This window comes from Sorangium sp. So ce185, assembly GCF_051526825.1.
Taxonomy (GTDB): Bacteria; Myxococcota_A; Polyangia; order Polyangiales; family Polyangiaceae; genus Sorangium; species Sorangium cellulosum_D.
In genome coordinates this window covers 12830031-12887701 of the sequence record NZ_CP150316.1, presented here as the reverse complement: position 1 = coordinate 12887701, position 57671 = coordinate 12830031, and the positions used below count along the sequence as shown (strand labels likewise).

At 72.7% G+C, this 57671-nt stretch carries 40 protein-coding genes and 1 pseudogene (1 of these 41 only partly in view); 24 read left to right on the top strand and 17 right to left on the bottom strand.

Features of this window, described 5'->3' with window-relative positions; genetic code table 11:
• From WMF26_RS47590 to WMF26_RS47580, 3 genes are all read left to right on the top strand, one after another.
• Positions 1 to 1402, top strand: the 3' portion of a protein-coding gene (locus tag WMF26_RS47590; RefSeq protein WP_437998110.1) for a protein kinase domain-containing protein. 887 nt of this gene lie to the left of the window's left edge; 1402 of the gene's 2289 nt are visible here — the last part of the coding sequence; its start codon lies off the left edge, out of view; the stop codon is at positions 1400 to 1402.
• 88 nt (positions 1403 to 1490) lie between these two features.
• Positions 1491 to 2333 carry a hypothetical protein gene (locus tag WMF26_RS47585; protein WP_437998109.1) on the top strand — a complete coding sequence of 281 codons (843 nt, stop codon included), beginning with the start codon at positions 1491 to 1493 and terminating at the stop codon, positions 2331 to 2333.
• 249 nt (positions 2334 to 2582) lie between these two features.
• Positions 2583 to 3557: an ABC transporter substrate-binding protein gene (locus tag WMF26_RS47580; RefSeq protein ID WP_437998108.1), complete on the top strand. Its 975-nt coding sequence runs from the start codon at positions 2583 to 2585 to the stop codon at positions 3555 to 3557.
• A 114-nt stretch (positions 3558 to 3671) separates the two neighbouring features.
• Here the strand turns inward: WMF26_RS47580 and WMF26_RS47575 are convergent, their stop codons facing one another.
• Together WMF26_RS47575 and WMF26_RS47570 are read right to left on the bottom strand one after the other, a co-directional pair.
• Entirely contained in the window at positions 3672 to 4055 is a 384-nt protein-coding gene (locus tag WMF26_RS47575) for a nuclear transport factor 2 family protein (RefSeq protein WP_437952699.1), read from the bottom strand.
• 107 nt (positions 4056 to 4162) lie between these two features.
• Entirely contained in the window at positions 4163 to 6985 is a 2823-nt protein-coding gene (locus WMF26_RS47570) for a hypothetical protein (RefSeq protein WP_437998107.1), read from the bottom strand.
• A 229-nt stretch (positions 6986 to 7214) separates the two neighbouring features.
• Here WMF26_RS47570 and WMF26_RS47565 point away from each other — a divergent pair, with 229 nt between their 5' ends.
• From WMF26_RS47565 to WMF26_RS47530, 8 genes are all read left to right on the top strand, one after another.
• Complete coding sequence (locus WMF26_RS47565; protein ID WP_437998106.1) at positions 7215 to 7412, top strand: hypothetical protein; 198 nt, start codon at positions 7215 to 7217, stop codon at positions 7410 to 7412.
• Between the two features lie 66 nt (positions 7413 to 7478).
• Positions 7479 to 8168, top strand: a complete 690-nt coding sequence (locus tag WMF26_RS47560; RefSeq protein WP_437998105.1) for a sterol desaturase family protein — start codon at positions 7479 to 7481, stop codon at positions 8166 to 8168.
• Between the two features lie 48 nt (positions 8169 to 8216).
• Complete coding sequence (locus WMF26_RS47555) at positions 8217 to 9380, top strand: hypothetical protein (protein ID WP_437998104.1); 1164 nt, start codon at positions 8217 to 8219, stop codon at positions 9378 to 9380.
• A 242-nt stretch (positions 9381 to 9622) separates the two neighbouring features.
• A complete protein-coding gene (locus tag WMF26_RS47550; RefSeq protein ID WP_437998103.1) occupies positions 9623 to 11290 on the top strand; it encodes an ATP-binding protein in 1668 nt (555 codons plus the stop codon).
• Entirely contained in the window at positions 11287 to 12468 is a 1182-nt protein-coding gene (locus WMF26_RS47545) for a response regulator (protein ID WP_437998102.1), read from the top strand. Before WMF26_RS47550 ends, WMF26_RS47545 begins: the two co-directional genes overlap by 4 nt.
• 187 nt (positions 12469 to 12655) lie before the next feature.
• A complete protein-coding gene (locus WMF26_RS47540; protein WP_437998101.1) occupies positions 12656 to 13672 on the top strand; it encodes a hypothetical protein in 1017 nt (338 codons plus the stop codon).
• A gap of 230 nt (positions 13673 to 13902) precedes the next feature.
• On the top strand, positions 13903 to 14565 hold the full coding sequence (locus tag WMF26_RS47535) for a superoxide dismutase family protein (RefSeq protein WP_437334590.1): 663 nt from the start codon (positions 13903 to 13905) through the stop codon (positions 14563 to 14565).
• A 767-nt stretch (positions 14566 to 15332) separates the two neighbouring features.
• The gene (locus tag WMF26_RS47530) at positions 15333 to 16103 is read left to right on the top strand and encodes a PAS domain-containing protein (RefSeq protein WP_437952691.1); all 771 of its coding nucleotides are present in this window, start codon (positions 15333 to 15335) and stop codon (positions 16101 to 16103) included.
• A 46-nt stretch (positions 16104 to 16149) separates the two neighbouring features.
• Here WMF26_RS47530 and WMF26_RS47525 read toward each other — a convergent pair whose 3' ends face one another.
• The 5 genes from WMF26_RS47525 to WMF26_RS47505 form a co-directional block, all read right to left on the bottom strand.
• A complete protein-coding gene (locus WMF26_RS47525) occupies positions 16150 to 17991 on the bottom strand; it encodes a protein kinase domain-containing protein (protein WP_437998100.1) in 1842 nt (613 codons plus the stop codon).
• Between the two features lie 249 nt (positions 17992 to 18240).
• A complete protein-coding gene (locus WMF26_RS47520) occupies positions 18241 to 21762 on the bottom strand; it encodes a protein kinase domain-containing protein (protein ID WP_437998099.1) in 3522 nt (1173 codons plus the stop codon).
• A 67-nt stretch (positions 21763 to 21829) separates the two neighbouring features.
• On the bottom strand, positions 21830 to 26806 hold the full coding sequence (locus tag WMF26_RS47515; RefSeq protein WP_437998098.1) for an FIST N-terminal domain-containing protein: 4977 nt from the start codon (positions 26804 to 26806) through the stop codon (positions 21830 to 21832).
• A gap of 19 nt (positions 26807 to 26825) precedes the next feature.
• Positions 26826 to 28079, bottom strand: a complete 1254-nt coding sequence (locus tag WMF26_RS47510) for a PP2C family protein-serine/threonine phosphatase (RefSeq protein WP_061628019.1) — start codon at positions 28077 to 28079, stop codon at positions 26826 to 26828.
• A 48-nt stretch (positions 28080 to 28127) separates the two neighbouring features.
• Positions 28128 to 29153 carry a hypothetical protein gene (locus WMF26_RS47505; protein ID WP_437998097.1) on the bottom strand — a complete coding sequence of 342 codons (1026 nt, stop codon included), beginning with the start codon at positions 29151 to 29153 and terminating at the stop codon, positions 28128 to 28130.
• Between the two features lie 524 nt (positions 29154 to 29677).
• On the opposite strand from WMF26_RS47505, the gene WMF26_RS47500 reads away from it, so the two are divergent.
• Positions 29678 to 31087: a hypothetical protein gene (locus WMF26_RS47500; RefSeq protein ID WP_437998096.1), complete on the top strand. Its 1410-nt coding sequence runs from the start codon at positions 29678 to 29680 to the stop codon at positions 31085 to 31087.
• A 19-nt stretch (positions 31088 to 31106) separates the two neighbouring features.
• On the opposite strand, the gene WMF26_RS47495 is transcribed toward WMF26_RS47500, so the two are convergent.
• The 4 genes from WMF26_RS47495 to WMF26_RS47480 form a co-directional block, all read right to left on the bottom strand.
• Positions 31107 to 32333 carry a cellulase family glycosylhydrolase gene (locus WMF26_RS47495; RefSeq protein WP_437998095.1) on the bottom strand — a complete coding sequence of 409 codons (1227 nt, stop codon included), beginning with the start codon at positions 32331 to 32333 and terminating at the stop codon, positions 31107 to 31109.
• Positions 32330 to 32455 carry a hypothetical protein gene (locus WMF26_RS47490; RefSeq protein ID WP_437998094.1) on the bottom strand — a complete coding sequence of 42 codons (126 nt, stop codon included), beginning with the start codon at positions 32453 to 32455 and terminating at the stop codon, positions 32330 to 32332. Before WMF26_RS47490 ends, WMF26_RS47495 begins: the two co-directional genes overlap by 4 nt.
• Before the next feature lie 271 nt (positions 32456 to 32726).
• Positions 32727 to 33710 carry a lamin tail domain-containing protein gene (locus WMF26_RS47485; RefSeq protein WP_437998093.1) on the bottom strand — a complete coding sequence of 328 codons (984 nt, stop codon included), beginning with the start codon at positions 33708 to 33710 and terminating at the stop codon, positions 32727 to 32729.
• Between the two features lie 11 nt (positions 33711 to 33721).
• Positions 33722 to 35803: a PEP/pyruvate-binding domain-containing protein gene (locus WMF26_RS47480; protein ID WP_437998092.1), complete on the bottom strand. Its 2082-nt coding sequence runs from the start codon at positions 35801 to 35803 to the stop codon at positions 33722 to 33724.
• Positions 35804 to 36856: 1053 nt separating this feature from the next.
• Here WMF26_RS47480 and WMF26_RS47475 point away from each other — a divergent pair.
• The 5 genes from WMF26_RS47475 to WMF26_RS47455 all read left to right on the top strand — a co-directional run bounded on the left by WMF26_RS47475 (position 36857) and on the right by WMF26_RS47455 (position 42102).
• The gene (locus tag WMF26_RS47475) at positions 36857 to 39418 is read left to right on the top strand and encodes a transglutaminase-like domain-containing protein (protein ID WP_437998091.1); all 2562 of its coding nucleotides are present in this window, start codon (positions 36857 to 36859) and stop codon (positions 39416 to 39418) included.
• A gap of 137 nt (positions 39419 to 39555) precedes the next feature.
• Positions 39556 to 39936, top strand: coding sequence for a hypothetical protein (locus WMF26_RS47470; RefSeq protein WP_437952662.1), 381 nt, complete (start codon positions 39556 to 39558; stop codon positions 39934 to 39936).
• 385 nt (positions 39937 to 40321) lie between these two features.
• Positions 40322 to 41047 carry a hypothetical protein gene (locus tag WMF26_RS47465; protein WP_437998090.1) on the top strand — a complete coding sequence of 242 codons (726 nt, stop codon included), beginning with the start codon at positions 40322 to 40324 and terminating at the stop codon, positions 41045 to 41047.
• Between the two features lie 37 nt (positions 41048 to 41084).
• Complete coding sequence (locus tag WMF26_RS47460) at positions 41085 to 41600, top strand: hypothetical protein (RefSeq protein WP_437998089.1); 516 nt, start codon at positions 41085 to 41087, stop codon at positions 41598 to 41600.
• A gap of 31 nt (positions 41601 to 41631) precedes the next feature.
• Positions 41632 to 42102, top strand: coding sequence for a hypothetical protein (locus tag WMF26_RS47455; protein ID WP_437998088.1), 471 nt, complete (start codon positions 41632 to 41634; stop codon positions 42100 to 42102).
• Positions 42103 to 42207: 105 nt separating this feature from the next.
• On the opposite strand, the gene WMF26_RS47450 is transcribed toward WMF26_RS47455, so the two are convergent.
• Entirely contained in the window at positions 42208 to 42618 is a 411-nt protein-coding gene (locus WMF26_RS47450) for a peptidase inhibitor family I36 protein (RefSeq protein WP_061628028.1), read from the bottom strand.
• Between the two features lie 379 nt (positions 42619 to 42997).
• Positions 42998 to 43453 carry a Uma2 family endonuclease gene (locus tag WMF26_RS47445; RefSeq protein ID WP_437998087.1) on the bottom strand — a complete coding sequence of 152 codons (456 nt, stop codon included), beginning with the start codon at positions 43451 to 43453 and terminating at the stop codon, positions 42998 to 43000.
• Positions 43454 to 43677: 224 nt separating this feature from the next.
• Between WMF26_RS47445 and WMF26_RS47440 the strand changes: the two genes are divergently transcribed.
• A complete protein-coding gene (locus tag WMF26_RS47440; protein ID WP_437998086.1) occupies positions 43678 to 43932 on the top strand; it encodes a hypothetical protein in 255 nt (84 codons plus the stop codon).
• 64 nt (positions 43933 to 43996) lie between these two features.
• Positions 43997 to 44197, top strand: coding sequence for a hypothetical protein (locus tag WMF26_RS47435; protein WP_437998085.1), 201 nt, complete (start codon positions 43997 to 43999; stop codon positions 44195 to 44197).
• A gap of 449 nt (positions 44198 to 44646) precedes the next feature.
• On the opposite strand, the gene WMF26_RS47430 is transcribed toward WMF26_RS47435, so the two are convergent.
• Positions 44647 to 45852 carry a glycosyltransferase gene (locus WMF26_RS47430; RefSeq protein WP_437998084.1) on the bottom strand — a complete coding sequence of 402 codons (1206 nt, stop codon included), beginning with the start codon at positions 45850 to 45852 and terminating at the stop codon, positions 44647 to 44649.
• A gap of 501 nt (positions 45853 to 46353) precedes the next feature.
• Positions 46354 to 47583 (bottom strand): winged helix-turn-helix domain-containing protein, encoded by a 1230-nt coding sequence (locus WMF26_RS47425; protein WP_437998083.1) that lies wholly within the window; start codon positions 47581 to 47583, stop codon positions 46354 to 46356.
• Positions 47584 to 47999: 416 nt separating this feature from the next.
• On the opposite strand from WMF26_RS47425, the gene WMF26_RS47420 reads away from it, so the two are divergent.
• Positions 48000 to 49196, top strand: coding sequence for an FAD-dependent monooxygenase (locus WMF26_RS47420; protein WP_437998082.1), 1197 nt, complete (start codon positions 48000 to 48002; stop codon positions 49194 to 49196).
• Positions 49197 to 49225: 29 nt separating this feature from the next.
• Here WMF26_RS47420 and WMF26_RS47415 read toward each other — a convergent pair.
• Positions 49226 to 49372, bottom strand: a pseudogene (locus tag WMF26_RS47415) (nitrilotriacetate monooxygenase); the annotation flags it as partial.
• A gap of 212 nt (positions 49373 to 49584) precedes the next feature.
• Between WMF26_RS47415 and WMF26_RS47410 the strand changes: the two are divergent.
• From WMF26_RS47410 to WMF26_RS47395, 4 genes are all read left to right on the top strand, one after another.
• A complete protein-coding gene (locus WMF26_RS47410) occupies positions 49585 to 50700 on the top strand; it encodes a hypothetical protein (protein WP_437998081.1) in 1116 nt (371 codons plus the stop codon).
• Positions 50701 to 50952: 252 nt separating this feature from the next.
• Entirely contained in the window at positions 50953 to 52341 is a 1389-nt protein-coding gene (locus tag WMF26_RS47405; protein WP_437998080.1) for a DUF1552 domain-containing protein, read from the top strand.
• Positions 52338 to 53966 carry a DUF1592 domain-containing protein gene (locus WMF26_RS47400; RefSeq protein WP_437998079.1) on the top strand — a complete coding sequence of 543 codons (1629 nt, stop codon included), beginning with the start codon at positions 52338 to 52340 and terminating at the stop codon, positions 53964 to 53966. The genes WMF26_RS47405 and WMF26_RS47400 overlap by 4 nt, the downstream gene beginning before the upstream one ends.
• A gap of 82 nt (positions 53967 to 54048) precedes the next feature.
• Positions 54049 to 55737, top strand: coding sequence for a DEAD/DEAH box helicase (locus WMF26_RS47395; RefSeq protein ID WP_437998078.1), 1689 nt, complete (start codon positions 54049 to 54051; stop codon positions 55735 to 55737).
• A 44-nt stretch (positions 55738 to 55781) separates the two neighbouring features.
• Here WMF26_RS47395 and WMF26_RS47390 read toward each other — a convergent pair whose 3' ends face one another.
• The gene (locus WMF26_RS47390) at positions 55782 to 57338 is read right to left on the bottom strand and encodes an outer membrane protein assembly factor BamB family protein (protein ID WP_437998077.1); all 1557 of its coding nucleotides are present in this window, start codon (positions 57336 to 57338) and stop codon (positions 55782 to 55784) included.
• Positions 57339 to 57671: the final 333 nt, after the last annotated feature.

Genomic DNA, 57671 nt, shown 5'->3' with positions numbered 1-57671 from the left:
CGCGCCCCTCGCGCCGGAGCGCGCCCGCGCGCCCCTGGAGCGGATCCTCTGCAGCGGCCCGGGCGTCCCGACCGCCCGGACGGCCCCCGCCGGAGCCCACGAGCCCGTCAACGTCGAGGGCCCCACGCTCACGATGGAGCTCGCCGAGCCACGGGGCGCGGCGTCCAGGAGCACCCCGCCCGCGGCGCCGCTTCCGGAGCCGCGGGCCGAGCCGGCGCGCGACGCGGCGGAGCCGGACCCGCCGCGGGGAGCCGCCGCGGGAGGCGCGCCGGCGCGGCGGTACGCGACGACGGTGAGCACGGCGAAGCTCTGGGAGAGCGCGACGCCGGCGCGGCGCGCGCCCGAGGACCGCGGCGGCGACGAGGACCGGGCGAGCGCGACGACGCGGAGCAGGCGCCCGTCCATGGGCGCGCGCCGCGTCCTCCTCGGGGCCGCCGCCGTCGCGCTCGCGGGGCTCGGCGTCCTCGCGCTCCGGAGGTCGGGGGAGCGCGAGCCGAACCCGAGGAGCGAGCCGCACCACCGGGAGCAGCAGCGCCAGCTCGTCAGCGAGGCGTGCAAGCAGAGCCGCGTACGCCTCCAGAGCGGCGCGGCGCTCGGCCCCCTGGAGGGCGTCGGCTGGGAGGTCGATCTCTGGCTCGCCCGCGGCGGCGGCGAGCCGGGCGCCGAGGAGCGCCCCTCGCCGGACGGCGCTGCAGCGGCGCCGTCGCGCGAGCCCGCCGGCGCCTGGGCAGCGCCGGTGGGCTCGCGCGACGGCGACGCCGCCCCGGCGCTCGGCGCGGACGCCCCGCCGCTCTCCGCCGCGTCCCTTGGCGACATCACGGCCGGCCGGCGGCTCACGCCCGCGCTCGACGCGGCGCTGAGCCGCGTGACCGATGGAACCGTCACGGTCAAGGAGGGCAACCCCCCGAGCTCCCGCGCGTTCAGCCACATCACCGTGACCTTCGGCGACGGCTATGGCCGCGCCTTCTTCGACGCGCAGGTCCGGCCCAGGTTCATCGCCGTCGCCGAGCGCCTCTACCAGGCCGCCGGCGCGGAGCTCGGCGCGCTCTACGCCCGCTGCGCCGCGCTCGAGGTGGCGGACCTGGGCGTCTGGTTCCGCGGCCGCGACGCGAGCGGCGCCGCGGCCGCGCTGCTCTATCACATGGAGATCCGCGCCGAGCCGGCGCCGTCGGCGTTCGCCGCCCTCGCCCCGCTGCGGGTCCGCGCGCTCCGGGCCAGGGTGAGCGGCGCCGGGCTCGACGACAAGGCGCTCCAGGACCTCCTCGATCGGCTGGGCGCCGACGTCGCGCCGTCGCAGACGGGCACGGCCGTGACGTTCCCGGCCGAGGCGCCGCTCCGCGCGAGGATCGTCAGCCGCGAGCTCTCGGATGCGCTCACCGCCGCCGAGCGCCGCGCGCCCTGAGCTCCCGCGCCCGCAGCCTGCGCCGCCCGCTTCGAGGCCTCGCCCGGTGAGCCGGTACCCTCGACCGGGCTCGTGTATCATGCCGCGCATGGGGGAGCCCACGCGCGCAGGAGAGGAGCGGGGACGCGCGTCCTTCGGGCAGCGCGCCGGGCTCCTGTCCAGGGTCGCGCTGCGCGTCGGCGTGCTCTTCGTCGCCTTCCCGCTCGTCGTCGCCGGGGCGGCGTACCACCAGGCGCGGCAGGAGGAGGCGGCCGCGCTGGCGCGGCACGGGGACGCCATCGCCGACCTCCTCAACTACAGCGCGCGGGCGCTCCTGGAGCAGGGGGCGCCGCACGCGATGCAGCGCGTGCTGGCGAACTGCGCGCTCGTCGCCAGCGTGCGCCGGGTGCGCCTCACCGACCTCTCCGGCAACATCCTCGCGAGCAGCTATCGCCCCGAGGTCGGGACGTCGAGCGCCTCTCCGCTGCTGCGCAGCTTCCTCGACGAGGGCGCCAGCCGGCCGATGGTCCAGCTGCTGGACGAGCGGAGCGAGCTGACGATCGTCCGGCCCATGTACCATAGCCCGGCGGGGGGCATCACCGCCCAGCACGTGGTCGGGGCCATCGAGCTCGTCATGCAGCGGCGGGACGTCGACGCGATCGCGACCGCCGCCGCGCTCCGGATGCTCGCGATCGCCGGCGCCGCGTCGCTCGGCCTGTTCGCGGCCGTGCTCCTCGTGCTGCGCGCCACGCTCGCGCGCCCCGCGAGCGCGCTCCTCGCCCCGGCGCGCTCGCGCGGCAGGGACCACCCCCGGCGGCGCGGGGCGCCGCGAGGCGACGAGATCGAGCCGCCCCCGAGGTCGCTCGACGACAGCGCCGAGGAGCGCGACGCGATCCTCGGTCCGCTGGAGGAGCGCCGCGGCGAGCCCCGGCCCCCTCCGCCCTTGTCCTAGAGCGATTTTCGCATGGGTTTCATGCAGACGTTGTTCGTCTTCCGTGCTCGTCTTGCGTCTTCCGTGCTCGTCCTTCGTGCGCGTGCGCGTGCGCGATTCCCCGGAGGCAGCGCGCACGCGCACGAGAGACGGAAGACGGAAGACGGGGGACGGGGGACGAAGACGAGCGCCGGTGTGCCGAACCCAGCTGAAAACCGCTCCAGAGCGACAAGCGGGTCGAAACCGCTCGAACGAGCATCAGAGACGCCCATGCACGCTCCTCGCCTCCTCGCCTGCCTCGCCCTGCTCGCGCTCCTCGCGGCGGCGTGCAGCGAGCCTGCGCCCGCGCCGCTCCGCGTGGGGCTGCTCGTCTGGGTGGGATACTCGCCGCTCTACATCGCGGCCGAGCACAAGATGAACGCGCCCGTCGAGGCGGAGATCATCACCTTCAGCACCGGCGTGGACATGGAGCGCGCCTTCATCGACGGGAAGCTCGACATCGTCGCATCGACCTTGTTCGGCGCCCTCCGGCTGGCAGACCAGGGGATCGACCTGCAGACCGTCATGGCGCTCGACACCTCGGACGGCGCCGACGGCATCGTCGCCCGCGACGGGATCGCAAGCATGCGCGACCTGAAGGGCAAGCGCGTGGCGGCCGACCTGGCCACCATCAGCCATCTCGTGCTGATCCGGGCGCTCGACAGGTCGGGGATGTCGACGTCCGACGTCGAGATCGTCAACCTCACGCTCGAGCAGACCACCGACGCGCTCCGGACGGGGAACGTCGACGCCGCCGTCAGCTGGGAGCCCTTCCTTTCCCAGGCCGTCGCCGACGGGGCCAAAAAGATCTTCTCGAGCGCCGAGCTCCCGAACGAGATCACGGACGTGCTCCTCATGACCCGGGAGGCCGCCGCGCGGCGCGGACGGGACACCGTCGCATTTCTGCGCGGATGGGACCGAGCGCTCGAGTTCTGGCGGGCCCGGCCCTCGGAGGCGCTCGGCCTCATGGCGCGAGCCCAGGGGATGAAGGTCGATGAGTTCGAGAGCAGCATGACCGGCCTGAGCCTCCTCGACCTCGCGCGCAATCGGCAGCTCTTCGACCGATCCGCCGGGGGGCCGTCGCTCTGGGCCGCCTACGACGCGACGGCCCAGGCGATGAACAAGGCGAAGATGCTCGAGAACATCCCGGCTCCCGCGGAGGCGCGGCTGAACCCGGGGCTCGTCGCCGCCGCGCTCCAGAAGTGACGCCCTGCCGCCGCGCCCAGCGGTTCGATCCCGGCGGCGAGCCGGGCGGCCGTGGCCCGCGATCGCCCCCGCGCGCCATGGCATTCCGCGGCGCGCTCCCGCGGAAGCGAGGCGTTATGCCGCGCGCCCCAGCTGGAGCCCGAGCGCCCTCGGATCGAAGTACGCCTTGAACCGTCTGATGAGACCGGCCGGGTGCTCGATGACGCTCACGCCCTCGTACGAGAACACCGCTCCATGGGCCAGCGTTCCGTGGCTCTTCCACTCGAGGAGAGAGGCCCTGTCGGACTCGGCGATGCACCGGAACTCGGATCGCACCTCGCCAAAGGTGTGGCGGTAGCCGCGCCAGAACTCGCGGGCTCCCTCCGGGCCGTGGAGCGGCCTCGAGATCGTCGGGTTGCTGAGCTCGGCGTCGGGCGCGAACAGCCGCGCCATGGGCTCGACGTCGCCGCTCTCTTCGAGTCGGCGCAGGGCTTCGATGAATGCGCTCGCCTTGGACATGATGCCTCCTGCAGCGCGGGCGCTTGCAAGGGGCGGACCTCGGCCCGCTCGACGAGCGGCGGCGCTGCCTCGATCGCCCGCTACGGCGGCGCTGCCTCGATCGCCCGCTACGGCGGCCCCGCCTCGATCGCCCGCCGGTACCGCTCCCGCCGGTGCGGCTCGCGCAGGATCTCGTAGGCCTCGTCGAGCACCTCGATGACCAGCCGCACGTCGTCGAGCAGGTCCACGGTCGCGGCGGTCAGCAGGGTCGACGGCTCGAACGCCTTCCGGAGCGCGAGGTACGCGCGGCGGATCTCGTAGTTCGTCGCGTCGCGCGGGATGCCCAGGATCGAGAAGTAGTCCCCGTCCTCCACCAGCGCGAGCCGCGCCCGGACGCGCTGCCGGATCGCCTCCTCGTCGAGCGGATCCTCGACCGGCGGGGGCGGCGCCTCGGTGATCGACGGCGGGATGAGGACGTCGAGCACCTCCAAGCAGACGAGCGCGTAGAGCACGCTGGCGTTCTCGGGCTCCGCCGCGTTCACGAGCTCGCCGACGCTCCGGCCGCGCGCGGTGCGCACGAGCTCCTCCTCCTCGCGCCGGAGCGCGCACTCGCCGAGCAGGTTGCGCCGGGCCCCGTCGTCGAGGCGCGCGCCGGGGCCGCCCAGGCGGCGCAGGGCGACCTCGGGGGCGATCACGCGGCGGATCGTCTCGACGAAGACCTCGGCGCCGGTCGCGCCGCCGAAGACGTTGGGCTCGGCCTTGAGGCGGCCCGGCGGTTCGGCCTCCAGATCGCACGTGCCGGCCTCGACGAGCACGACGTGGCCGATGACCCACTCGGCGTGCGCGCGCAGGACCGGCCAGAGGTCGTCCTGGCCGAGGTGGCCGTGCGCGATGAGCGCCGCGCCGGCGTGCCGGCCCGACGCGGGGAGCTTGCCCGCGAGCCGCGCGGCGACCTCGCGCTCGAGGTCGCCGCGCCCGACCAGGAAGGCGAGCAGCGTCTCCTCCGGGACGCTCGAGCCGGCCGTGACGAGATCGCCCTCGTGCAGGACGATCCGCCGCGCGCCCTCCTCGGTCGCGATCGCGAGGGAGCCGGAGGCGCGGCTGCCCACCGCGCGGGCGAGCGCGCGCGGCGCGTCGCCCGGGCCGAGCACCGTGGTCGAGGAGGCGTCGCTCGAGATCGGCGCCTCCTCGACGATCTGCGGCGGCGGCGCGTGGCCGAGCGCGCCCGTGCTGACCGTGGCGGGCCCGGAGGGCACGGGCGGCATCGGCGGCGAGGGCGCGGGCGGCATCGGCGGCGAGGGCGCCGGCCCGCGGAAGGCCGCGCCGGAGATCGCCACGGAGGGCGGCGCCGGCAGCGGCATGCGGCCGAGCGAGCCCGGTGTGCTCGGCGGGATCGGCGGCAGGAGGCCGCGCCCGAGCGTCCCCGCGCCCAGCGTGGCGGGCCCGCCCGGGGGCGTCGGCGCGCGCGCCCCCGCGGCGGAGCGGACCGGCACGGGCGGCAGCGGCTCGGGCTCGGCCCCGCCGCCCGGCGGCAGCAGCGCGGTCCTCACCTCGACCGAGGGCGGCGACACGAACGCGACGCCCGGCGGGGGCGGCGGCGGCGGGGGCGGCGGCGGAAAGCCGGGCGCGCGCGGGTCGCGGGCGCCGCGCGACCGGGTCGGCGGCGGCTCGGTGTAACGCTGGCGCACGCTCGGCTCGAGGCGCGCCGACGGGGCGCGCCAGTCGAGGTCCTCGCCGCGCGCGGCGGACGGCAGCGCGCGGTCCCACGCGGGCTCCTCGCGCGGCGCGGGCGAAGGCGCGGGCGAGCGCTCCCACGGGGACTCCGTGCGCGGCGGCGGCGACCCGAAGCCGTGGGGCCGGCCCGCCTCGCGCGGGGTCGGCGGCGCGGCGTCGCGCCCGCCGCTCCGGCGCGCCGGGGCGCCGTGGTCGCACTCTTCCCTGCCCGGCAGGTCGATCGAGAGCGCCGCGAGCTCGAGCCCGGCGCGCTTCGTCGCGAACGGCGCGTCGAGCGACGGATCGGCGTGGAGCTCGCCGTCGCTCTCGTCCTCGCCCGGCTCGGCGAGCTCGGCGAGGAAGTCGCCGGGCCCGGTGTGCTCGGCGCGCGTGGCCGGCGGGTGCAGCGCGGCCGCGGCGCCGTGCGGATCGGAGCTGGTCCTCGGCTGCGACGCCGCGCCGGCGCCGAGCGGCGCCTGGCCCGCGCTCGCGCCGGTGTGCTGCTCGTCCTCCTCCGGATCGAGCGGCTCGTCGAGCGCCGAGAGCAGCTCCGGCGACAGCATCAGGTCGACGTCCTCCTCGGCCGCCGGGATGCTCGACGGGTGCGCCTTCGCCGTGACCCGCTGCTCGGCGGCGACGAGGATCTCCTCGAGCTCCGGGCTGATCCGCGCCGGCAGCAGCCGCGGGCCGACCGCGTCGCCGTCCTCCGGCGGCGGCAGCACCGAGCCGACGTCGAGGGGGTCGAGATCGCTGGCGAAGTCCGGGTTCGACGGGACCTCGCTGTCGACCGGGCTCGAGTAGCCCGACGGCATCCGCGCCGCGGCGGCCTGATCCCCGCGGAAGCGCCCCGGCTCCGCGACCGCGCTCACGTGCGCGGCGAGCTCGGCGATGTCGACCGGACGCTCGAACACCTGCCCGAACAGCTGCGGATCGAGCTCGGCGGAGCGGACCGGATCGCCCACGAGGAGCACGGACGCGGCGACGCCGCCCGCCCGGAGGTAGAGGCGCTCGAGCGCCTCGATCGCGCCGGGCTCGTCGATGTCGACGATCACGACGCGCGGCGCGTCGCTCGCGAGGCGCGCCTCGAGCGCGTCGATCGGCGCCGCGATCACCTCGAAGCCCCGGGCCCGCAGCGCCGCGCCGATCGCCGCCCCTTCCGCCGAGGCGTCGGCCAGGAGGATGGCGCCCGCGCGCAGGCGCGCCTGCACGGCTTCGTGGTCGTCGCGGAGCTCGGACACGGCGGTCATCTCGTGGCGGCGGCCCAGCGGAGCAGCACCCAGGCCCCCGTATCGCCTGGACTCTCAACGGTCGCAGGCGGGCTGTCAAACGGGTTCGCGGCGCCTCGGGTGTTCCCGCCGCGCAGCGGCGCTTCCGCCGCAGATCGCCGGCGCGCGGCCGGGCGCTCGCGGCGCGTGGGCGGGCGCCGCACGGGCCCCGCGGCGCGCGCAGCGTGGTAGACCTCGCCACATGTTGCTCGGCGCTTCCCCGAACGAGATCGCCCTGACGGCCTTCCTGCTCATCGTGGTGCTGCTCGCCGCGAAGATCGGCCGCATCGGCGAGGCCATCGGCGGGCTGTTCGAGCGGAACGCGCCCGCGGCGGACGGAGGCGCGCCCGAGGACGGCGCGGAGCGTGTGGATCGTCAGGAAGAGCGCCAGGAAAGCTGAGCGCGCCGCCGCGCCGGCGCCCCCGCCCGCGCTTGCGTTCTGTTTTTTTGAAATTCATAGTCTTCGATGGCTGTGAACGAGCCGGCTCCGCCGCGGCGGCCGCGGCGGCCGCGGCGCGCGGCGATCGCGGCGCGGATCCCGCGCGGGTATTCCCCGGCGCTCCACCTCGCGGCGCCCACGGCGCTCGGGGCGCTCGTGCTCGCCGCGGCGGTGTGGCTCCTCGACGCCGTCGAGGCCGTCGAGCTCCTCGCGGTGCCGGCGACGCTGCTGCTCGCCTTCGCCTTCGAGTGGTGGGCGCACCGGTCGGTGCTGCACCGCCGGGCGCCGCTGCTCGGCGTGCTCTGCGAGCGGCACGAGCGCGAGCACCACCTCGCCTTCACCGCCGACGACATGGCGCTGCGGAGCGCCCGCGAGCTCTGGCTGGTGCTGACGCCGCCCTACTCGGCGCTCCTGCTCCTCGCCCTGCTGCTGCCGCTCGCCGCGGGCGCGGCGCTCCTGTTCTCGCGCGACGCGGCGCTGCTCGGGGTCGCGACGGCGATGGCGTTCTTCGTCGGCTACGAGTGGCTGCACCTCGCGTATCACCTGCCGGCGGAGAGCCCGGTGTACCGCGTCCCGGGGCTCGCGCGGCTCCGCGAGCACCACCGGCGGCACCACGACCCGCGGCTCATGAAGCGCTGGAATTTCAACGTGACCGTGCCCGTGTTCGACATCGTCCACGGGACGCGCTGGTCGCCGCCGCCGCGCACCGGGGCGTAGGCGCCGCGCGCGGGGCGTCCGCCGCGCCCGTGTGCTAACGGGTCGCGCGTGCAGACGCGGACCAGAGACGGCCTCGTGCTCCTGCTCGTCGGGGTCCTGCTCGGCGGCGGGCTCGCCTGGCTGCTCGGCCGGCGGCGGGAGAGCCCCCCCGCCGCGCCCCGCGCGCTCGACGCCGTGCCGGCGGGCGCGCTGCTCGTCGCGACGCTCGATCTGCCGGCGCTGCGCGCCTCTCCCGCGTTCGCCTCGTTCCTGCGCGAGGAGCGCGAGATCCCGGGGCTCGGCAAGGTGCGCGACGTGTGCGGCTTCGACCCGCTGGCCGGGCTCACCGAGGTCGCCATCGCCATCCCGGCGGCGGGCGAGGGCGGCGACTTCGGGCTCGTCGCGGCCGGCGCCGTCCAGGACCAGGCGCTGCTCGCGTGCGCCTCGAAGGTCATCGAGGCCCGCGGCGGCAAGCCCGTCGTCGCCGGGCTCGGCAGCTTCCGCGCGGTGCGGGACTCGAGCGACGAGGGCCGCGGCGAGATCGCCGTGCGCCCCGGCGGGCCGATCCTGCTCGGCGGCGGCGCGTACCTGCGCGCCATGGTCGACGCCGCCGAGGGGCGCGCGGCGACGGTCGGCGCGAGCGGCGCGCACGACCACATCGCCCGCGCGGTCGGCGAGGGCGCGGCGCGCGTCACCGTGGTCCTCACGCCCGAGCAGCGCGCCGAGCTCGGGCGCGAGCTCGCGCTGAGCGGCGCCGGCCGGGCGCCCGCGGCGTCGATCGTCGCCGGCGGCGCCGCGGTCGCGCTCGGCCCCGAGATCGCCGTCCACGGCGCCGTCCTCTGCGACGCCGAGGCCCCCTGCGCCGAGCTCGGCGCGCAGCTGCGCGCCGCCCGCGACGCGCGCGCGGGCGACCTCGCGACGCGGCTCATCGGCCTCGGGGCCGTGCTCGAGCGCGTCGCGATCGCCGCCGACGGCAAGGCGCTCCACGCCCGCGTCAAGCTGTCGGCCGAGGAGGCCGGCGCCCTCGTCGAGCGGCTCGCCTCGCTGCGCGGCCTCCGCCAGCCGTCGCTCGCGCCGAGGGAGCCGCCCGCGCCGGCGGAGCCGCCCGCCCTCGGGGGCAGCGCCGCGCCGCGCGGGGACGCCGCGCCGCGCATGGACGCCGGCGCGCCGCCGCCCGACGCGATCATCACGCCCCGTCGGCGGCCCGTGCCGGACGACGCCGGCGCGCCGTGACGCCGGCAACGCGCGCAGAGATGCACCCAGCGTGCAGGACAGCGACCGCCGCGCCGCGCTGCGGCGCGGCGGTTCCGTGGGCCGCCTGACGAGCGCGCCGCTTCCGTGGCGGCGCCGCGCGGCGCGGCCGAACGCGGGCCGCACGCGCTGTCCCGAACTCCTGTACGCTGATCGCTGCCTTCGGGCGGGATCGGCGCTCCGGCCCATCCCGCCGTCCAGCAGGTGGGTGGGGGGCTTATCGCATGCAGCTGGTCGGGATCTCCGCCTCGGTGGTCGTCGGGACCCTCCTTGTGGTCGTCCTCTGGGCGCTCCGCCGGCGGCTCCTCGCCTGCGAGCGCGCCCTCGAGCGCAAGGAGCAGGAGCTCGCGGTCAGCCGCGCCGCGGAGCAGCGGCTCGGCGAGGAGCTCGTCGAGGCGCGGCGGGCCGAGGAGGAGGCGCGCAGGGCGCGGGCGGAGGCCGAGGCGGCGAGCCGAGCGAAGAGCGCGTTCCTCGCCAACATGAGCCACGAGCTCAGGACGCCGCTCAACTCGATCCTCGGCTTCGCGCAGCTCATGGAGCGCGACCTCTCGCTCGGCCACCGCCACCGCGAGAACCTCATGGTCATCTGCAAGAGCGGCGAGCACCTGCTCGGCCTCGTGAACGACATCCTCGAGATGGCGAAGATCGAGGCCGGCCGGATGACGCTCGTCGACGCCGACTTCGACCTCCACGCCCTGCTCTCGGGGCTGTCGGAGATGTTCTCGGTCGAGGCGCAGAAGCGGGGGCTCACGCTCGCGATCGAGCGGGAGCAGGACGTGCCGCAGCACGTCCACGGCGACGAGGGGAAGCTCCGGCAGGTGCTGATCAACCTGCTCGGCAACGCGCTCAAGTTCACGCCCCGGGGGTCGGTGACGCTGCGCGCCTGGGCGCGGCGCTCTACAGGCGTGCGTGAGGGCGGCGCGCACGACGGCGCGGCGGCGGCGCGGGCGCGGGTGTCGTTCGAGGTGGTCGACACCGGCCGGGGCATGGCCAAGGAGGAGATCGAGGAGCTCTTCGAGGCGTTCGGGCAGACCGCGACCGGGCGGAGGTCCGGCGAGGGCACCGGCCTCGGCCTGCACATCAGCCGGCGCATCGTGCGGATGATGGGGGGCGACATGCAGGTCGAGAGCCAGCCCGGCCGCGGGACGACGCTCCGCTTCGACGTGCGCCTCACGCTGGCCGACGCGGGCGACGCGCGACCGGGCGGCGCTGCGCCGCGCGCGCGGCGGGTCGTGGGGCTCTCGCCGGGGCAGCCGAGGTACCGCGTGCTCGTGGTCGACGACCGGTGGGACGTGCGCCACTGCCTGCTCAAGCTGCTCGACTCGGTGGGCGTCGAGGTGCGCAGCGCGACCAACGGCCTCGGCGCGGTGGCGCAGTGGGAGACGTGGTCGCCGCACCTCGTCCTGCTCGACCTCCGGATGCCGCTGCTCGACGGCTACGAGGCGGCGACCCGCATCAAGTCGAGCCCGCGCGGGCGGGAGACCGTCGTCGTCGCGATGACCGCGAGCGCGTTCGAGCAGAACCGGTCGCTCGCGGCGGAGGCCGGGTGCGACGATTTCCTGAGCAAGCCGTTCCGCGACGCCGAGATCTTCAACCTCCTGACGAAGCACCTCGGCGCCCGCTTCGAGCTCGAGGAGGGCCCCGCGGAGCGGCGGCCGGCGGGGCCTCCGGCGGTCGACCTCGCGCGCGCGGCGGCGGGGCTGCCCCCGTCGCTGCGCAAGGACCTCCGGCGGGCGGCGACGCGGCTCGACGCCAAGGCCGTGCAGGCGGCGATCGACCGGTTCCGGCCGGAGGACGCGGAGCTCGCGGGCGCGGTGGCCGAGCTCGCGCGGGGGTATCGCTTCGACAGCATCTTGGCGCTATCGAGCGCCGACGAGGAGGAGCCGTCATGACGGACACGGACGCAAAGCCGCTCGCTCGCGGGGCGGCCTCGGGCGCGCGGCCGGAGCGCCCCCGGGAGGAGCCCGCGAACATCCTGATCGTGGACGACATGCCGGCGAACCTGTCGCTCCTCACCTCGATGCTGACGGCGCAGGGGTACGAGGTGCGGGCGGCGATCAGCGGCGCGATGGCGCTGATGTCGGCGTCGGCGGTGCCGCCGGACCTCATCCTGCTCGACGTGAGCATGCCGCACATGGACGGCTACGAGGTGTGCCGGCGGCTCAAGGCGGACGCGCGGACGGCGGACATCCCGGTCATCTTCCTGAGCGCGATGACCGGCATCGGCGACAAGGTGATGGCGTTCGACGCGGGCGGCGTCGACTACGTGACGAAGCCGTTCGAGCTGCGCGAGGTGCTGGCGCGGGTGGGGACGCAGCTGCTCCTGCACCGGCAGCGCCGGGAGCTCGAGCGGCAGCGCAAGGAGCTCGAGGAGCGCTACGCGCAGGTCCGCCAGATGCACGCGGCGCTGCGCGGGTACCTCTCGGACCGGGCGTGGGAGAGCATCGAGGAGAGCGTGTCGTCGAACCGGCCGAGCGCGCCGGCGCGCGAGGTGCTGACGGTGCTGGTCAGCGACATCGAGGAGTTCGTGCGGCTCTCGGAGCAGGAGGAGCCGGGGCCGCTGCTCGCGGATCTCAGCCTGTACATGGCGACGGTGGCGCAGGTCGTCTACGACCACGAGGGCGAGGTCGACAAGTACGTGGGCGACGGCATGCTCGCGTTCTTCCGGAGCGCGCCGGACGCGCTCGCGGCGGCGCAGCGGATCCAGCGGAGCATCGCGGCCTTCAACGAACACCAGCGCTCGCGGGGCCGGCCCGCCTTCCCGACGCGGCTCGGGCTCGCGACAGGGCCGGTCCTGCTCGCGAGCATCGGGTCGAGCGGCAGGCGGGAGTTCACGATCATCGGCGATCGTGTGAACACCGCGTTTCGGATTCAGGCACAGGCGAAGGCCGGTGGCCTGCTGATGGATGAGGCGACGTTCGCCGCGGCCGGGAGCCCGACAGGGGCGATGCCCGCGCTCGTCCGGATCCGGGGCAAGCAGGGAGAGGAGAAGCTCTATGCGATGGCGCCGGAGGCGATCTTGGTGAACGTTAACATGGGGCGAATCGGCGGCGGGGCCGACGGCGCCTGAGGGCTCTCGCTCGCTGGGAGCCGCGCAAAGGCCGGTGATTCAAGGGGTAATTCTGGCGTCACCCGCATCACCGCGCGCGCCGCGCCACGCGGGATCGAGCCCGTGGATCGAGCGATCTACCAAAAGCGTTCGTTCTTGAACCACGCGACGCGCTCGTGCAATAGTCGCCGCGGAGGACAGAACCGACATGAAGCTTCGACATGGCATTATCTTGCTGGGCCTGCTCGTGACGTCTGGAGTGGGCGCAGGCGCGTGCTCGGATGACGATGGCAACGGGACGACGGCGACGACCTCGACCGGCAGCGGCACGGGCGGCGGCGGCACCGGCACGGGCGGCGGCGGCACGGGCGGCGGCGGCACCGGCACGGGCGGCGCCACGACGGGCACCGGCGGCGCCGGCGCGGGCGGCGAGGGAGGCAGCGACTCGGCCTGTGCCGACGGGGCGCTGATCTGCGACGACTTCGAGTCGTACGAGGCCCAGGGCGCGCCCGGCAGCAAGTGGACGGTCTACACGGCGATGGATGGCTCGGCCGTCACGGTCGACACGGCCATGGCGTACAGCGGCACCAAGTCCGTCAAGGTGACCACGCCCGAGAGCTCGGGAGACAGCAACTACAAGTCCGCGATGATCCAGTTCAAGGACGCGGCGGCCCTGCCCGTCGACGGGAACGTCATCCATGGACGCATGATGTTCTTCCTCGAGGCCGCGCCTGACACGGACGTGCACTGGACCATCATCGACGGCGCGGGCACCGTTCCGGGCAAGGATTTCAATGGGATGCCCTACACGGCCGTGTACCGCTACGGCGGCCAGCATCCGAGCGCGAGCGGCAGCCAGCTCATGGCGAACTACGATACGCCCGGGCAGTGGACCAATCCGCCGACCGGGCCGGCGACCGACTGCTGGCACCACGCCGAGGGGAAGGTGGTCCCGGTGGGCAAGTGGACGTGCGTCGAGTTCACGTTCGACGGGCCGAAGAACGAGATGCGCTTCTCGATGGACGGCACGGAGATCCCCGAGCTCACGATGTCCGGGACCGGCCAGGGCTGCGCCAACGGCGTGGAGAACTACGAGTGGACCGCGCCGGAGTTCACCAGCATCGGCCTGGGCTGGGAGTCCTACCAGAGCGACGCGCCCCGCGCGATGTGGATCGATGACGTCGTGATCGGCACCGCGCCCATCGGCTGCCCGGCCGAGAAGTGAGCTCGAGCTCGCGCCGCTGAGCTTGCCGGAGGCGCGGAGGTGGACTCCGCGCCTCGTTCATTTCATCGCCGGGGCCGGCGTCGGGCGGGCCCTGAATCCTCGGGTCGATGCGGGGCCAGGGCGCCGGCGACGGCGGACGATTGTTGGGCTCGCCGATTGATCGCTCGCCGGGTCCGGCCTACGAGACGGCGGAGGTCCAACGCCTCACGAACCTGGAGGTCTCCGCTGTGATGAAACCGGCCCATCGTCTCTCGCTGCTCGCCTCGTTCGTCCTGGTCGCTGCCGCTTGCGGCGGCTCGCCCGAGCCGGCCCCTGCGGTCCCCGACGTGCCCGCCCAGCCGCAGCCCGCGCCGGAGGCGACCCCGGCGCCCGCGCCCGAGCCGGCGGCCCCTGAGGCCGCGGCCACCCCGGAGGGTGGCGGCGAGGCGCCTGCGCCCGCGGCACCTGCGACCGTCGAGGTACCCATCGAGGCGCGGAGCAAGTCGAAGCTGAAGGGCTCCGCGACCTTCACCGAGGTCGAGGGCGGCGTGAAGGTCGCCGTCCAGGTCTCGGGCGCGCCCAAGGGCAAGATCGCCGTGCACGTGCACGAGACCGGCGATTGCAGCGCGCCGGACGCGAAGAGCGCGGGCGCGCACTACAACCCCGAGAACCACCAGCACGGCCTGCCGGACGCGTCGGCGCGCCACCTCGGCGATCTCGGCAACATCGAGGTCAAGGCCGACGGGACCGGTACCCACGAGATCGTCGCCAAGGGCGCGAACCTCAAGCAGGGCGCGCCGAACTCGTTCCTCGGGCGCGCCATCATCGTCCACGAGAAGCAGGACGATGGCAGCCAGCCTGCCGGGAACGCGGGTGGGCGCATCGGTTGCGGCGTCATCGGGCAGAGCAAGTGAGCGGCCGCCACGGCGCGCTCAGGATGCGTTGAGCCCACCTCGCCCGAAGCCGAGGGCCAAGGACGTCGCGAGGACTGCCGGTATGCCGTTCCCCTCTGGCGGCTTGGTGCGTTAGAGCGGTCAGCCCTCTTCCTTCTCCCGTCGCCCCTCTCCCGCCTGCCCTCTCCCGTCTGCCCTCTCCCGTCTGCCCTCTCCCGTCTGCCCTCTCCCGTCTGCCCTCTCCCGTGCTCGTCGTCCGTGCGCGTGCGCGTGCGCGATTTCCCGGAGTCAGCGCGCACGCGCACGCACGCGGGAGGTAAGACGGAAGACGGAAGACGGTTCCGGGCAGTGGCCGCTCAAACGATGTGAGTACGGCGACGTGAGCACGGGCACGCCTCTGTTCCACAAACGACGCTCACATGGCCTGCCGAGCATGGCGTCGCACGCTGACGCACACGGCGCCTGGTCTTGATCCCCTGTGTTCTCCGGCGGGCTCGGCAGAGGCAGACAGGCTCGGATCACGCGACGTCCGCACGGGGGCGACACGGCCGCGATCGAACGGCTGTTCGCGTCCTGGCTCACAGGGGCGAGCTTGTTGTGGAGCGAGGCGCACCCATGCTACGCCTCGATCCGGTGCGGACCGTGCACGGCACGGAGGGGGCATTCCAATGATGAAGGGTCAGGATGACCGAGACGAGCTGAGCACTCTGCGTCAACGCGTCGCCGAGCTGGAGCTCGCGGAGAAAGCCTGGCGCGAGCGCGACCTCGTTCATCTGTCGCTCCTCGACATGCTCCCTCAAAGCATCTACCGGAGCGATCTGGACGGGCGGTGTGTCTTCGCGAACCGCGCGCTCCTCGCGTCGGTGGGAATGTCCATGGAGCAGCTTCGCGGGAAAACGCCATTCGATATCTACCCGCGCGAGCTGGCCGAGAAGTACAAGCAAGATGACGCCCATTTGTTGAAGACCGGTCAGGCCTTCGAGACGATCGAGGAGCACAGGGTGCCTACGACCGGAGAGATGATCTACGTCAAGGTGATCAAGGCGCCGGTGCGCGACCTGCGCGGCGAGATCGTGGGGATCCAGGGTATCTTCTGGGACGTCACATCGGAGCACATCGCACGGCAGCTCTCGGACGAGAGAGCAGCACATGCGGCGGCCGTGCGAGAGCTCAGCACCCCGTTGATCCCGATCGCCGACAAGATCGTCGTCATGCCGCTCATCGGCACCATCGATAGCACCCGCGCGAACCAGGTGCTCGACACGCTCCTCGACGGCGTCGTCGCGAGGCAGGCGTCCGTCGCGATCCTGGACATCACCGGCGTTCGCGACGTCGACTCGAGCGTGGCAGATTCCCTCGTCCGCGCCGCTCGGGCGGTCGGCCTCGTCGGCGCGAAGGTCGTGCTCACGGGGATCAAGCCGTCGGTGGCGCAGACCCTCGTGGAGCTGGGCATCGATCTGGGATCGATCGTGACATCTGGCACGCTCCAGAGCGGCATTCGTTATGCGTTGCAGCAGATGCACCCCGCGTCGGCCCCGTCGCCGGGGCCTTTGCGTTGAGCTCTCTCCGGACTCCCGACGGGTGGAACTAGTCCTCTCCTCTGCGTCATCGAGGAGGAGCGCTGACCTGTATCCCTTGTTGCCGCGGGGACGACCCCGGGACCGGAAGGCTCCGGCTCGCGGGAAGCCCCGGCACCGCCGCGGCGCGCCCCGAGGGGTCGCGAGCCATGCGCCCGATCGGATCCCGGAGCGCCCCGCGCTGGAGGTCCGCCACCGGCCCGGACGGAGGTGGCAGGGGCGCCGAGGACGCCACGGGGGACGGGAGGGCCTGACCCGCAGCATCGGCGCCGCGCGCCTCGTGCGCAGGGGCGACCGCGGGCGTCGCACCGGAAGCGCGAGGGCCCGGCGGCCGCTCCCCGGGATGAGCGCCGCTCACGAGCAGCGCGGCGACGATTACCGCCGCCAGCGCCGCCACGACGAAGCTCGCCCGGGAGGGCGAGCGCAACCGCCGCTCCCACGTCGCCGAGGAGTCCCTGTCGCGCGAGCTCGCATCGACGAGCGCCATCTCGACGTCCTCGTCGACGTCGAGCCGCGTCCTGGCCGAAGCGGTGACCGCCTCGCTCGGCGCCACGGGGCCGGCCACCTGCGCGCACGACGCGGCCGGCATAGGGGCCGCCTCGCCTGGCACCGCGGCCGCCTCGCCCGGCACCGCGGCCGCCTCGCCCGGCACCGCGGCCGCCTCGCCTGCCGCCGCCTCGCCCTCCGCCGCCAGCGCCGCCTCCGCCCGCGCGCGCGGCGTGTCCGGGAGGGTGGCGACCTCGCTCTGCTCCACCGGATCGACCTCTTCCCCACGCGCCGAGGGCGGCGGCACCGGCGAAGACTGCCCCCCCGCGGGCAGCGCGAACGCCGCGCCGCCCGAAGGCGGACCGGAGCCCGTGGCCGCCGAGCTCGGGCCGCGCTCCCCCTCGCCCCCGCCATCCACGCCCGCGCGCGCGCCGGACGTCGAGTCGCGCAGGCCCCCGCGGAGGACGCGCTGGATGCGCTCGACGAGCGGCTCCGCCGCGGGCGGCGCGAACGGGCGGAGCGCCAGCGTGAGCTCCGCCAGATCGGGCCAGCGCCGGTCGCGATCCCGCTCGAGGCACCGCATGATGATCGGATCGATCTCCGGCGTGAGCCCGCGGCGGACCTGCGACGGCAGCGGCGGCACGAACTTGCCGCCGAGCACCAGCGAGACCGTCTGCACCGAGCGGGCGTGCATCGGATACCGGCCCGTGAGCAGGACATACAGCAACGACCCCACCGCCCAGATGTCCGCGCGCGCGTCGACGTCGCGCTGCCCGCGCATCTGCTCCGGAGGCATGTAGTGCGGCGTCCCGAGCATCTGACCCGTGCTCGTCCGCATCTCGGAGACGCCCAGCGACGCCGCCTCCGACACCTTGGAGATCCCGAAGTCGAGCACCTTGATGCACGGCGCGTTCTCGCGGGTATGCGTCAAGAAGAGGTTGGCCGGCTTCACGTCGCGGTGCACGAGCCCCAGCGCGTGCGCCTCCGCGAGCGCGTCGCAGGCCTGGATCACGTAGAGCGTCGCCTCCTCGACCGGCAGCGGGCCCCGCTTCTTGCGGATGACCCGGAGATCGCGGCCGTCGAGGAACTCCATCACCATGAAGGGCAGCCCGCTCGGAAGCCGCCCGACGTCGTGCACCTTGACCGCATGCTCGCTCTTCAGCCGCGCCGCGATCCGCGCCTCACGGAGGAAACGCTCGCACATCTCCGGATCGGCCGCGGTGGCCGGGAGCAGCAGCTTGATCGCCCGCAGCTCGCCGAGATCCATGTGGGTCGCGGCGATCACCGCGCCCATCGCGCCCTTGTCCAGCAGGCGATCCACGCGGTACTTGCCGGCGATCAGCGTGCCGATCTCCAGCCCTTGGATCTCTTCCAGGCCGCGCATGTCCGAAGCCTCCGACCGAGAACGCCGCGCCGCAATGCCCAGCATACCGCAGTCGATCCGCGGCGCGGCGACCGACGAGCCGATGGCCTCGAGTTCAGCGACGCCATAGTGCGACACCGCCGCCGCGGAGCACCGGGAGCGGCTCCGCCGCCGCGGAACGCCGGCATTTCACGCCCGCACCGCCGCCGATTCGCCGCGGCGCCGCCGATTCGCCGCGACGCCATTGCGGCGCTCGTCGCAATGGCCCGCTCAGCCGCCCTTCCGCGCCCCGCTCGCGCTCTTGATCGCGATCGTCCGCCGCGCGCCGCCCGACTCGACCGTGAGCTCGACCGCGGCGCCCTCCGGCAGGTTCGACAGCGAATAACGCAATGCGTCAAAGTTGGCGAGCGGCCGGCCGTTGACGGCGACCACCACGTCGCCGACGCGGACGCCCGCGGCCTGGGCGGGGCTGCGCTCGTCCACGGCCACGACGACGGCGTCGCCGCTCGTCTTCAGCTCGCCTTCGAGCAGCGGGAAGACGGGCGCCGCCGTCATGCCGAACGCGCTCGCCGTGCGCCGGTAGCTCTGCACCGCCGCGTCGAAGCTCTCCTTGCGCATGCGGTAGCGCGCCACGGCCATCACGGCGCCGTCGCGCTCCTGGAAGCGCGCGTCGACGCGCTCGGGGGTGGCGAACGCGCCGACCTGCTTCAGGTAACGGTTCGCCTCGGCCTCCGCCATGCCGGGCCGCCGCGCGCCGCCGCCGCGCGCCTCGAGGAAGGCGTACGCCTGCGACCCCGCGAGCGCGGGCACGACGTTGCTCGCGAGCCGGGAGATCGCGTCGGCGCGCGCGACCGACAGCGCCGCCTCGCGGGTCTCGCCGGCGCCCTCGCCGACCACGAAGATCGCGTCGCCCTCGGCGGCGAACGGCTGCTGCATCCAGGCAGGCACCTCGTCGGCCGGCGGCGCCGGGCGCCACCTCGCGCTCGCCGCGGGCGCCGCGCTCGGGCCGGCGACCGGGCGCGGGCGGCCCCAGCCCAGGTACGCGTAGCCCACGCTGAGGACCAGCAGCGCCGCCGCCGCCCCGACCGCCGCGAACGCCCAGCGCGACCCGGGCCCGCCGGCCGCGGCAGCGGGCCGCGCCCGCCGGCGCGCCGTCGCCGCCTCCGACGACGGTACCCCTGACGCGCCCGACGCAGGCCCCCTCGACGCTGGCGCCCCGGACGCCCCGGAAGCCGTCGCCCGCGCCGCTGACGCGGACGCCGGCGCCTTCGCCGCCTGCGCCCCCGCTGCCCCGGAAGCCGGCGCCCCCGACGCCGCCGCCGCCAGCGCCCCCGGAGCCAGCGCCCCCGCCGCCCCGGAACCCAGCGCCCCCGCCGCCGCCGCGCCCGCCGCCGCCGCCGTGCTCGCCCCCGCCACGCCCGCCCCCGCCCCCGCCGGCGCCATCCCGGCGGAGCGCCTCGTCGCGGCCGGCCCGGGCGCGCCGGAGGGCGCTCGCGCCGGCTCCAGCGCGACGCCGAGCCGCTTCAGCACCGGCAGGAGCGCCGCGAACGAGAGCGGCGCGTTGCACCGCTTGCACGGCATGTACGGCTCCCGGTCCTCGAGCGCCGCCTGGGCCGCCTCCCGCACGTCGAGCAGCGTCTGCCGGGGCGCGCTGCACCGCGCGCAGGCGCCGTCGACGAGCGCCGAGACCACCGCCGCCCCGAGCGGGGGGCTCGCCGCGGCGAGGTGCTCGAGCAGCGCGACCGGACAGCCCTCGATCTGGATCGACGTCACCTCGTCGCCCAGCGCGCGCAGCGAGAGCGTGAGCGCCTGCGCCCCCTCGGGCGTCACCCCCGCCGCCGCCGTGAGATCGAGGACGAGATCCCCCTCGATCCCGTCGAGCGCGCGCTTCCACCGGACGTGCGCGTCGAGCCTGCCGCGCACACGGATGCGCGTCCCGCGCTCGTCCACCGTCTTCTCGATCGCCTCGTGGGTCCCGGCGTCGAGCCGCGCGAGCTCGTCGAGCGCGGCCCGCACGTCCTCGGGCAGCTGGATCCCCGCGTGCGCGGCCGCGAACGCGAAGTAGCTCTCGGCGTCGTCGTCGAACACCGCCGCCCCGCCGCAGCGCGGGCAAGGGCTCGCGGGCGGATCGTGCGCCCTGACGACGTGCGCGTCCCTATCGCAGTCGAACAGCCGCTCGAACGTGGCGCCGCAGCGCTCGCACCGGTACGGGCCGTAGAACGACACGATGCGCCCGTCGCCGAAGAAGCGGCGGATCATGCTGACCTGGTTCACGATCGGCTCGGTGCAGCGGCCGACGTAGATCTCGGGCGCGTGCAGCGACACCTCGGCCAGCATCGCCATCCACTCGCGCACGCCGAACGACGTGACCCGCTGCACCCCGCCCAGGTCGAAGAGCACGCGGCCAGCGATGCCCCGCGCGACCGCGAGGCCATGGAGCTCCTCGGTCATCCGCCCCGACATCGAGACGATGAGCAGGCCGCCCAGCCGGCGCTTGGTCACCGTGAGGGCCCGGGGCCCGTGCCCGTGCGCATCCTCGGGCTCGACCCCGGCGCCGGCGTCCACGAGCGACGGGAGCCTCCTCGAGCGCGGCGGCGGCGGATCCGGGTCGTGCGCGGCCTCGAGCCGCGAGGCCGAGAAGAGCGGCGCCGACAGCTTCGTCGCGACCCCGCCGGGGCGCTCGACGCTGAGCGCGCCCTGCGGCGCCCCGCCCGCGACGTCGAGATCGCCCGCGGACGAGTCGTCGCTCTGGGTCGACTCCTGCTTCTGGACGATGTGCGACAGGAGCTCCGTCTCCGAGGCGAGCGCGCCCCGCCACGCCTCCACCCGCTGGCCGAACAGCTCCGCCATGAACGACGACAGCGCGAGCGACGAGGTGGCGAGCCGCTCCTCCCGGGCGAACGCCTCGAGGTCGATCTGGAGGTCCCGCGCCGTCGCGTACCGCCTCTCCCGGTCCCGCTCCAGGCACTTGAGCACGATCCGCTCGAGCTCCGGCGGGTAGTCGTCGCACACCTGGCTCGGCGGCATCACCGGATCCTCGACGATCGCCCGCATCAGCTCGAACTCGGTGGCGCCGCGCCGGAACAGCCGGCTGCCCGTCGACATCTCGTAGAGCAGGATGCCCACCGAGTAGATGTCGCTCCGGCGATCGAGCTTCTCGCTCGTGCACTGCTCGGGCGACATGTACGGGACCTTGCCCTTGAGCGCGCCGTCGCGCGTCTCGTTGACGCGGTTCGCCGCCTTCGCGATCCCGAAGTCGAGGATCTTCACGGCCCCGTCGTACGTGACGAACACGTTGTGCGGGGACACGTCGCGGTGGACGATGTCGAGCGGCTTGCCGTCGAAGCCGACCTTCTCGTGCGCGTAGTGGAGCCCGGCCGCGACCGAGGCGGCGATGGTGATCGCGTGCTCGACCGGCATCCGCCGGTTCGCCGACCGGAGCGACTTCTTGATCGTCCTGAGGTCCTCGCCGTGGAGGTACTCCATGGCGATCACGGGCACGCCGTCGACCTCCTCGATGTCGTACATCTGGACCAGGTTGGGGTGGTCCAGGGTGGCGGCGATGCGCGCCTCGTCGAGGAACATCCGCACGAACTCGGGGCTGTCGACGAGGTGCGGGAGGATCCGCTTGACGACGCAGATCTTCCTCACGCCCGAGATGCCCGCGACGGAGGCCACCCAGATCTCGGCCATCCCGCCCATGCCGATCTTCTTGAGCAGGCGGTACCTGCCGAGCGCGGTAGGGCGGCGCGACGCGGCGCTCAGGGGGCCCGCGGCGGGGCGCTCGGTCATGCGCTCGCCTCCGCCGTGCGGGCCGGCACCGTCACTTCGGAGGGAGCGCGGCGGGCGATCAGGGTGCTCATCGAGGGCCTTCGGCGTGGGGCTTCGCGAAGCTGACGCTGCGGCGCTCACCGCGCGACTCGATCTGGAGGGCCATCGTACCACCGGGCGGGGTCCGCGCCCACGCGTCCGCCGCGGCCTTGCCGAAGGCCTCGACCGAGTGGACCGGGCGCTCGTCGACCGAGAGGACGACGTCCCCCGCGGCGATGTCCGGCTCCGCGCCGCGCTGCGGGCGCTCCACCGCGACGACGACGAGCTCGCCGGAGGTGCGCGCGCTCGCCTCGAGCAGCGGGAAGAAGCGCGCGACGGTGAGCCCCTGGAACGTGGCCGTCTGGCGGTAGGTCGCCGCGGCCGCCTCGAAGCTCGGCCGCGTCAGCCGGTAGCGCGCGAAGGCGAGGACGCGGCCGCCCTCGCGCCGCACCACGGCGTCGACGCGCTCGGGCGTCGCGAGCGACCCGACCTGGGCGAGGAACCGCCGGGCGACGCGCTCGACGACCTCCGCGCGCTGCTCCGGCCGCGCCTCGTCGACCTCGCGCGGGTGCGCGGCGAGCAGGTGGGCCACGGGGGAGCTCGCGAGCTCGGCGGCGAGGCCGGACGCGAGGCGCTCGATCGCGCTGCTGCGCGCCTCCGCGAGCGCGTCCGCGTCGCTGGCCGCGGGGCCGCCGCGGCCGACGACGAAGACGCTGTCGCCCTCGAGGACGAACGGCCGCTCCACCCACGCGGGCGGGAGATCGTCGATGGCAGACCAGCCCGCCCGCGCCCGGGCGCTGGCCGAGGGCGCCGGCGCGCGCGCGTCCATCGCGGGCGCCGCCGAGGCCGCGGGATCTACCGAGGCCGCGGGATCTACCGAGGCCGCGGGCGCTGTCGAAGCCGCGGGCGCCCGGGCGGGGGCCGGCGGCGCCCCGGCGAGGCGCGCGCCGCCGCGCCAGACCGCGAAGCCGGCGGCCACGATCGCCACCCCGGCGAGCAGCGCGACGAACGCCGCGCTGGCGCCCGCGCCGGGCTGCGCCGCCGCGGGGGCGGCCGGCCGCGGCGGCGAGGCGCTCGCCTCCGGCGGGGCGCCCGGCGGCGGCGAGGCGCTCGCCTCCGGCGGGGCCGAGGGCGGGCGCGTCGCGCGGGCGCCGAGCAGCGAGAGCAGCGCGCGGGCGCCGTCGTCGAAGGCGAGCGGCGTGTTGCAGCGCTTGCAGGCGACGCGCGGATCGTGGCCGCCGCGGAGCAGGACATCGTGCTTGTCGACCTCGACGAGCGCGGCGCGGACCGCGCCGCAGGACGCGCAGCGGCCCTCGACGACCGCGGAGGCGAGCCGCGCGAGCTCGGGCCACGAGGGGCTCGCCATGCGCTCGGCGAGCAGCCGGGGACAGCCCTCGATGCGGACCGCCTCGACGGCGCCGTCGAGCTTGCGGAGCGCCGACTCGAAGCGCGCCGCGCCGTCGGCGGTGACCCCGGGGGCGCTGCTCAGGTCGAAGACGACCTGCCCCTCGAGGCCGTCGATGATGCGGCTCCAGCGGAGCGAGGCGGTCAGCTTGCTCCCCACCTTGACCCGCGTGACGCGCCCCTCGACGGACTTCTCCACCGCGTCGCCGGCGGCCGGCTCGTCGCCCTTCTCGAGCTCGAGGAGGATCTCCCGCACCTCCGGCGGGACGGCGCCGGCGCCGTGCTGGGCGACGAACCCGAAGTAGGTCGCCGCGTCGTCGTCGAAGGCGCCGGCGCCGCGGCAGCGCGGGCACACCGCCTCGGGGGGCTTGCCTTCGGCGAGCGAGGCCGCGTCGTGGGCGCAGTCGACGAGCCGCTCGAACTGGGCGCCGCACGACTCGCAGCAGTAGGGCGCGTAGAACGAGACGACCTGCCCGCTCCCGGCGAACCTGCGGATCATGCTGAGCTGGTTGACGACCGGCTCGGAGCAGCGCGCGAGGTAGAGGGCGCGGAGGCGGGGCTGCGCCGCCTGGATCATCTGGAGCCACTCGCGCACGCCGAACGACGTGATCCGCTCGACGCCGGCGAGGTCGAGCAGGACCTTGCCGTCGAGCTCCCGGGCGAGCGCCGCGCCCTTGAACGACTCGGTCATGCGCCCGGCGAGCCGGACGACGAGGACGTCGCCGATCCTCTGCCGGTCGAACGCGAGGCTGTCGAGGCGGCCGGCGGCGCCGGCGGGCGGCACGATCCGCGCCGGCGCGGCGCGCGGCGACCAGGAGGTGAGCGACGGCCGGTCCACCGTGGTGGGCAGGCGCCCCGACGAGACCGGCCCCGATCGCGGCCCGGCGAGCAGCGGCCCCGAACGCGGCCCCGCGAGCAGCGGCCCCGACGGCGGCCCCGGGATGCGCGGGCGCGCCGTCCGCTGGCCGTTCGGCGGCACGCGGACGGTCGGCCGCGCCTCGTCGCCGGTCGACCGCGCCTCGTCGACGAGCGGCCGCGCCTCCTCGACGAGCGGCCGCGCCGGCCGGCCGGGCGGCCGCGCCTCCTCGCCGTCGTCGCGCGCCGCGCGCAGCGTCCCCGGCGCGGCGCCGTGGCTCCGCGGCACCGGGGCGAGGGCCTCGGAGAGGACGGTGAGGGTCATGGTCTGGTTGTGCAGGTCGCAGTGGCCGGCGGCGTAGGGCGAGATCTCCCCGTACGAGTAGAACCCCGTCACCTGCGTGCCCCGCGGCAGCACGTCCAGCACCGCCTCGACCTCCTCCTCGGTCCGGTCGCCAAGCACGATCCGCCGACCCACGCAGCTGATCGCGATCGCCAGCGCCCCCTCGCCCGCCGCCGCCGCCTCGCTCGCCGCCCGCGCCGCATCCTCCGCGCCCCCGATCAGCCGCTCGAAGTCCGCCTTCATCAGCTGCACGAGGTGGCCCTCCGGCACGTCCCCCGCGAACGTCATCGACTGCTGCTCGTGGTCCACCGCAAGCACCGTGCGGACCAGGAACTTCTCGTCCCGCGCCGTCGCACGCAGCGCCAGCGGGAACAGCAGCGCCGACGCAGGCAGCTCCGCCGCCTTGTCCCCGAGGTACTCCTTGTACAGCGACAGCGCCGGCTTGCCGTCGACCTCGTACAGCACGTTCCCCGCCGAGCGCGTCACCACCCGCTCCGGCCCGAACTTGTCCCATCCCCCCTTGGACCCGTGCTGGATCACCACGTGCTCGCCGTACAGCCCCACCGCCGCCACCAGCCCGCTGCGCACCGTGTCCCCGACGCACACCCACGTCCGCTGGAACCGCGTCCCGTCCCCCGACAGCCCCCCGGTCACCACCACCGACTCGGGCAGCACCGCGTTCAGCCCCGCCACGAGCTGGCTGCCGTTCACCCCGAGCCCCTCCGACAGCACGAGCACCCCGCGCAGCCCCGGCCGGTCCAGCTTGCGCGCGAGCGCCTGCCCCGCCGCGAACGACCCCGACGCGCTCGCCACCTCCACCTGCGCCGCCGACAGCGTCGTGCGCTCGAACCGCGCCACCGCCACCGACAGCGTCCCGTCCCGCACCGCCGTGCCCGCGATCTCCCCCGCGCTCGAGCACCCCACCATGTGCGACCGCGGGTACGCACGCCGCAGCTCACGGATCGCCCCCGGGTCGTCGAGGAACTCGGGCGCGCCGAACACGAGCACCAGCGTCCGGTCGCTGTCGAGCGCGGGCAGCGCCCGCACCGACCACTTGCCCGTCGCGCGCGAGAACGAGAACGTCGCGAGCCGCATCCCGAGCGCCGCGCTCGACGCCGTGGACGGCGCGTCGAAATGGGTGTCGGAGGCGATCTCGAGCTCCTCGAACTCCGCCATCCCGCCCGCGGGCTGCGCCACGACGCGGGCCGCCACGGCCGGCGTCCCCTTCGCGGCGCGCGGCCTCCGCTCCCGCGGGCCCTCGCTCCGGACGAGCAGCGGGGTGAGGGCCTCGGAGAGGACGGTGAGGGTCATGGTCTGGTTGTGCAGGTCGCAGTGGCCGGCGGCGTAGGGCGAGATCTCCCCGTACGAGTAGAACCCCGTCACCTGCGTGCCCCGCGGCAGCACGTCCAGCACCGCCTCGACCTCCTCCTCCGTCCGGTCGCCAAGCACGATCCGCCGCCCCACGCAGCTGATCGCGATCGCGAGCGCCCCCTCGCCCGCCGCCGCCGCCTCGCTCGCCGCACGCGCCGCCTGCTCCGCGCCCCCGATCAGCCGCTCGAAGTCCGCCTTCATCAGCTGCACGAGGTGGCCCTCCGGCACGTCCCCCGCGAACGTCATCGACTGCTGTTCGTGGTCCACCGCAAGCACCGTGCGGACCAGGAACTTCTCGTCCCGCGCCGTCGCACGCAGCGCCAGCGGGAACAGCAGCGCCGACGCAGGCAGCTCCGCCGCCTTGTCCCCGAGGTACTCCTTGTACAGCGACAGCGCCGGCTTGCCGTCGACCTCGTACAGCACGTTCCCCGCCGAGCGCGTCACCACCCGCTCCGGCCCGAACTTGTCCCATCCCCCCTTGGACCCGTGCTGGATCACCACGTGCTCGCCGTACAGCCCCACCGCCGCCACCAGCCCGCTGCGCACCGTGTCCCCGACGCACACCCACGTCCGCTGGAACCGCGTCCCGTCCCCCGACAGCCCCCCGGTCACCACCACCGACTCGGGCAGCACCGCGTTCAGCCCCGCCACGAGCTGGCTGCCGTTCACCCCGAGCCCCTCCGACAGCACGAGCACCCCGCGCAGCCCCGGCCGGTCCAGCTCGCGCGCGAGCGCCTGCCCCGCCGCGAACGACCCCGACGCGCTCGCCACCTCCACCTGCGCCGCCGACAGCGTCGTGCGCTCGAACCGCGCCACCGCCACCGACAGCGTCCCGTCCCGCACCGCCGTGCCCGCGATCTCACCCGCGCTCGAGCACCCCACCATGTGCGACCGCGGGTACGCACGCCGCAGCTCACGGATCGCCCCCGGGTCGTCGAGGAACTCGGGCGCGCCGAACACGAGCACCAGCGTCCGGTCGCTGTCGAGCACGGGCAGCACCCGCACCGACCACTTCTGGGTGTCCCGATCGTAGTGGAACGTCTCGAGGATCATGGGGCTCGTCGCCCCCAGGCTACAGCACGCGGGCCACGACGAGCGTCATGTCGTCGTCGAGGGATCGCTCACCGCGGAACCTCGAGACCGCCGCGACGATCGCGTCCCGCGCCTCCTCGGGCGCGTACGTGGCGACGCTCTGGAACAGCGCGCGCAGCCGCTTCTCGGTGAACTGCTCGCTCGACGCGTTCTCGCACTCGGTCACGCCGTCGGTGAACCAGAGGAGGGCGTCGCCGCCCTCCAGGTGCACGGTGCTCGACGCGTACTCGGCCGAGCTCGCTGCCCCGAGCGGCGAGCCCTGCGCGGCGAGCTGGCGGACGGTGTTGTTCCTCACGAGGTACGGGAACGGGTGGCCGGCGTTCGCGAGGGTCAGCGTGCGCGCCTCCGGATCGAAGATGCACGCCGCGCAGGTCATCAGGTACTTCTGCTTCCCCGCCTCGAAGATCGAGCAGTTCATGAGCCGGAGCAGCTGCGCGGCGCTGAGCTCCTCCCGCCCGAACGTGCGCGCGACGTCGCACGCGGCCTTCGCCGCCCCGGTGATGATCGCCGAGGAGATGCCGTGCCCGGTCACGTCGCCGATGACCGTGAGCAGCTTGCCGTCCGGCAGGTCGTGGAAGGTCCACCAGTCCCCGCCGCACTCCGCCGCGGGCTGGAAGTGGCTGGCGAGCCGCAGCGAGCGCCGCTCGATCACGTCGTCGCTCGGCACGAGCATCTGCTGGACGGCGCGCGCGACCTCGAGCTGCTTCTTCAGCGACGCCCGCTCGGCGGTGTCGTGGAGCAGCTGCACCAGCCGGTCGCCGAGCGCGACGAGCTGGACGCGGACCTCGTGGATCGCCTCGTCCGCGTCGCTCGCCGGGGGCGCGCCCGGGGCCTCGCCGCCCGGCGCCGCGCCGCTCAGGGAGAGGAGATCGCTCAGCTTGGCCGCGAAGCGCCGCTTCGCCATCGAGATGGTCGAGTCGACGTCGAGCGGCCGCGCCGGCTCCACCTGCGAGCTCGCGGCGTCGTGGAAGATGGTCAGCGCGTCGCCGATCGCGACGACGACGCTGCGGAGGCGGTCCCGCTCCGCCTGCAGCTTGCGGTGGAGCGCGCCCATCTCGTTCGTGGAGAGGTCGAGCGACCGGGTGAGCAGGCTCCGGTCGTCGGCGACGTGGCGGTAGTGCTCGCTGATGCGCGCGACGACCTTCTGCCAGGTCTCCCGGTCGGGCGGCTCGCTCAGGTCCTCCAGGCCGAGGCGCCGGAGCTGCCGCGCGAGGAGCGGATCGATCTCAGCCATGGCGTCCGCCTCGGCGGGGCTCTTTGGGGCGCGCGGCGGGCCGGCGCGCTACCACTCGGCCGGCTCCAGCGTCTCCGCCGCCGGGGTGGTGGAGCGCTCGAAGAAGTGGACGGACGCCGGCAGGGAGCGGAACTCGCGCGGGTTCACGTCGAGGTCCCAGAACGACGTGACCAGGGTCGACGAGGTGGGCGAGACGTCGATGACCAGCACCGCGCCGGCCGCGTAGATCTTGAGCATGCCGAGGCCGGCGCCGCCGCGCGAGGTGTCGAGCACGGCGGCGCGCGCCGCGTCCGCGCCGCGGGCGCTCAGGCCGCGCGTAATGCCCTCGAAGACGTGGTGGCGCCGGAGGCCGCCGAACGGATCGTGGGCCTGGAGCGCGAGGTGGGCGCCGTCGGTGCCGAGCCGCAGCGTGGGGATCTCGTTCTCCTCGAGCACGATGTCGGACCGCCGGTCGTGCGTGTAGCGCGGGCGGCCGCGGCCATCGACGGGCGCGTCGTACATCGCGTTCATGAGCAGCTCGTGGGCGAGCGCGGCGAGCCGCTCGGCGACGCGCGCGGGGGCGCCGGCGCGCTCGGCCCAGTGCGCCACCTCGCCGACGGTGCGGTCCCGGTCCTCGCTGGTGCGGGGGCGCCATTTCACGATGGTGGCGCCCCAGGAGAGCAGGTCGGCGAGGCGGGGCGGGAGCGCGAGCGGCTTGAGGATGCGGCGGACGGCGAGCGAGATCTCCCACGGCCGGGGCATCGACGCGAAGCTCGGCCAGCCGACGATGCTGGAGAGCCGCGGCTCCTTGAGGGCGGCGCGGAGGACCGCGTCGGTGCTGCCGGAGGTCCACACGACGAGGTGCATGCTCGGGTAGCGCTCGGCCGCCCACTCGAGCGCGAGGTCGAGGTCGGCGGCGTCGCAGCCGAGCAGCAGGGGCCGCTCGGACAGCCGCGCGCGCAGCTCGTCCGGATCGCCGGCGACGGGCACGTCCTGCATGCCGGCCGCGGCCGACATGACGCGCGCGATCCGCTGGCCGACGACCCGGTTCCGCTCGAGCACGGCGATGGTCGCTTTCGGGGCTGAATCGCTCAAGGGGGGCACCGCGGGGTGGCCCTGGCAGCGGGGGCTGCCAGGGGAGGAGCACGGGGATTACACCACGGATCCCGGGCGCGGAGAGAGACGGGTCAGGGGCGCCATCGGCCGAGCGGCGCCTCGCCGCAGCCCCCGCCGGCGATCGCCGGGCGGCGGCGCACCGACGTAAGCCACCTTTCTTTCAGACCACGAGGCCGTCGAGGTCGACGGAGCCGTCGAGGTCGACCCGAACACGGGCCCTTGTGTGCGAGGCGCAAGGCGCGCCATCGCCCGCGGCGTCGTCGCGAGGAGCGGATCTCCGCAACTCCGCGGTCGCCATGGACAGGAATCAGCCGCCATGAACAGGAATGAGCGCCCACGGGCGCGACCGGATCTCGGTCGCTCGACGCCTGTCGCCGCCAGCGATCTGCGCGTGAGCCGCTCGCCCGATGAGACGATCATGCAATCTCTTACTTGCCCAGCAACGCAGGCACACATCACGTTTGGATTCACCGCATGACGCGAGGAGTTCGAAAGGGCTTGCCATGATGACACATCTCACCACGCTGTTCGTGCTCGTCGGAGCGGCGATTCCGCTCGGCGTGGCCGCGCTCTCTTGCAGCTCGGCCGACCGGAGCGAAGGAACGGAGCACATCGCCTCCGCCGAGGACGCTCTGCCCCGCGGCGCGCGGTTCGGCGACTTCGACGCCCTCACGGAGCGAAACACGGACCAGCTGCTCCGGCAGGGCCGGGATATCTTTCGATTCGACACCTTCGGCGACGAGCAGTTCTGGGGCGGCAAGCTCCGGTTGCACGAGAGCATCGCCAACGTGACGCCGGCGCAGGCGCTGGCGCTCGGGCTCAAGGTCGACGCGGACGCGCTCCCGCCGGCGCTGCGGGGCCAGATCGAGCGCGGCCAGGTGGACCTCCGCGACCCCGCCGTCACGCGGACCCTCTTGCGGCTCAACGCGATCCTCGGAGTGACGGGCTTCTTCGACCGCCGCGGCGAGCTCGCCTCGATCGGCCTCCAGTGCGCCTTCTGCCACTCCACGGTCAACGACTCCGTGGCGCCGGGCATCGGCGCGCGCCTCGACGGCTGGGCCAACCGCGATCTGAACGTCGGCGCCATCATCGCTTCGGCCCCGACGTTGCAGCCCATCGTCGACCTGCTGCCGAGGGTGCCCGCGGGCATCACCGAGGAGGGCGTGAGGCGGGTCCTCCTCAGCTGGGGGCCGGGCAAGTACGACGCCGAGCTGCTCCTCGATGGCAAGGCGTTCCGGCCTGACGGGAAGTCCGGGGCGACCCTGCTCCCCAACGCCTTCGACATGGGTGGAATCAACGAGCACACCTGGACCGGCAACTGGGGCTCGGTCCCCTACTGGAACGCGTACGTCGCCGTGACCCAGATGCATGGAAGGGGGAATTTCTTCGATCCACGGCTCAGCGACCCCGAGAAGTACCCGAACGCGGCGGCCACCGGGATCTGGAACGTGATCGTCAGACCCGAGGACGATCTCGTCACGCCGAAGCTCCCCGCGCTGCACTTCTACCAGCTCGCGCTCCCGGCGCCGAGGCCGGTGCCCGGCGTCGATTTCCACGAGGAGGCCGCCGAGCGCGGCAAGAGGCTGTTCGTCGGCAAGGCGAAGTGCACGGGCTGCCACAACAAGCCGCTCTGGACCGACGCCGGCTGGAACCTGCACACGCCCGAAGAGATGAGGATCGACCGTTTCCAGGCGGACCGAGCGCCCGGCAACTCGTACAAGACGATGAACCTGGCGGCGCTCTTCGTCCGGGAGCGAGGGCTGTTCATGAAGCGGGAGAACAAGGGCCGCTTCTACCACGATGGCCGCTTCGCGACGCTGCTGGACGTCGTGCGCAGCTACGACGATCGATTCGCGCTCGGGCTCGATCCCAACGAGAAGCGCGATCTCGTGGAATACCTGAAGTCGCTCTGATCGGTCCGGCGAGGGAGCGCTACTTGCACGCCCCGGTCTCGATGGAGTGCGGGCGCACCGAGGTGTTCTGGATGCTGTTCGGGTCGGTCACTGCGACCTCGCGGCCCCAGCCGGTGAGCCCCGCGAAGGTCCCGTCGGTCGTCATGTCGAACGGCCCGTCTTCCTTGCAGTCGTTGTTCTTCACGGCGCCCCACGACCAGGCGAGCCACCCCACCTCGAGCTCGACGCTCTTGGCGAGGAGCGTCTTGTAATCGAACGGGTGCTGGCCGCACTCGTACACGGCGTGCTGCGCGAACTCCCCGACCATCAGAGGCAGGTCCAGCGCCACGGACTCGTTCAGCTCCTTCGTGATCGTGGCCCCGCTCCCGTCCGTCCACCACATGTGCACGCTGAGCATGATGTTCGGATCGTGCGCGACGAGGGCTGGGCCGACGGCCTGGAGCTGGTCGATGTTCTGCCCCCACTTGGAGGCGTCGATGATGAGCGGCACGGTGATGCCGGCCTCGCGCATCCTCGTGATGGCCTGCTTGTAGCCCGCCTCCCACGCCGCGTTGTCCACCTGGTCCCCGACCTCGTTGCCGATGTTGACGAGCAGGTCCTGCTCGTGCTTCTTGATCACGGCGACGGTCTCCGGTTCGGTCCAGTAGTCGACGAGGCTCGGCAGGAGATCCCATTTGCCCGTGGCGTCGTGCAGCTCGACGATCGGGATGAGCTTCTGCGCGAGCGCGTTCGTGATGGCCGTATCGAGGCCCGCCGCGGTGTTTTCGGTATTCCACACGATCCGCACCGTGTTGGCGCCCGTCTTCGCGATCTCCGCGAGCTCCGGCAGTCCGTCGGGGCCCGACGGCAGCCACACGACCATCTCGTTGACGCCCCGGAGCAGCACTTTCTCGCCGCAGCGGTCGTAGAGGAAGCGACCGCGCACCGAGAACCCGGTCGACGGCTCGCCCCCTCCCCCGCCCCCGGCGCCCGTGCCCGACGTGGCGCCGCTGCTCGTCGAGGCGCCGTCGCTCGTCGACGCGCCGTCGCTCGTCGACGCGCCGCTGCTCGTTGACGCGCCGCCGCCGCCGCCGCCGGACGTGGCGGCCCCGCCGCCCGAGCCCGTCGCGCCCCCGCCCGAGCCCGTCGCGTCCTGCCCGGAGCCCTGCGGGTCGCCCGAGCCGTCTCCGCACCCCACGGAGAGGCCGAGCGCCACGAGGGCGGCTCCGGCCCAACCAGCCATCGACCGATGATTCACGTAGATCATGTCATTCCTTCCTCTACCCCGGCGCCCTCCTTGTCCTTGGAAGAGCAGCCCGCGGCGGCGCCGGCGGACAGCATCAGCGCCGACAGGAAGAAGATGCGACGCGGCATCAGTCCAGTCTTCATGACAAGCCTCTCCGCGCGGGTGACCCCGGGTTCCCCGCGACGATTCGTTTTCCGTGACAGCGCGCGGCGCCGTGACGCGGCAACCAAGAAAGGAAGTGGGATCGTACGAGACCCCGGAGCCGCGCCCGACGTTGCTCGGATCGCTGTACCGGTTAAGCGGGTGGATGTCAACGGAGAGGTCCGGCGGTCGTCGCCCTCCGTCGCCGGCGTGCGGCGCGGGGCGCCTTTCGCTGGAGGCCGGGCCGCGCGGGGTGAGATCGCGGAAGCGCGCTCAGTCTTCTGCCGGCGGCTCGCCGGGTGTCGGCTCGCCGACGACGTAGTCGCCCGCGGTCCATTGGTAAGCCAGGCTCACGTCGGGCGCCTGCGCGCCGAGCACGAGGCCACCGTCGCTCGAGCCGTCGGCGGCGGTCAGCACGAGCTCGCCGCCGCTCGGATCGAGCGCAAAGCTCGTGTGGAGCTCGCCCTGGTCGGTGTCGCCGTCGGCAAACAGCACGAGCAGGCCGTGGCGCGGAAGGGTGACGGGGGGCAGCGGCCACTTGCCGCGCTCGGTGAAGTCGTCGGACAGCGTCCAGCCCGTCAGATCGACGTCCCCCGAGGATGGATTGAACAGCTCGATCCACGGCTCGTGCTCGCCGGAGTCGTCCGCCAGCGTTGTCGTGTTGTCGAGCATGACCTCCGAGATCGACACGGGCATCGGCGTCGGGCACGCCGGACAGAACGCCGGGCTGCCGGTCGCGATCAACGGGGCGGCGTCGACCAGCACGGTGCCGTCGGCGGCGAACGCGCTCAACGTGGCCGGAGCGCCGAGATTCATGGCGAGCTCATAGCGCGCCTCGCCGGCGTCGGCGCGCGCGACGTCCGTCCAGTTATGATGGGTGTTGACGTACTCGAGCTTGTTCGGCTCTGTCACGCACGTCGCCTCACCGTCGAGCGATACGCTGAACCCATCCAGCCGAAACAACGACGATTCGCCGACGCCGGCCTCTTCCCAGGTAAGCCTGAGCTGGATGACGATCTGCCCGTCGCTGGCCTCGAAGCGCAGCACGTGGGTGGCGTAGAAGCTGCCGCCGGGACGCTCGCCGCACAGCTCGTCGCTCGCGCCCGGCCCTGCGCCGCCTCCGCCATCGCCGCCGCCTCCGCCACCGGCGCCGCCCCCGCCGCCCCCCGGGCGCGCTCCGTCGCCTGGATCGGAGCTCGAGCAGCCGGCGCAAACGAGCAAGATCGCGAGGCCGTACAGGGTCATTTTCGATGTCATGTCTGCCTCCATCAGGGTGTGTAGGGTCTGGCTTGTTTGATCACGGTCCGTCCGTCCATCGTGACGTCGACCTCCAGATCGAGCGACAGCGGGGCGAGCGTGGGATACACGCTGGCCGCGAAGTGGTCGTGCACCACGAACAGCAGCCCCGCGAGCTCGTCGAGCGCTGCGTCGGACCAGAGCCGAGCCCCGTCCGCTGCCAGCGAGGACGGCGACACCAGCGTGATCTCGCTCGGCGATCCGGCGGCAGAACGCCGGAACGTCAGGATCTCAGGGCTGGCGGTGGGGTCCGACGGCTCGACGACGCCGACCTCGCCCACCTGGCTGACGACGCGCACCAAAGGCTCCGGCGCGTCGGGCTCGAGCCCCGTGATCACGACGGCTTCCAGGCGCTCCCCGACGAACGCGGGGTGGACCGCGACGCCCATGAACACCTTTGTATGATCGATACCGTAGTAGGCGCGATCGTCGAACGCGCGTTCGTTCCACAGGCTGGCCCAGACCCGGCGCACCGCGAGCAGCGCGCTCTTTTCTTCGGTCAAGTCCTCTTCCAGGTCCTCGATGATCGGCAGGAGATGGCTCCGATCGGGGTGCTCGGCGAGCTCGAGCCGGCGCCGCTCGAGCTCGCCGCGCAGGTACACCTCGTGCTCCGCGCTCAAGCACGCCGACGGCCCGAGCGTGTCGGCGTCGAGGTCGTCGGCCAGGCAACCGCTGCGCGAGTCGTACAGGCCTGCTCCCGACAGGCCCGGCAGGTCCTCGGCGTTGGTGCTGCTGCGAAAGCGCAGCCTGGTGACCAGCCCGGCGGGGCCGTAGGCCTGGCGAACCGCGGCTTCGAGCGCCGCGCCGAGCTCGGGCAGGTGCTCGGCGGCGCGCATGCGGGCCCTGAGCTCCGACAAGCGGCGCTTCTTGTAGGCGGCGTCGGTGAACACCCGTGGATCGGCGAGCAGCGCCGTCACGTCGGCGTCGAGCCCGCGCCGCTGCATGAAGTCGGCGTAGGCGCGGAACGGGATCGCAAAACCGTCGACGCGGTTCGGTTCGGGCAGGATCCGGGACAGCTCTCCGAGGTTCGCGGCCTTGGTGCCGAACGCCGCGACGTCCGCCGCGCCGAGCGAGCCGAGGGCTGCGGGCGTGGCGACCTCCAGATCCGCGGCCGGATCGCCGAGCGGCGGCCGGCGCTTGCTCCAGAAGGCCTCTGCGTCTTCCAGACGCGCGGGCTCGATCTCCACGTGCGCGCCGCGCGCCGTGAGGTGGACCAGCCCATCCGCGAGCGCGCGGAGCACGCTGTTGTCGAGCGCGCCCGGCGCCGCGGCGCTCGGGATCCCCTTCTCGCGCAGGCGCAGGTTCAGGTGGCTGGCCAGGCTCTGCGGCTGCCGGGTGACGAGGCCGGCGACGAGCCCCAGATCGCTCGGCGCTGCGTCGATCACGAGCACGTCGCGCGGTCCGACGCCGACCGCGGCGGCGCCGTCCACGAATTTCAGGTAGCCGTACGCCTCGCCCTCGCTGTAGGTCTCGGCGGACAGCCCGCCGAGCAGCGCGCTCGGGTCGACGAGCGCGATGCCTGCGGCGGCGAGCTCGTCGGAGATGGCCCCGACGGCCGCGCTCTGGGCAGCGCCATCCGGCGTGAACACCAGGAAGCTCTCCGCGAACGGGCTGCAGCCTTTGAGCCGCCGGTCGGCTTGCACGATGTCGTCGACGGTCAGCATCTCGTCGGGCCCGGTCTCGCTGTACACCGTGTACGCGAGCACGCCCGCCGCGCCGGTCTGGGGATGGGGCGTGGCCGGATAGAGCTTCAGGCCGCCGCCCCACATCGCGCGGCTGGCGCGGCGCAGCACCATGTCCGCGTAGCGTTCCGGCGCGAGCGACGCGTACTCCGGCAGCGTACGGAGGAACTGCAGATGGTAGGCGTACTTGTCGGTGTCCTGAAACAGGCACTCCGCGCCGGCGAAGATCGCCGGCGGCTCGCGGCCGTCGACGACCATCAGGTACTTCACCTCCGCGCCTTCGCCTGCCAGGGAAGTGTAATCGTCGCGCGTGGCGAGCTCCGTGCGAAAGTCCACCTCGGTCCGGGGTCGCCCGCCCGTGCCGGGCTTCACGTCCGAGGAATCGCCGCACGCCGTCAGCGCAGCTGCCGAAAGCAAGGCCGCACAAGGCGCCCAAATCCAGGCTCGCATCGATTGGGTTCTCCCGCCGAAGCTGGCCGGAGTCGAGCAAGCGTGATGCCAGCCTGGCGGCCGTGCCGGCTGCGGCCGGGAGCGGCGCTCGAGGGCTGCGAGAGCGACATTCGCGTCGCGAGGTGTGCCGCGTCCGAGCTGGCACAGCGCTCGCTGCGACGTCGCTCATGGCGATGGGTGGCCGCAGCTGCACGCACCGCTGCCTTCAGGATAGAACATGGCGCTGCAGCGCGGGCATGGCTCGGGGTCCCCCACGGGCCGGTAGGGCTCCCAGCCCATGCGCAGGTGGTGGACGGCCGCAGCCTCTTCGTAGGTGGCCGCTTCGAGCTTCCACAACAAGATCTCCACATCCGGCATGGGTGTGCCGTCGGCGAAGCGTGGCGGATCCTCACCACGGACGAGCGCCACCTCGCTCCGCTCCGGGTTTGACCATACCGTCCAAGTGCTCATGAGCCTGCCGGCGACCGCCTCTTCCGCGGGTGGGTGCGCTGCGCACATTCGATCGGACCTCGCCGCCCGCGCATCGTGACGAGGGAGCGTATCTGGTGCCTCCCCCGCCGTGTCAAGGAGACGGCGGGAGGAGCGTACCGGCGCTTCGCTGATCGCGCGAGCGCGCGAGCGCGCGAGCGCGCGAGCGCGCGGCGGACGCACACCAGCGCCGCGGGGATCACGCCCGAAAGACACCATGGCGACGAGATGCACAGGATGCATGATAGATATGCATCATTCGATTTGGAAAATGTATTTACAATGATCCAGATATCTGTCGAGTCTACGCTGGGCGCCGCGTGCCCGCGGGCGAGCCGGCTCGCCGCGATGGGCCAATCACGCCATGCGCGCACCCTCTTTTTCACCCCGCGCGCGCGGCCCAGCATCTCCGAGAAAGGCAGTATGTTGGACAACAGCATTTCGTCGACGCACGCCACACCTCGTCGCGCTCGGGGCGCCGCCCGTCACGGCCATGCTCTGGCCCTCTTGCTCCTCGGCGCCCTCGGCCCCGCCGTCGGGTGCTCCGATGACGAGCTCGCGCTCGAGAACGCGCTCGCGCTCGAGACCCCGGTCGAGGCCGCCGCTCAGGAGCTCACGAGCATCCCCACGATCCCGGACGAAGCTCTCCAGAAGACCCTGGCGCCCCTCCGCGCCCTCGAGGTCCCTGGCAGGGTCTACATGAAATCCGTCGAGGAGACGTTCGCCGGCTCGGGGACCTTCTCGCAGGTCGTCCACGTCTATCAACCCGACGCGAACGGAGAGACGATCCGGTTCGAGCTCGCCGCGAAGACGAGCACGGGACAGGTGGACACGAGCCACGGGTTCCAGTCCGTCAAGGTCACCTCGCGCCCAGGCGAGTCGGACGAGATCCAGCAAACGCAGCCGAACAGCAGCGGCCAGCGCGTGTACGACGTCCCCGGCTCTCGCCAGGGCTGGTATCGCTTCGAGCTCACGTACGTCGCCCCGAACGCGGGCCGCACCCTGAGCTTCAGGGCCTACGACGCCTCCGGGAACTCCTTGAAGATCGTGTGGGTCGACCCCCCGAGCGCCGCCGCGCAGGTCCGCGCCAAGGTCGCGGTCGACGCCTCGGCGTCCCCGGTGTTCCTCAAGGGAGGCGCCTACCGGAACACCGATCCCAGCCAGTTCGCCTATGCCGACAACGTGAAGGTGAACGGCAACCTGCTCTACCGCCGCGGGTTCGATCAGGGCCAGTACAACTTCCCGCTCGGGCAGCTGAACGCGGCGGAGCATACGCTCGAGTTCTCGCTGGCGGCCAGCGCCTACAACCCTGCCAAGTTCTGGTTCGGCGTCAGCGAGAAGAGCTTCGCGCGGGCGGCCGCCAAGGCGAGCTGGGACCGGGTCCAGTTCCTCTACCAGGGCGCGATGCGCACGGGCGACTACGACGCCTGGAGCGAGGGCGTGGCGTTCGCGCAGGGCGCCACGGTCGTGAACGGGGTCCGCCCGCCGCCCGTCCGCCGCGGCACGACGTTCTCGGTGGCCGTCGAGGACTCGAGCCTCAACGGGACCCAGAACGCGACGGTGCGGATCATCTCGGACGCCACGGGCGCCGAGGTGTCCTGGGCCAAGTCCCTGCCGGCCGACGGCGACTACCGGGGCGGGATCTTCGCGAACGGCGCGTTCTCCAGCCGGAACCGCGAGCACTGGCGGGTCACCGTCCCGAGCGACGCGCCCGTCGGGCGCTACTACGCGCGCGCCTTCACCCCCTGGGGCGCCCGCATCGGGCAGGACGTCGTGTTCTACGTGATCCACAACCCCTACCCGCTCGTCGCCAGCGGCGCGATCTCCAAGGCCGAGCTCGAGACGTACGGCTACGACGAGGACGAGGACGGGGTCAACCTGAACGGCGGGTACGGCAGCGATCAAGACAACATCCGCGACCACTTCACGGTGCTCTACGAGTGGTCGCCGCCGTACGACGTGCAGAGGAAGCTCACCGGGGCGTTCCGCCGGACGACGGACGAGTCGAAGTTCTCGTTCCTGGATCACGCGGTGGCCGCGGCGCAGGGGACCACGAGCGAGCTCGAGACCATGCGCCGGCTGTATCGCCTCGTCACGCAGCGTTACCGGTACAGCCAGCCGACCAACCAGGGCGACGTGTCGAACATCTTCCTGAGCGACGGGTTGGATCCCGCCGAATCGCTCCAGTACGCGAAGCCGAACTCGCAGCTCAGCTGGGAGGACGGAATCGGCGGCGTCCAGTGCTACGACTACGCGCCGGTCCTGGCGTCCATCGCCCGCAGCGCGGGTGTCCTCTCCCGGGTCGTCTCCAGCGACGGCAACCTCGGCGGCTGGGGCAATCACTTCTTCACGGAGGCGTACATCCCGGGCGTGCCCCATCACGGCGGCAAGACGCAGAACAGCAGCTCGGCCCCGAACAGCGACACCGTTCCGTGGTACGTCTTCGATGCCACGAATCCGGATGCGTCCGGCAGCGTCCCGTATCAATACCTGTGGGAGCGCTACTCGGAGGCGATCGCGCCGCAGGCGCAGTACGGCAAGGCGGTGTTCGTGCTCTCGGGATACAAGCCCCGCGGCACGACGACGAACACCGTCACCTGGGATCCGCTGGGCCCCACGGATGACATCGGCGCGGACGACGTCCTCTCCCTGCAGGTCGCGTACGAGTCCGGGCCCGACTTCTGGCTGACGCAGAGCGGCGTCACGGGCATCCTCGGGCGCGGCGAGAAGGACGTCTATCGCATCAGCAAGGCGACCACCGGGGCAAGGGCGGTCTCCGTCAGCACGGTGCCGGGCGGCGGGAACACCCTGCAGCCGGTGCTCTGCGTGGGGCCTTACGTCGATCCCAACGGCCCGCCCGCCGAGAGCGAGCCCGGGATGTCGCCCAGGTGGCCCGTGTCCGTGCCGACGCGCTGCGCGGATCGGGCGACGACCTACCCGCTTCCCGAGGGGGAGTCGTACGTGGTCGTCTTCCACGACCACGGTCAGCCGGATGACGCGTATCCCGACTCGGAGGACAGGCTGAAGCTGGGAGATTCGGTCCAGTACGTGCTGAATCTCCAGTACTGAACGGGACGAACCCGTCCGGGGGCAGCATCGGGAGAAGAGATTCTGGGAGCGCGGCGGGCTCGACGGGCTCCCAGGATCAGGCGATGGCGGCAACCTTTGGTCATGGATTCCCTGAAGGGAGGTGCTCTATGGGTCACATGGGCAGGCGACTGATGAGCCTGAGTGTCGCGGCGGTGTTCCTGGCGGGGTGCGGCGAGGCGGAAGAGAGCTCCGCCGAGATAACCGTGGAGGATCTTGGGGAAGGGGTCATGCGGCTGCACGGGGTCGGGGATTCGAGCATGAGCGCGGAGATCCCCGATGGAACACCTGGCGAAGACGCCGGCACAGCAGGCGTCGCCGCCAGGGCGCGCGATTGCGTCTACGTGGAATGGTGCAACGAGCCGGGCCGACGCGGCACGATTTGCCGAGCGAGGCCGGAATGCGGCTGCAGCGGCGTGATCGAATGCAATGAAGAGGTGCGCGCCATCTGCGGCGGCTTCGTCGACCCCGCCTACTTCCTGTGCCCGGGTCAACCCTGATCGTCCAGTGCGCGCTGGAGCTTCCGTACTGAACACGCCGAGACGCCTCCCGCCGTGGCGATGAGCCATGGCGGAGCGCCCTGGCGGGAGCGTGCCGTCGGACCCGAGGAGCTCGATCGAGGCGTCGAGGGGCTCAACCGAGCGGGCTGCGCCGGCAGCCGCGCGGTGCTCGGCGTGTGAGCGCGGGGCGCTCGCCACGCGGACGCGGCGCCCTCGCCACGCGGACGCGGCGCGCTTCTCCAGGATTTTGCGCGGCGCCCCACACCGCGCGTGCGTGCGCCCCTCGCGTGCGTGCGCCCCCCCGGTGCCTGCCGGGCTCCCGGTGCCGGGCTCATCCGCGCCAGCTTGACAGAATCCCCCCGAGGCCCCAGACAGATCGTCTCAGATGACGATGACGAAGACCACCCTGCCCGTCGTGCTCTTGACAGCCCTCGCCGTCGCGACCGCCGGCTGCGACAGCGCCGGCAACGGCAGGCCGTCCAAGGAGCGGTGGGCGACCACCGAGAACACCACCGTCGACCTCGACCTCGACAAGGTCAACGAGGCCTACAAGGCGGCCGAGGGGCCCGAGGACTTCGAGCGGCGCGTCAACGAGCTCTACCAGGGGAGCGAGGTCATCAGCGTCGCCGTGAAGGACGTGGACGCCAAGACGCAGGTCGTCACCGGCTTCTTCGACAAGAACGGCGACGGCGGCGTGCAGGACCCCGAGAAGGTGTTCACGATCCGCCGGGACGTGTCGGGCGAAGGCGCCGCGCAGATGCAGACGTCCGGGTTCGGCCCCTACGCCTACTACAGCTCGCCGGTGATGAGCCTTGCCTCGGGCATGCTCCTCGGCGCCATGGTGTCGTCGGCGCTGCGCCCGAATTACGTGCCGGTGTACACGCAGCCGTACACCACGCCGCCGGGCCGCGCGCCCGATCTGCGGTCCCACCGCGACGCGTACCGCGCCTCGAACCCGTCCGCGGTCGACCACAGCAAGTCGTCGCAGACGGGCCGGCGCTACAACAACACCGGCAGCAGCCGCTTCGGCAGCGGCAAGTCCAGCGCCGGCTCGCGCTTCGGCGTCTGCCGCGGCGAGCGTGGCCGCAGGCCCGAGCGCCTCGTCGCGTAGCAGCGGCCGCTCGTCCGCCGCCTGCCCGCCCGCCGCGATGCAGCCCCTGCGCAGCATCTCCGAGCTCCCGTTCCGCTGCCGTCCCGCGCTGGAGCTGCTGAACCTCGAGCAGCACCGCGACGCGCCGGACGTGGAGTCCACGCAGTTCGGCTGGTGCCGGGTCGAGGCGCTCTGGCTGGATGGCCGCGCGGATCGGGGGCCGCTCCGGGTGACCGACGCGCTCGTCGTGGCGGTCCACGCCGCGGAGGATCCGGAGGAGCTGGCGGACGACGTGGAGCTGGAGTTCTTCGTCGAGGAGGTCGCCAAGGACTACTCGGTGACCGTGCTCCTGTCGGCGTTCCTCGAGCGCTGGCTGCCCGCGGCGTACGCCGGCGAGCGCGCCATCGTGCTCGCCATGTGCAACCCCCACGCCGCGCGCATCCGGCGGCCGGAGGCGGCGGGGCGCGCCCCCGTGTATTACGCCCACGGCGACGTCGACGCGTGGCTCGACACCGACGCAGACGGGCGCCGGCACATCCGCCTCGAGGCGGCGTCCTGGCGCATCGCGGAGTGAGAGTATGTTCGAAGGACGCAGACAGCCGATCGTGTCACGCGAGCAGAAGCTGGTCTATGCCGGCATCTACGTGTTGAAGAAGATGGACCTGAAGCCCGCCGACGGAGGCATGGAGTTCCCTCTCGTGCTGCCGTCCGAGCTGAGCCCGCTGGAGGACGTCCTGCAGGAGCTCGTCAACGCGGACCTCGTCGAGGTGAATCGCCGCAAGGCGCGGTTCGAGGTCACCAAGAAGGGGCTGGCGTACCTCGGCGAGATCATCGACGAGGCGGAGGCGCTCGTCGACGAGTTCGACGACGAGTCGCTCGAGGACGCGGTGGCCGAGCTGCGCCGGCGGAACGTGGACGTGCTGCGGGCCCGGTTTCTGTGGGGCTGGTACGACGGCGAGCTGGACGACCTGGTGCTGTTCCAGCAGCGCCGCGGGGCGACGCCGGTGGAGCCGTGGTGGGCGGACTACCTGATGAGCGACGCGTTTTACGAGGCGCTGAAGAGCGATTACGAGTGAGCGAGAGGGCGGCCGTCCGGGCCGGCGCCGCCTGGTGAATGGGCGCGTCGCGGCGGCGCTGCGCGGTTCGCAGTCAGCGCCGCGGGTCGAGCCGAATCATCGGCCTCAGAAGACGTAGACGCTCTTGGGGACGAACGGCAGCGGGCTCAGGCCGCTCTCCCCGGACACGGGGTACGGGTAGCCGAGGCAGTCCTCGTTCGTGAAGATCGCGGCGCCGACGCCGTTGGTGTTGTAGGCCGAGTGTGCCCTTCCCTCCCAGCCGTGCTCCGGGAGGTTGACGCACGTGCCCACCTGCGGGTTCAGCGCCCGGACGTTGAAGATCTCCCCGCCGTAGCCCTCCTCCTCGAAGAGGCAGAGGACGCCGTCGAACGGGCAGGGAACGGGGTCCGCCGAGGCCACCTCGGGAACCAGCAGGCCGGCCCCCGCGAGGACGCCGACGCCCACCAGGGCGCGCAAGCCCAGGGAGCGGGACGGCGTGAAACGGCGGAGGTTCTGAACGAGATCGAGTAAGCGCATGTGGTTTCCTCCTCCTGCCCACCCATGGGCAGGTACTGCGGAGGCACCAAGCGCCGGAGGCGATTCACGCATTCCCGGGTTCGACGATTGTTAACAGATTTTAACATGAGCGACACGCGGGCTCGCATGTCCCTGCAAATCTTCCATGTTGGAGGACGGATTGGGCGGATGGCTCGTCGACGCGCGATGGCACATGGAGCGGGCGCAGCCGTGCGGGCCGCCGTCGTTGGCCGGTGTGGATGCTGCGGCGTTTCCGAAACGTCAGTGGGAGGCGAGCTGGAGATTGATGACTTCCACCCGCTGGCAGCGGGTGGCTCCGATGAGATCGAGAACCTCGTCCACGCGTGTACCGCGTGCGACCGGTTCACTATCGGATCGTTCATCGGGCCCAGATCGCCGTCAGATCGAGCTCCACGGCATCGAACGGCTCGGCCCTCACCTTCGCGTCCTCTTCGTAGGTCTCGAGGACCCAGTCCAGAGCGACGTCGTAGTGCGCCGGCGTGTCCTCGTCCCCGAGGGCGTCCGGCATGCGCTCCCGCTTCCACCCTGCGAGATCGGGGACCACCTCGTCGGGCCGCGGCCCGAGGTGGAGCTCCGGCGCATTCAGGAGCACCCAGCCGCCAGGCCCGCCATCGCCGAGGTCGAAGGCGCTGCCGAGCTTCATCGTGAGGCGCGATGCGCTCCGCGTGTGGGGGCGGCCGGGCCGCGGCAAGGTGAAGAGCTCCCCATCGAGGATCTCTGCCATTTGCTCGGGCGGCACCGCCTCGAAGGCGGCCTCGACCTCCGGTGCGTTGCGGGCGGGATCCAGGTTGCGCGGCAGCCCGCCGGTGCTCATGGCCGACCCTACCACGACAGCGCGGTTGCGGCCGGGGCGAGCGCCTGTTCCGGCACCGCCCGAGGTCGGGCGCCTGGCTCACGATGCCAGGGCCCTGGCGAGGCGATGACGCCGGTGCGCAGGCGGTCGCCGGAGGCGGCACGTGGGTGCGGGTCGACCGAGGCACGCCTCAGCGACGGACCGCCGACTTTCTCGGGAGCTGCGGGGATGGCATCCTGCCGGGCATGACCGTCGAGCAGATCGTCGCCGCCATCCGCGCCCTCCCTGTCCCCGATCGGCTTCGCGTGATCGAGCTCGTCGCACACGAGGCTGCGAGCGACGTCCCCGCTACAGATCAGTCAGCTCGCCGCGAGGGCGTCACCTTGACCGAGCGGCACGGTCTCCTGCTCGTCGATGCCGACGCCACCCTGCCGGCCGATGTGTTCGACCATCGCCTCGATCGCGACGCGCGGGCGGACGGGATCTTGGGGGGCTCGTGAAGATCGCCTTCGATACGAGCGTGCTCGTCGCCGTGTGTTCGACGTCCGCCCTGTGGATCCGGCCGTGTACGACGAGGCGATGCAGCGGTGCACCGATCGCCAGCTCTCTTCCGGCGTCCTGTTCGATGCCCTGCACCTCGTGGCTGCCGAGCATGCCGGCGCGAATGCGCTCGTGACGTTCAATGGCTCGGATTTTCTCCGGTTGGCTGCTCCGACCTCGCCGCGCATCGTGATCCCTCCGGATCCACCCGAGGTCACTCTTTGACTTCTGACAGGGCTTCGACCGGCGTGAGCTCCGTCCGCGCGAACACGCGTTTCTAACCTGGCGACTTGCTCAACCTGCGCGTGGACGCTCCGCTCGTGGTAAAGCGACGCGTCCCCGGCTACGAGGCGGAGTGACCCGACCGGCCGTCCTATCGCCGGCCCAGCGTCCCGCAGCACACTCGCAAGGTGTAGGGCGGATGAAGCGTCGCAATCCGCTACTCGGGAATGCGCTACGCTCGCTGCCGTTCGCAACTCAGTTCGCAAGCCGCTTCGAATGGGCCTGATCGATCGGACCGGAAGCGGGGAGTACGCGTTGAGCAAAGCTCCTAAGCGCTGACGGCCCTGCAATCAACCGGAGCCAGTTGTTCGCCAAGGGGCTACACCTGGCGACGCTTTGCGCCGCGGGAGGGTCCCACGCCGTTAGCCCGAGCTACTTGCCCTATGCTTCGATCAGCCCAACGCGGCCGCCCGCTCGATGAGGCCGGCGGCCACGGCCGCGCCATCCACCGTCACGGTGCCAGCGATCGCCGCCGCGCGAGCAGCGACACCCTCATCGAGCGCGCCCCCCAGCGCCGCCCGGAGCGACTCCGCGCTCAGCGCCCCACGGTCCACGGACGTCCCGATCCCGAGCGCCCGCACGCGCGACGCCCAATACGGCTGATCCGCGAACATCGGCACGATCACCTGCGGCACCCCCGCGCGCGCCGCCGTCGTGGTCGTCCCCGCCCCGCCATGGTGCACCACCGCGGCGACCCTCGGGAACAGCGCCTGCTGGTTGACGTCGCCGATCGCGATGCAGTCGGCGGCGTCGTCGACCAGACCGAGCTCGGCCCACCCCTGCGACAGCACGACCCGGCGCCCCGCAGCCCGCGCCGCCTCGATGACGCTCCGGCCGGTCTGCGGGTCCACAGGCATGCTGCCGAAGCCGACGTAGACGGGCGGCTCGCCGGCGGCGAGGAACGCTTCCAGCTCGGGGACGAGCGGCGTCTTGTCGGGAAGGATCCAGGCTCCCGTCTGCGCGACTTCCAGGCCGGGCGTCGCCGGCAGCGGCCCGAGGACCGGGTCCGCAGCGAGCCACGGAGCCTTGCCCAGGATGTGGCTGAACGCATCGCTCAGCGGACTCAGCCCCAGCCGCTCCCGATGGTCGTTGAGCCGCTCGAGGACCCGCTCGTTCCAGCTCCGCGCTTCGTCCTGCCAGCCTCGGAGGTTCGACTCCGGGTCGCCCCCAGGCACCCCGCCGGGCGCATGATCCGGCGACGGCAGGGCTACCGGCGCGTACAGGGCGACGACGGACGGGATGCCCAGCCGTTCCGCGATGGACCGCGCGGCGTACTGGTGCGCTCCGCCGGCCACGATCGCGTCGCATCCATCGGCGGCCGCCGCGGTCGCGTCGAACTGGTCTCTCACGAGGTGCGCGACGAGCGCGCGGACCTGCTCCGGCGTCGGTATCGCGGCCTGCGCGCCGGCGGCCCCGCTCGGCGCACGCATCGCGATGCCGATCGGGCTCGCCGTGAAGCCCATGCCGGCCACCCAGTCGATGAAGTTCGGCGGAATGCACAGCCGCACGTCGTGCCCCCGACGCCGCATCTCGACGGCCAGAGCCACCACGGGTTGCACGTCACCGCGCGTCCCCACTCCCGTCAGCAGTACCCGCATCGTCTCTCTCCCTTTCACCACGCGCGCCGCGTGGATGACGGAGGACGAAATGGCACCGCCGATGCGTTTTTTCATCGTATTATCGCTCGAGCTCCGGTATACATGCTGAAGCGGGAGGCGGGGAAAGACGCCCGCGACGCGGATCATCCGTTCAGGCCGAAACGGCCGGTGGATCTCGCGCGAACCAGCACGCTTCCCCTCGTGGACGCGCTCTCGTGGACTTCATGCACGGCGAGGGCGTCGAGGACCGTGGTAGGTTCTTCGAGTGGGTGTTGATTTCACCGCATTGCTCGATCACTCGCTCTCCTGAGACGAGCTCTATCGCCTTCCGGAGCTGTTGGATGCGCGGGCTCCGACCGTCTTGTTCGACGGCGCCTCCTTTGGAGATGTGCTTCGCTGGTTCGCCGAACGGATCGGCCCTCCAGCGTCGGGTCCACAGGAGCTGGCTGGCGCGGAGGAAGAGACGAGCGAGATGGGGTACCTCGTCGAGCGCGTGTCCGGCTAGCGCTTCCTGCGGGACGCCGAGACGCCCGACAGGGCCTTCGTCAGCCGCTCCGCCAGGTCGCCCTTCGGCTCCACCCGCACGTGCTCCAGCCCCAGCCACCCGGCCATGGTCCGCAGCTCGCCCGCCAGCCGCTCCGGCGTCTCTGCGCCCGCCGAGGGCTCGGCGTGGCTCGCCTGCACGATCAGCACGCCCGCCTTGCGATCGGCCTTCAGGTCCACCCGCGCGGTGATCGCGTCGCCCTCGAGGAACGGCAGCACGTAGTAGCCGTGGGTCCGCTTCGCCGCGGGGGTGTAGATCTCGAGCCGCACCCGCACGCCGAACATCCGCTCGGTGCGCTCGCGAAACCAGATCAGGTTGTCGAAGGGCGAGAGCAGGGCGCAAACCTCGATCCGCCTCGGCCGCCGGGCGGCGGGATCGAGGAACGCCGGCTCCCGCCAGCCCTTCACGCCCACGGGGATCAGCTCACCGGCTTCGACGAGCTCGGCGACCCGCACCTTCGCCTCGGCGACCCCCATGCGGAAATAGTCCCGCAGGTCCCGCTCGGTCGCCACGCCCATGGCCCGGGCGGCGATGCGGATCAGCGCGCGCTGGGCGTCGTCGCGCGCGGGCGTCGGCGCCTCGAGCACCGCCCTCGGCAGCACCTTCTCCGGCAGGCCGTACACCCTCTCGAAGGTCCCCCGCCGTGTGGCGGTCGTCAGCTCGCCGCTCCAGAACAGGCACTCGGCCGCCCTCTTGGCGTCGCTCCAGCCCCACCAGCCGCCCGCCCCCTTCGCGCCGACCTCGAGCTCGGAGGCGGCCAGCGGCCCGCGCTCGCGGATCTGCTCCAGCGCCCGGTCCACCACCGGCCGGTGCTCGCGCAGGAAGCGCGCCACGCCCTTCCAGACGCCCACCCCGTCGCGCGCGTCGGCCATCCGCCAGCGCAGCAGCGGCTGGGCGGCGAGCGGCAGCAGCGAGGCCTCATGCGCCCAGTACTCGAACAGCGGCCGCTTCCGCGCCCAGGCGAGCTCCTCCAGCATCGGCCGCGGATAGGCCCCCAGCCGCGAGAAGGCCGGCAGGTAATGGGTGCGCGAGACCACGTTGACGCTGTCGATCTGCACCACGCCAAGCCGCTCGATCAGCCGGGTCAGATGCTGCTTCGTCGCCGCCGGCCCGGGCCGCTCCGCCCGGAAGCCCTGCGCCGCCAGCGCGATGCGCCGTGCCTCCGCCGCCGACAGGGTGTCCTTCATCCGCGCCTTTCGTCCGTTCGGGCCCGCACCATAGAGCCTGAGCAGAGAAAATACAATGTTGCGGCGTGCACGATGGCCGGCTTCTGGTATCAGCGGGATTGTGGCAAGTTGGGCCAACGGATGTCGTTCGTTCGCGAGGCGGAGCCGCGAGCCACGGGCGCTCGACCGGCTTGGTGTCGTCCTCGAGCAGCCGCTCGCGAATGACGTGGAGATGGCTCGCCGACGACCGCCCTCAGCCGCGCCCCATCGCGAACGCGATGCCGCTCTGCAGGGTGCCACGCACGACGAGCCGTTCGTGATGGGTGGAAGACCCGGGCGCTCTCGACATTTCGCGGAGTCATGCAATGTCTAGCGCCTGGCTGGCGGAGCCGCCCCACCGCCTCACGGCGATCGTAAAAGATAGGAGCGAATGATCCGTGGAACATCGAACTGTTCTGATCGCGGGCGCGAGCATCGCCGGCCCCGCGCTCGCCTTCTGGCTCGCGCGCTACGGCTTCCGACCCGTCGTCGTGGAGCGCGCCGGCGCGCTCCGGCTCGGCGGGCAGAACATCGACGTCCAGGGCGCGGCGCGGGAGGTCGTGCGCCGCATGGGCATCGAAGTCGACATCCGAGCCGCCAACACGGGGGAGCAGGGGCTCCGCTTCGTCGACGAGCACAACGTGACCAAGGCCGAGTTCCCCGCGGCGAGCTCGGACGGCGGCGGGTTTACCCAGGAGCTCGAGATCCTTCGCGGCGACCTCGCCAAGATCCTCTACGACCGCACCCGAGAAACGACGGAATATATCTTTGGTGACCAGATCACGGGCCTCCGCGATCACGGCGACCGGGTGACGGTCTCCTTCGAGCACGGCGCCGAGCGCGACGTCGACCTCGTGGTCGCCGCCGACGGCATCCGCTCACGAACCCGTACGCTCATCGTCGGCGATGAGCCCACGATCCGCCCGCTCGGCCTCTATGGCAGCTACTTCACGATCCCCCGCGGAGCGTCCGACAGCGCCTGGGCTCGCTGGTACCACGCGCCCGGCAGCCGATCGATCATCCTGCGTCCCGACAACGTGGGCACCACCCGGGCGTCGCTGTGGTTCCTGTCGCCCGCGCGCGGCCATGAGAGGTTGAGCGCCGCCGAGCAAAAGGCGCTCATCGCGCGCGTCTTCGCCGACGCCGGCTGGGAGTCGCCGCGGGTGCTCGCCGCGCTGGCCGACGCCGAGGACGTCTACTTCGACGGGGTCAGCCAGGTCATGGCGCCGCGCTGGTCACACGGTCGGGCCGCGCTCGTGGGCGACGCTGCGTACTGTCCGTCGCCGGTCAGCGGAATGGGCGCGAGCCTCTCGCTCGTCGGCGCTTACGTGCTCGCGGGAGAGCTGTCGCGGCACTCCGACCATCGAGACGCCTTCGCGGCCTATGAAAAGCGCATGCGCCCCTACGTCGACCTGGCCCAGAAGCTCCCACCAGGCGTCCCCTGGATCGCGCACCCGAAATCGAGGCTCGGCGTTTCGCTCCTCCACACGGCCCTTCGCGTTGCGTCCAGCCCCCTCTTGCGGCGACGCGAGGGCTGGCTCGTCTCCTCGCCGGCCGACAAGATCGCGCTCCCCGACTACGCGAACGGAGGCTGAGCGCAGCGTTCGGCGCTGCCGGCGCTCGCTCAGGCGGCGCCGGCGGCGCGCCGGGCGAACCGGTTCTCGGGGCGCGGTAGCCCCAGGTTCTCGCGCAGCGTGCGGCCCTCGTACTCGGTGCGGAGGAGGCCCCGGCGGCGCAGCTCGGGGAGCACCAGGTCGATGAAATCGGTGACCGGGCGCGCGCTGGGCTCCACGGCGCGACAGCGCGCCCCAGGGCCGGCGGCACAGCCTGACACCACCGTCATGCGCGGCGCGCGCGGAGCCCGCGAGAACCTCGCGGCGGTCGGGCGATCCGCCGCCGGCACGGCGACTGCACACCGGCACGTGCGTCTGCACACGCCCTTGCGGAGCTGACCCGCGCCGGGTCGCTCGAGGAGGAACTTCGATGCCTTGTTCTCGTTTCGCCGCGTTGACCCTCGCCGTCATGGGAGGCCTGAGCGCTCTCTGTATCTCCCGTCCGAGCGCCGCCTGCTCGCCTCCGCCGGACGGTCGCTATGCGTCCTCGGTCCCGCGCGCCGTGCCGCTCGACGGGGTCATCGTGGCCCGGGTCAGCTGCTACTCCAGCTGTCCGGAGACCGCGCCCGTGCTCGTGGTCACGGACAAGGAAACAGGCGAGGTCCTCGCCGGCGCCACGGAGGAGGTCGCCGGCGTGCCCGTGAGCGAGGGCGAGAGCTTGCTCGCCTTTCGCCCCGCGGCCCCGCTCGTCGACGGCCACACCTACCAGGTCACGGTCGAGCAACAGAGCATCGGCGCCGACGTCTGGGAGACCCAGGCCAGCGCCGCGGTCGATATGGACGCGGGCGCCATCCCCGTCCAGGCCAGCGTCGTCGTGGACGAGCGCTGGCACGGCGAGACGAGCTGCTGTATCGACGATGGGTGGACCTGCGGTCCGGAAGAGATGTGCGTGGCCAAGGAGGTGGAGCGTTACGCCGAAATCATCCTCGATGTGAGCGGGGGGGTGGACCACGGCGTGGGCCAGTACGTGCAGACCTTTACCTTCTCGAGCCCCGACGGGGAGGAGCTCGGCCAGAAGACCGTCTGGGGAGGGTTCCTCGTCCAGTCGTACGACGTAGCGTCCACGGAGTACTGCTACCAGCTCACGTACAGGAGCCTCGTCGACGGCACGACGATCGAGAAGGAGCGCACGTGCGTCCCGCACGGCGACGCGGGCGCGACGGGCATCTTCCCGGCCGACGCGGCGACCATCGGCGAGGAAATCGAGGGGTGCGCGGCTCCGCCCGAGGGCTTCGAGGAGGCCTGGTGCAGCGCGAGGGCGGCGACGTGCGAGAGGCACCCCAGCGAATGCGCCGAAGATGACGTGAGCTCCTGCGCGGATCCCGGCGCCGGCGGCGACCCTCCGGAGGACCCGGAGGGCGATCACGTCAGCGTCGGCTGCTCGGCGAGCGCGGGCCGCGGCGCCGCGTACGGCTGGGCGCTGCCCGCGATCGGGCTCGCGCTGTCCCTCGCGGGCCGCGCGCGGCGGCGTCGCGACCGCCGCTGAACCCTCCGAAGCGCACGTATCCGTCGCTCCGCCCGGCGCCCCACTCCCCGCCTGGCCGCATTGCGCAAGCGAATGTATTTTACATCACCGAGCGACACAGCACAAGATATCGACGTTCAATGGAGTTGCTTCGCGCGCCGACCGTGAGATAATTCTCACGCCAAACTTCCTTTCTTACCGGCGCAGCAACAAAACGACGGTACGACGATCATCCACGGGGCTTTCTTGCTTTGCCCGAATGGAGACGACGAGATGCGTTCTCTTGCCAAGAAACACCATAAGAGCGACCTCGCGCTGGGGCGCCGCGTCTTCTTGAAGGCGCTCGGCGCCGGAATCGCGGCGCCGCTCGCCTTCCGGATGAGCAACCTGGCGCTGGCCGAGCCGAGCGCGGCGCCGGTCCGGCTGTTCATCTACTTCGTCCCCCATGGCATGCCCATGGAGTATGCCGAGCCGTACGGCTCCCCGGGCGCGGACTTCCTGAAGGGCTCGACGGTCCTGTCGGCGCTCGCACCCTTCGGGAAATACGTCAATGTCTGCCGCGGGCTCGGCATCAACGGCTTCAACAACCACGAGGCGGTCTCCGGCGTGCTCACCGGCGTGAAGGACGGCGCGGGGGCCGACTCGATCGACCATACCATCGCGCAGGCGCTCGGCGTCGAGGCCTACAACCTCGGGGCCAACCCGTACCCGAGGAACCCGGACGGGACGGGGTTCGACAAGAACTCCTACCTGATCAGGCACGGGGGAGTCTGGGTGCGCCCCATCGAGGACCCCGCGGCCGCGGCCGCGGAGATGCTCGGGGCCGTCGGCGGCGGACAGCAGGGCGGAGGCGCGCCGGCGACGGACGAGGCGGCCTTCCGCAACGAGGCGCTCGGGCTCACCGAGCGGCAGCTCGAGAAGATGCAGCGCGCGCTCTCGGGCCTCACGAGCGAGCAGCGCAAGCTCGGGGTGCACCTCGAGTCGGTGCGCTCGCTCAAGGCCGCGGCCGACAGGCCGGTCGTGAACGCCTGCAGCGAGCGGCCGGCGCTGCCCGCGCTCGACGCGCTCTCGGGCAAGAGCGTCTTCGAGCAGGCGAACCTGCGGAGCGTCATCGACGCGCACCTCGAGGTCGCCGCCAACGCGATGGTGTGCGGCACGGCGCGCGTCGTCACGATGCAGAACCTGTGGGTCAACTGCGATCTACCCATGAGCTTCACCGGCGGCCCCGGGAGCGCGAGCAACTACCACGGGGCGACGTCCCACTCCCGGGAGCCGCCCGGTCGCAAGGAGTTCGCTTCGGTCCAGGGCTGGTTCTTCGCGCGGCTCGCGGAGAAGCTGCTCGCCGTCCTCGACCAGCCCGACCCGCTCGATCCCGGCAACACCGTCCTCCACAACTCGCTCATCTACGTGTGCAGCGAGATCGGCGACGGCGCCGACCACAACTCCGACGTCCACGACGTCTACCTCGGGAACCAGATCGTCCACTCCTACCTTCCGGCGATCCTGATCGGCAACGCCGGCGGCCGCATCGCGAGCCGCGGCGTCGTCGACGTCGACACCGACCACGTCAACATGCTGGCAACGCTCGGCGATGCCATGGGCGTTTCCATCAAGCAGATCGGCGCGCACAGCGCGCAGCCGATCCAGGAGCTGAAGTCATGATCCGCTGGCAAACGTGGGTGCTCGCCGGGGTCGCGTCATCGCTCCTCGCGTGCGTCGGTGACGCGGGCGGGGGCGACCCCGAAAAGGACCCTCCCATTGACGGCGACTCGTGCGAGCAGGCGCAGGTCGGCGCGCCGGTGCTGCGGCGGCTCTCCGCGCTGGAGCTGGGGAACAGCCTCCGCGACATCTTCCCCGAGCTCGGCGCGGCGGCGTGGTCGGGCGTCCGGCTGGGCACCGACCCGACATCGAAGCTCGGCTTCACCAACGACGCCGAGGCCCTGCAGGTCGGCGTCCAGACCGCGAAGGAGCTGCTGGGCACGGCGGAGGACGTCGCCGACATCGTGACCGCCGAGGGCGCGCTGGCCACGTCGCTCCCGTGCGCGGCGACGCAGCCTGGCCCCGAGTGCGCCGCCGAGTTCGTCGCCCGGTACGGGCTGCGGCTGTTCCGCCGGCCGGTGAGCGAGGAGGAGAAGAGCGAGCTCCTGGCGCTCCACGCCTCGGTGAGCGGGAAGTCCGATTTCCGCGTCGGCCTCAAGTGGACGCTGGTCTCCATGATCCAGTCGCCCCACGCGTTCTACCGCTCGGAGATCGGCGCCCCGAACGGCGGCCGCTACGAGCTGTCCCAGCACGAGCTCGCGACGGCGCTCGCCTACAACTACACGGGCACGACGCCCACGCCCGAGCTGCTCGACAAGGCGGCGCGCGGGGAGCTCGGCTCGCCGGAGGCGCTCGTCGACGAGGCGCGCGCGCTCCTCAGCTCGCCGCGCGGCCACGAGGCGATGAGCCGCTTCCTGCAGCAGTGGCTCAGCTACGGCAAGGTGAACGGGATCGCGAAGGAGAACCTCCCCGACTTCAGCACCTATGGGACCCTCATGCAGGAAGAGACACGCCTCTTCCTCGAGGAGGTCCTCTACACCCGCGGCGCCGGCGTGGCCGAGCTGTTGACCGCGCCGTACACCTTCCTCAACGACCGGCTCTCGACGTTCTACGGGTACGGCAACGTCACAGGCTCGGCCTTCCAGCGCGTGGATCGGCCCGCGGAGTGGAGCGTCGGGCTGCTCGCCCAGGGCTCCATCCTCGCGGGGAACTCGCGCATGGACGGCTCGTCGCCGACCCACCGCGGGCTGCTCGTCTTCGAGCGGCTCCTCTGCGGCGACGTCCCCCCGCCGCCGGCGAACATCCCGGCGATCACCAAGCCCGATCCGGGAAAGACGACGACGCGCGCGCGCTACGAGGAGATCCACATCTCGGCCGAGGCCTGCAACGGGTGCCACGCGTCGTTCGACCCGACGGGCTTCGCGCTCGAGCATTTCGACGAGACGGGGCGCTACCGCGCCGACGAGGGCGGCCTTCCCATCGACGACTCGGGCTACATCGCCGTCGAGGGCGAGAAGCGGCCTGTCGCCGGCGCGACGGGCCTGGCCGAGACGCTCGCCGGCTCGCCCGAGGTGACCGCGTGCGTGAGCAAGCTCGGAGCGGCCTACGCCTACGGCGGGGCGCTCGGGGCCGAGTGCGCCATCGGCGAGGCCCAGCAGGGCCTCATGAACGGGCAGATCGGCCTCGTCGAGTACTTCGCGCAGCTCGCGGGCACCGAGCACATGCGCGCCCGCGTCCGCCGGGAGTAGCCTGCGCGGCGCGGGCCTGCACCCATAAAGGGCGCGCGCAGAGGCCCCGGGCTATGCTGGCGCGACGCCAGCACGACAGCTCATGACCAGCGCCCCCCTCACCACCCCCTCAGCGCCGATGGGCCCCGGCGCGCCCGCCCTGCGCCCGTACCAGCGCGCCGCCGTCGACGCGGTCCTCGCGGCCCGCAGGCGCGGCGTCCGACGCATGGTCGTGTGCCTCCCCACCGGCGCTGGCAAGACCGTCATCTTCTCCCATCTCGCCCGCCTCGCCAGGCGGCAGGTCCTCGTCCTCGCCCACCGCGAAGAGCTCCTCTTCCAGGCCAAGGACAAGATCGAGCGCGCCCTCGGCGGGCAGGCCGCGGTCGCCGTCGAGCAGGGCGAGCTCCGCGCCTCGGCGGACGCGCGGGTCATCGTCTGTTCGATACGCTCTCTCCACGAGAAGCGGCTCGAGCAGGTCACCCGTGGCCGCGATATCGGCCTCGTGATCTACGACGAATGCCACCACGCCCCCGCCGAGGACAACCGCCGCGTCCTGCGCCAGCTCGGCGCCTTCGACCCCGCGTGGACAGGCACCCTCCTCGGGTTCACCGCGACGACGGCCCGCGGCGACGGCAAAGGCCTCGACGACGTCTTCGAGGCGATCGTCTACAGCCGCACCCTCCCCGAGATGATCGCGGACGGCTACCTCGCCCCCCTCACCGGCTACCGCGTCGCCACCGCCACGGACCTCTCCCGCCTCGACGGGGGCGGCCTCGACTTCGCCGCGGACGAGCTCGAGGAGGCCGTCGACCTGGAGGAGCGCAACGCGCTCGTCGCCCGCTCCATTCAAGAGCTCGCGCGCGACCGGCGCACCATCGCGTTCTGCGTCACGGTCGCGCACGCCAGGAACCTCTCGAAGGCGCTCAACCACCTCGGCGTCCGGGCCGCCTACGTCCACGGCGACATGCCCTCCGACCTCCGCGGCCGGATCCTCGCCGATTTCCGGGAGGAGCGCGTCCAGGTGCTCACCAACGTCGCTGTCCTCACCGAGGGCTTCGACGACCCTGGCGTCTCCTGCGTCGCGATGGCCCGCCCCACCCGCTCGGAGGGGCTCTATGCCCAGTGCGTCGGGCGCGGCACCCGCCTCCATCCAGGCAAGAAGGATTGCCTCGTCCTCGATTTCGTCGACCTCTCCTCCCTCCAGCTGTGCACGCTCCCCTCGCTCTTCGGCATGCCCCGCGACCTCGATCTCGAGGGCAGGGACGCCGCCGAGGCGAGCCGCTTCTACCGGCAGGTGGCCTTCGACTATCCGGGGTTCGAGGTCGAGGCGGGCCGCATCACGCTGCGCGAGATCCAGGAGCGCGCCGCGCGCTTCGATCCCCTGAGCCTCCGCGTCGATCCCGAGGTGCTGGCCATCTCGCGCAACGCGTGGGTGTCGCTCGGCCGCTTTGGGCTCGCGCTCCATTTCGAGAGGAAGCCCGGCGCGATCAGCGAGGTCGCCGTCCTCGCCCGCGGCGGTCGCGGGAAGCGATGGCATGTCCTGCTGGATGGCAAGCTGGTCGAGCGCTTCTCGACCCTCGAGGAGGCGGTGTCCGCGGTCGATTACGAGGTCGCGCGCCGCGGCCCCGCGGCCGGGGCCTCGGCGCGCCACGACGCGCCATGGCGCAGGGGAAAGCCCCCGGTGCCCCTGCCGGCCGAGCCCCCGAGGGGCCATCCCCCGCCGAGCACCATGGAACAGGCCATGATCGTGGCGGTGTGGGCGAGGGTCACCGCGCCGCGCGAGGAGCGATGAGATGAGGCGCACCTGGGACCGTGGTGGCCACATCCCCGGTCAAACTACGGCAGGCCGAACGCGAAGAGCGTATGCCCCGGCGTGCCGACGCCGAAGCTCTGGTATCCGCTCCCCCAGTACACGGTGCCGCGGGACACCGCCGGCCCCGCGTTGACGGAGCCGTCGGCCGGGTGGCTCCACAGGATGGCGCCCGTCGCGGCGCTCAGCGCGTGCACGTCGCCGCTCATCGAGCCGGCGTAGAGCACCCCGTTCGCGACCGTCAGCGGCCCCCTGTCCTGCGCGCCCGCCGCGGGATCGGCCGTCTGCCACAGGAGCTCGCCCGTGGCGGCGTCGAGCGCGCTCCACGACCCCCACGTGATGATCTCGCCCGACGGGTGCAGCGTATGAGCGATCTGATCGCTGTTGCCGATGGGCACATAAATTCTGCCCTCGTCCAGGGCGACCCCCCACATGATCCCGCCCAGGATCCCGCCGGGGCCCACCAGCGTGCTCCACACCAAGCTCCCGTCGTCCCTATCGAGCGCCCAGAAGATCCCGCTCTTCTGCCCGGCGCCGACCAGCGCGCGGCGGTGCTCCCCCGCGCCGGCCGTGAACAGCGCCGCGCCCGTGCCAAAGTCGTAATCCGGACCCGTCGGGGAAGGACACCAGTCGTAGCCATAGAAGCAGGCCCCCGTCCAGGCGTCGAAGCCTTGCAGCCGGCGCGCCCACTTCGTCGCGCCGGTGTCGATGTCGAGCGCGACGATGGCGTCGATATGGTCGTCTGCCGCGAGGCACGCCTCGGCGGCGAGGGGATCGTCGCCGGCCGCCTCGGCGCACGCCGCGACGGACGCCGGCACGGTGTAGTTGTTTCCGGTCGTCACGTACAGCGCGCGCCGGCCGACGTCGATGGCGGGCGCGCCGGCCCACACCGCGCCTCCGCTGTACCCCGCCGGGACGAGGTAGGTCTGCCACAGGAGCTCCCCTGTCACCGCGTCGAGCGCGACCACGCTGCCGCGGAACGTGCAGCACGGATATCCCTCGCCCGCGGCGAAGAGCTCCTCGCGCGAGGAGACGCCCACGTAGACGCGGCCGCCGTGCACGACGGGCGACTGCGTGACGATGGCCGCGGGGTGCGGGTCCACCTGCGTCTTCCAGAGGAGATCGCCGGTGCGGCGATCGACGGCGAGCAGATACGCCCCGGCTTGCGTGCCGACGAACAGCATGTGGCCGTGGAGCGCCGGGCTCGTGCGCGAGATGGCGTCCGCCGTGCCCGTGAGGCCGGGGATCGTGCGCGTCCAGAGCGGGAGCCCGGTCTCGGCGTCGAGCTTGTAGAGGCTGCCGCCCCAGTCGGGAAAATAGACCGCCTCGTGATCGACGGCGGGCGTCGCAGAGACGCTGCCGCTCGTGGTGAAGCTCCATCGGACGGAGAGCGACGCGACGTTCGCTGCGCCGATGTCGCGCTCGTCGTCCGCGTTGTGCGTGTTGGCGAGATCTCTGCCAAAGACGGTCCAGCGCCCGGCTCCCGCGCCCGCGCCCGCGCCCGCGCGGCTCTGGACGGCGAAGAGCAGGACGACGAGAGCGGCGACCGCGATCGCGGGCCGCGTCCTCGAGATTCGCTCCATGATGATCCCCTCCCCCTCGGAACGCCGAGGACAGCAGCTCCGGTGGCCCGGACCGGCCAGCTCCGTTGCCGCTGGGTCCCAGATTGTCCTGAGAACTGCTGTAGCTTGGAGGACGCGTCAAGCAGCGACGATCAGCATTCTCCGGGAGACCTCGCGCAGCGCCGCTCAGGACGATTCAGGTGGATCTGACGGCGCGCATGGTCCGCCCGAAGCTCGACTTGACCTCGACGGATGGACGGATAGACGGAGGAGCGCTCCTGAACGACGTTTGACCCGACACAGGTTCACCATGCCAGGCTCGCTGTTCCACGCCCGGGAGCTCCGCGTCGACCA

Bases quoted from the DNA above. Each gene is read 5' to 3' on its own strand.
- WMF26_RS47410 (WP_437998081.1), top strand. From the start codon at position 49,585: ATGCCTTGTTCTCGTTTCGCCGCGTTGACCCTCGCCGTCATGGGAGGC.
- WMF26_RS47450 (WP_061628028.1), bottom strand. From the start codon at position 42,618: ATGCGCTTACTCGATCTCGTTCAGAACCTCCGCCGTTTCACGCCGTCC.
- WMF26_RS47405 (WP_437998080.1), top strand. From the start codon at position 50,953: ATGCGTTCTCTTGCCAAGAAACACCATAAGAGCGACCTCGCGCTGGGG.
- WMF26_RS47585 (WP_437998109.1), top strand. From the start codon at position 1,491: ATGGGGGAGCCCACGCGCGCAGGAGAGGAGCGGGGACGCGCGTCCTTC.
- WMF26_RS47465 (WP_437998090.1), top strand. From the start codon at position 40,322: ATGACGATGACGAAGACCACCCTGCCCGTCGTGCTCTTGACAGCCCTC.
- WMF26_RS47535 (WP_437334590.1), top strand. From the start codon at position 13,903: ATGAAACCGGCCCATCGTCTCTCGCTGCTCGCCTCGTTCGTCCTGGTC.
- WMF26_RS47515 (WP_437998098.1), bottom strand. From the start codon at position 26,806: ATGATCCTCGAGACGTTCCACTACGATCGGGACACCCAGAAGTGGTCG.
- WMF26_RS47485 (WP_437998093.1), bottom strand. From the start codon at position 33,710: ATGACATCGAAAATGACCCTGTACGGCCTCGCGATCTTGCTCGTTTGC.
- WMF26_RS47495 (WP_437998095.1), bottom strand. From the start codon at position 32,333: ATGATCTACGTGAATCATCGGTCGATGGCTGGTTGGGCCGGAGCCGCC.
- WMF26_RS47400 (WP_437998079.1), top strand. From the start codon at position 52,338: ATGATCCGCTGGCAAACGTGGGTGCTCGCCGGGGTCGCGTCATCGCTC.
- WMF26_RS47440 (WP_437998086.1), top strand. From the start codon at position 43,678: ATGACCGTCGAGCAGATCGTCGCCGCCATCCGCGCCCTCCCTGTCCCC.
- WMF26_RS47545 (WP_437998102.1), top strand. From the start codon at position 11,287: ATGACGGACACGGACGCAAAGCCGCTCGCTCGCGGGGCGGCCTCGGGC.
- WMF26_RS47575 (WP_437952699.1), bottom strand. From the start codon at position 4,055: ATGTCCAAGGCGAGCGCATTCATCGAAGCCCTGCGCCGACTCGAAGAG.
- WMF26_RS47525 (WP_437998100.1), bottom strand. From the start codon at position 17,991: ATGCGCGGCCTGGAAGAGATCCAAGGGCTGGAGATCGGCACGCTGATC.
- WMF26_RS47580 (WP_437998108.1), top strand. From the start codon at position 2,583: ATGCACGCTCCTCGCCTCCTCGCCTGCCTCGCCCTGCTCGCGCTCCTC.
- WMF26_RS47550 (WP_437998103.1), top strand. From the start codon at position 9,623: ATGCAGCTGGTCGGGATCTCCGCCTCGGTGGTCGTCGGGACCCTCCTT.
- WMF26_RS47530 (WP_437952691.1), top strand. From the start codon at position 15,333: ATGCTCCCTCAAAGCATCTACCGGAGCGATCTGGACGGGCGGTGTGTC.
- WMF26_RS47510 (WP_061628019.1), bottom strand. From the start codon at position 28,079: ATGGCTGAGATCGATCCGCTCCTCGCGCGGCAGCTCCGGCGCCTCGGC.
- WMF26_RS47430 (WP_437998084.1), bottom strand. From the start codon at position 45,852: ATGCGGGTACTGCTGACGGGAGTGGGGACGCGCGGTGACGTGCAACCC.
- WMF26_RS47540 (WP_437998101.1), top strand. From the start codon at position 12,656: ATGAAGCTTCGACATGGCATTATCTTGCTGGGCCTGCTCGTGACGTCT.
- WMF26_RS47395 (WP_437998078.1), top strand. From the start codon at position 54,049: ATGACCAGCGCCCCCCTCACCACCCCCTCAGCGCCGATGGGCCCCGGC.
- WMF26_RS47425 (WP_437998083.1), bottom strand. From the start codon at position 47,583: ATGAAGGACACCCTGTCGGCGGCGGAGGCACGGCGCATCGCGCTGGCG.
- WMF26_RS47460 (WP_437998089.1), top strand. From the start codon at position 41,085: ATGCAGCCCCTGCGCAGCATCTCCGAGCTCCCGTTCCGCTGCCGTCCC.
- WMF26_RS47520 (WP_437998099.1), bottom strand. From the start codon at position 21,762: ATGACCGAGCGCCCCGCCGCGGGCCCCCTGAGCGCCGCGTCGCGCCGC.
- WMF26_RS47470 (WP_437952662.1), top strand. From the start codon at position 39,556: ATGGGCAGGCGACTGATGAGCCTGAGTGTCGCGGCGGTGTTCCTGGCG.
- WMF26_RS47500 (WP_437998096.1), top strand. From the start codon at position 29,678: ATGATGACACATCTCACCACGCTGTTCGTGCTCGTCGGAGCGGCGATT.
- WMF26_RS47445 (WP_437998087.1), bottom strand. From the start codon at position 43,453: ATGAGCACCGGCGGGCTGCCGCGCAACCTGGATCCCGCCCGCAACGCA.
- WMF26_RS47565 (WP_437998106.1), top strand. From the start codon at position 7,215: ATGTTGCTCGGCGCTTCCCCGAACGAGATCGCCCTGACGGCCTTCCTG.
- WMF26_RS47560 (WP_437998105.1), top strand. From the start codon at position 7,479: ATGGCTGTGAACGAGCCGGCTCCGCCGCGGCGGCCGCGGCGGCCGCGG.
- WMF26_RS47490 (WP_437998094.1), bottom strand. From the start codon at position 32,455: ATGAAGACTGGACTGATGCCGCGTCGCATCTTCTTCCTGTCGGCGCTG.
- WMF26_RS47390 (WP_437998077.1), bottom strand. From the start codon at position 57,338: ATGGAGCGAATCTCGAGGACGCGGCCCGCGATCGCGGTCGCCGCTCTC.